The organism is Pseudomonas sp. CJQ_9, from assembly GCF_043106615.1.
GTDB classification, from domain to species: domain Bacteria; phylum Pseudomonadota; class Gammaproteobacteria; order Pseudomonadales; family Pseudomonadaceae; genus Aquipseudomonas; species Aquipseudomonas juntendi.
On record NZ_JBICMS010000076.1, the window covers coordinates 1 to 57481 of the forward strand.

The following is a 57481-nucleotide window of genomic DNA, read 5'->3' on the forward strand; positions in this document are numbered from 1 at the left end:
GCTTCAGCTACGACTGCGAGAACCGGCTGGTGCGAGCGGAGACGCTGGTCAATGGCAAGCTAGAAAGCCAAGGCGAGTACCGTTACGACAGCCTTGGGCGGCGGGTGGCCAAGTGGGCTGAAATCAAGGGCGAGGTCGAACAGAAGCACTTTCTCTGGCAAGGCTTGCGGATGCTGAGGGAGGAAACGCCTGGGCACAGCATCTTGTACCTGTACGAGCCGGGTAGCTATGCGCCGTTGGCGCGGGTTGATCAGGTTGAAGGGGAAGGGCAGAAGGTCTATTACTTCCATACTGACCAGATTGGCACGCCGCTGGAGCTGACGGATAGAGATGGCACGATTGTTTGGCAGGCGACCTACCGCTCGTGGGGCTCGGTAGAGCAGCTAGTAGTTAGTGAGGTGGAGCAGAATATACGATTTCAAGGTCAATATTTTGATTCCGAATCGAGCCTAAATTACAATATCTTTCGTTTTTACGATCCAGGAACTGGGCGATTTATAACGCAGGATCCGATAAGTCTCCAAGGCGGGTATAATCTTTACGAGTACGCACCAAATACGTTGACCTGGATTGATCCATTAGGCTTGTGCAAAAGTGCCGCAAGTGGTGACAAGGGACGATCAAAGGCAATGCACGATTTGGAGCGTAATGGCTTTAAGATAGTTGCCGAAGAAGTAACAATGAAGGTTAATGGAAGTAGGATTAGAGCGGACTTTGTTGCTAGAGATACTCATGGGAATTTGCATGTATTTGAGGTAAAACATGGCGCAGGCTCGCTTACCAAAAACCAAAAAGCAGCTGGCGTATTCGACATGAGCAATCCTGCAAATACTACCCAGCACCTTGGGGGAGGAACTATTACGCCATCTAGTGGTACTGCGGCGAAGCTGAAAGTTGATACTAAAAGTATGCGAGGCAAATTGCTTGGTGGTAAAGGAGCTGTACATGATGCAATATTTAATGTCCTTAAATATAGGTGAATTATGAGTGCAGAGGATCGGTTATTTTTTGAGGTCGCCTTGCTTAAAGAACTGAAGATCGTTGCGTCTAAATTTGATGGCGTGGTGGCTGCAAAGAATAAACTAAAATTCAAATGCAATAAAAAAAATGTAGCTGAACTTTTTTTTGATCATATCGCGCGTGTAGATTCTTATGTGCTAGCCGGGATTGTTTCAGGGGGCGAGCTTTTCGAGTGCGCGTCAAAATTCACACCTCCTTACAGAAGTAATTTATTTAATGAGGGCTGTTTTTCGTTCATTTCGTCAGGTGAGCAGAGCAAACGATTCAGTGGAGATTTTGGCGGGGCTATAAAAACACCGGCTCCCGCTTTGGTAGAAGAAGTCTGCAGTCATATTCGGCTCGTTCTGGAAGAGTTCTATGTTCCAAAGATGTTAGCCGCTATAGTGCCGACTGATAGAATCATAGGTGATGTTGTTTCCTCTCCCGATGAATACTCATATCCTGCTGTCTTGATACATTGTGCTGTTAAGTTTTGTGGCGTGGCTGTAAATGAAGTTGCAATAAAAGAAGCGATGAGCTCAAAGAAAATTATAAAGGACAAGGCCTACGATAGTTCTCTGCTCGATGGATTGTGTTGATGTATTGGATGGGGTCAAGTGTACTGGTTGTATGTTCAGCCAATAAAGCACGAACTGTCAATCTTTAAAAGTCAGGCTTCTCGCAGATAAATCCAATGGCTGGGATGTTGAGCTAAGCTGCGGGATTGAGCTATAAATATTCTACCATAATGGCGGGATGCCGCCAGCCTCATAAATTATGGCATACATTATTCAGGTGAGAAAAGCCTTGAAGGTGTTTTTTGCGATTTAATATGTCTAAGGGGAAATTTAGCTATGAGTCCTCCTAGTGAATTAGTAGCTTTCATGAGGGAGATGAGCTGCTGGGAGATTGATTTCTTTGATCAGCGCAAACTAAACCTGGCTCAGGGGTAGACGATTCTCAACTGGAAGAAATTTATGCAAAAACCTGAAGAGATACTCGACAAATATCGTTAAAGATAACTTTAACTATGGGTGACTTGTGGATCTTGGGTGCACTAAGCCTGCCACTTATCATCCTGCGACTGATAAGTTAGAGATTTTGGAAGTGGGTGGGGAGGCGCTGGCAATTAAGGTGCGGCAAACTAAAGATGCGGAAACATGCGCCAAGATTTATTTGGCGCTAAAGATGGAGTTTGGAAGATAAAGAAAAAAGAAGTTTTAAGTTTTGATGATAAATGGTGCGGCTCGCCGCTATAAAGTTTCGTCTCATTGGTTTGGCAAAAGGATTTAATTGGTGCTTTGCTGTAAAAGTTTACTTTTTTAACAATTAGTATTTATGTAGGCGCTCGGAGAGAGATATCATCTTCTAGCTTATTCTTATTTCGTATGTGATTAGATTACCGTAACTGGCAGTATGCCTCGACCTTGCCGGCCGACAAGCTCTCGCAGGTGCACAACACCGGCATCAATACCTCTTTGCTGGTCGAGCACGCCTACAACCCGATCCACCGCCGTTACCTGTACGACCCTGCCGGTGAACTGGTGCGTACGCTGGACAAGCTGCGTGGCGAGATCAAGTACGAGTATGAAGCCAATGGCCAGTTGCGCAGCCGTGATACCGGCTCGCTGGTGGGCAGCGAAGAGTTTCGTTATGACCCGGCAGCCAACCGGTTGGACTTCAATGCGCGGCAGTTTGCCAAGGTCAAGGACAACCGCATCAAACAGTGGCGGGATCAGGAGTACCGTTACGACCCGTGGGGCAACCTGATCGAGAAGCGCTCGGGGCACAGCAAGCTGCAGAGTTTCAGCTACGACTGCGAGAACCGGCTGGTGCGGGCGGAGACGTTGGTCAATGGCAAGCTGGCAAGCCGAGGCGAGTACCGTTACGACAGCCTTGGGCGGCGGGTGGCCAAGTGGGCTGAAATCAAGGGCGAGGTCGAACAGAAGCGCTTTCTCTGGCAAGGCTTGCGGATGCTGCGGGAGGAAACGCCTGGGCAGAACATCCTGTACCTTTACGAGCCGGGTAGCTATGCGCCGTTGGCGCGGGTTGATCAGGTTGAAGGGGAAGGGCAGAAGGTCTATTACTTCCATACTGACCAGATTGGTACGCCGTTGGAATTGACGGACAGTGACGGCAAGATCGTTTGGCAGGCGACGTATCGTTCGTGGGGGGCAATTGAGAGTCTGACGATCCAAAAGGTCACTCAGAATCTAAGGTATCCAGGGCAATACCGAGATGTTGAAACGGGGCTGCATTATAACACCTTCCGTTACTATGACCCGGAGGTGGCACGATTTACCACTCAGGATCCGATTGGGCTACTGGGCGGTTTCAATCTTTACAGTTATGCTCCTAACTCCACCGGATGGCTTGATCCTCTAGGGTGGTGTGTCAACACCAATGTGACAAGAGGGGCAGCAGGTCAACCCTTGAGGGCTACTGCTACTATCACGAAGAATGACCTGAAAACAGGTACAGCTACCAATCAGTCCTCAAGGGCTTGGGCCCGTATGCTGGGCAATCAGGATGATGACGCTGGACATATAATTGGCAAGCTTCTTGGCGGTTCGGGGGGGAAGGATGGAGTGTTCCCTCAGCTTTCTAAAGTCAACCGTGGCTTGTTTAGGGATTTTGAAAAACAAATCGCAAAAGATGTCTTCGATAATGGGCCTGTTGATGTCGAGCTCGTATTCAAGTACGGCGCCGGCGGTACAAGGCCAACAAAGGTAATTTATAATGTATTCAGGAATGGGGACCTTGTAGATGGAAAAATATTCAGCAACTGATCTGGGTGAGGAGTTTGGCAAGGCGCTGAAGGAATTTATGCATGAAATGTATAATTGGGAGATGACATACTATCAAAAAAGCATTGAGGCCTTTGATAGTGACTTGTCGGAAACGGATCTTGAAGAAGCCATGCGTAAAGATCTTTTGAAGATTTTTCGACAATATGTACTTGAAGGTGGAAGGAATTATGATAGGGTAGAAAATTTGGTTTGCGGCAGGCATCCTGAGTATGATGAGGGAAATGATCAAGTGGAAGTCATTAATAGCGATGGAAAAAAAGTTTCTGTTGTGATAAATAAAGTGAAGGGCTTGGCTGCTGTGTTTCGACTGAACTTTGTTTTAAGCGATGGTGTGTATATGGTTTCAGGTCGGGATTTGCAGCATGGAAAAAAGTGGCAGGAGACTTATGTCTGACGCGTGATTGAAGGCTCGGTGTCATTTCAAAGAGGCTTGGTTTTACTGGTGTTCTTTAATAAATGGTCTTTAGAGGCGATTGCCAACTTTTTCTCAATCGTCTCATTTTTCAAATTTTTTTATACATTGACCTATTCGCCTTCAAGTTTTCGTCGGTTTAAGCTTTACGATAGCAAAACCTGACATTTAAGTAAGACCAATTCTCTCGGCTGATCGAGAAACCGACCCGCTGAGCCGCAAGATCGCCTACGAATACCACCATGGCGGTCACCTGATTCGCCTGGACGAAATTGGCTATGGCGAAAGCGGCGAACGTCCGGAGCGCCATACGCTTTTCGAGCGTGACGCCATTGGCCGCTTGATGGCCAAGGTCTATCGCGATGCACGGCAAGGTTTCGAGTATGACGAGGCTGACCGGTCACTGAGCATTCAACGCCACCCAACAAGCGCGGACAAGCAGCTGGGGATCACCGAGGAAAAGCTGGGTTACCGCAACGACCTGCTGGGGCGACTGACTTAGGAACTGACCCCGAGTGGGGCACTGGACTATGAATAAGACCCGCTCAGCAACCTGACCACGCTTACCCTGCCAGATGACCGCAAGGTCAACCACCTGTACTACGGCAGTGTGCACCTGCACCAGTTGAACCTGGACGGCCAGGTCATCAGTGGTAACACAAGATCCTGTTGGTTTGTTTGGTGGTGATAATCTTTATCAGTATGCGAAAACACTCAGTCCTGGATAGACTCATTAGGGCTAGCGTGTGATAAGTGGGATGTTGGTACCCATCAGGCAAACAAAAATGCAGTTAAAGGGAAGAATCTAGGCCTGGACTCACATCATGTTGGGCAGAAAAATTTGATGAAAGACCTTGTCGAGGGCTACGATCCTGCTACGGGGCCTGCTATGCTGGTACCCCGAGTAGGACATACAGTTTCTAAAGAAGGTGTGGGAATTGTGTCTAGAAGTAGTATAAATCCCAGGACAGGACTCCCTTTTACTAGTGCTCGTGATGTGGTTGCGCGCGACATTAGAGAACTTAGGCGTGTTTATCCAGAGGTGCCAAATGAAAAGCTACAGCAGCTAATCGCTCTGAATAAATCTATGTATCCAGAAATGCGGAAGTAAAGGGAGAAATTTATGGGTGATAATAAATTTGTTGATGCTATTTATTCCGAATTGTTTGAGAAAAACTTCCCTCAATATAGAAAATCTCTTACTAAACCCGTCAACGGAGATAAGGACTCATATGCTCGTGCGCGTAATGCTCTAGCATCGCTAGATGATACTCAAAGATGTGATATCATTAACTTTTTTAAAGTTGTTATCGCAGACAGCGCTTCTGTAGTGCTTGGGACGTTGGATGGTGTCCATTTTCCGGATGACCTCGAGGGCGATTTTGTTGTAAAATTAGATGGTGAAGATATTCAGGGTGACTTGCAGGATATATTTATCGAAAAATCTCAGCAAGATGGTATTTACGATTGATTTTTCGAGGCATTTTTAATCTGGCTTCGGTTTTTGTTTTTATGTGGCATTGTTGAAAGAAAGATATTGAAAAAGCTATTGAAAATAGTTTGGGTGCCAGCTTCAACTATTTTTCCGTTAGCCGATACTGTCGAGCGGCTGTAATGAAGCTGCCTTAGCTAATATAATTATTTGTGTCATTGTCAAAAGTCACGTTCGCTAAGCGTGTAAGGTGATTGTGCGGGCCTGTATCCAAGGTGGCTCATTACCTCCTGCAAACCCTCGACAATCTAGAGAAGTGCCAGACACCAACACCGAAGTGCCGCTGCAGCGTATCGAGAACGTCCTCGGCCACTTCCTGCACTTCACCCGCACGCCTGACGGCACCCTGACCGACATCAGCGCCACCGGCGGCACCCGCGTGCACTTGCACTACGACCACCCGCTGGGCCGCCTGACCGATATCAAGCGCGTGGTGGACAACCAGGCGGTCGAAACGCTCACCCAGTACCGTTACGACGAGCATGGCCAGCTGAGCGCGGTGCGCAACCGCAACGGCGACAGCGTGCGCAGTTTCAGCTATGTCGAAGGCCTGATGGTGACCCACAGCAACGCCCTGGGCCTGGGCTGCCACTACCGCTGGGAAACCCTCGGCGGCAAGCCGCGCGTGGTCGAGCACTGGACCAGCGATGGCGAGCACTACCATTTCCGCTACGACCTCGACGCCCGCACCAGCTGGGCCACCGACGTGCTTGGCCGGGAACTGGAAGTGCAGTACAACGCCGACCACCGCGTGGTCGCCAGCCGCGATTATGGTGGCGAGCGTTACGCCATCGAGCTGGACGAAAACGGTAATATGGTTGGCCTGGGCCTGCCGGACGGCAACCGGCTTTCGTTCAAGTACGACGAATTCGCCCGCCTGCTCGAAGAAACCGATCCACTCGGCCGCAAGACCACCTACGAATATCACCACCTGACCACGCTGGTGACCCAGGTCAGCTACCCGGACGGCAGCACCTGGCGAGCGCGCTACGACGACAAGGGCAACCTGCTCGCCGAATTCGATGCCCTCGGCCAGATGACCGAGTACCTGAACAGCGATGACGGCCTGCCGCACACCATCATCGATGCGACCTATAAGTCCAAGTACCTGTGGTGGAACACCCTGGCCCAGGTCGAGCGCTACCAGGATTGCTCAGGCAAGCGCACGTACTACCGCTATGACGAGCGCCAGCACCTGGTCGCGGCAACGGACGCGCTGAACCAGACCACCACGCTGGAGCGCAAGCCCGACGGCGAAGTGCTGCGTATCAGCCACCCGGACGGCACCACGGCAACCTTCACCTACAACGCCTACGGTCAGGTGCTCAGCCACACCGACGGCAAGGGCCAGAGCACCCGCCTGATGCGCACGGCCCGTGGCCTGCCGAGCAGCCGTCAGGATGCCAAGGGCCAGCGGGTTCGCTACGAGTATGACAAGGCCATTCGCCTGACCGCGCTGGTCAACGAAAACAATGCCACGTACAGCTTTGCCTACGACGTTTCGGACCGGCTGAGCGAAGAAGTGCGGGTAGATAACCTGACCCGACGTTTCAGCTACAACGTCGGTGGCCATCTCACACGACTGGATGAGATTGGCTATGGCGAGAATGCCGAACGGCCAGAGCGCCATACGCTGTTCGAGCGTGATGCCATTGGCCGTTTGGTCGCCAAGATCAATCGTGATGCGAGCCAGACATTCGCATACGACGACGGTGACCGCTTGCTGAGCATCGAACGGCAACCAACCGGGATCGGCAAGCAGCTTGGGATCACGGAAGAAAAGCTTGAGTACGCCTACGATCTGCTAGGCCGGCTAACGAAAGAAATCACCCCCGATGGGACGCTAGCCTACGAGTACGACCCGCTCAGCAACCTGACCACGCTGACCCTGCCGGATGGCCGCAAGGTCAATCACCTGTACTACGGCAGCGGCCACCTGCACCAGCTGAACCTGGACGGCTAGGTGATCAGCGACATGGAGCGCGATGACCTGCACCGCGAGGTGTATCGCACCCAGGGCAAACTCACCAGTTGCTTCGGTTATGACGCCATGGGGCGCAAGGCCTGGCAGTTTGCCTCGACCTTGCCGGCTGACAAGCTGTCGCAGGTGCACAACACCGGCATCAATACCTCGTTGCTGGTCGAGCACGCCTACAACCCAATCCACCGCCGTTACCAGTACGACCCGGCCGGTGAACTGGTGCGCACCCTCGACAAGCTGCGTGGCGAGATCAAGTACGAATATGAAGCCAACGGCCAGTTGCGCAGTCGCGATACCGGCTCGCTGATCGGCAGTGAGGAGTTCCGCTACGACCCGGCAGCCAACCGCCTGGACTTCAATGCGCGGCAGTTCGACAAGGTCAAGGACAATCGGATCAAACAGTGGCGGGATCAGGAGTACCGCTACGACCCATGGGGCAACCTGATCGAGAAGCGCTCGGGGCACAGCAAGCTGCAGCACTTCAGCTATGACTGCGAGAACCGGCTGGTGCGGGCGGAGACGTTGGTCAATGGCAAGCTGGCAAGCCGAGGCGAGTACCGTTACGACAGCCTTGGGCGGCGGGTGGCCAAGCGGGCTGAAATCAACGGCGAGGTCGAACAGAAGCGCTTCCTGTGGCAAGGCTTGCGGATGCTGCGGGAGGAAACGCCTGGGCAGAACATCCTGTACCTGTACGAGCCGGGGAGCTATGCGCCGTTGGCGCGGGTTGACCAGGCGGAAGGGGAAGGGCAGAAGCTCTACTATTTCCTACAGACCAAATTGGCACGCCGCTGGAGCTGACGGATAGCGACGGCAAGGTCGTTTGGCAGGCGGCATATCGTTCTTGGGGCGAGATAGAGCAGCTAACCATCAATGGAGTAGAGCAGAACATACGATTCCAAGGTCAGTATTTTGATTGCGAATCGAGCCTAAATTACAATACCTTTAGGTTTTACGACCCAGGAACTGGGCGATTTATCACCCAGGATCCAATTGGTGTCAGAGGCGGTGCTAATTTATATGTCTATGTGCTGGCGCCGACTATGTGGGTTGACCCTTTGGGTTGGGTGCCTTGGGAAAAAAATGGTTTTGATAGCTGGTTCAATAGCGCCTCGGTTCAAGATATTGTTGATAACAAAAAATCTGTAGAAGCTGCTCTTCGGAGCCCGGGAGGTAAGCATGAAATGTTTCCTGTCTCTATAGCGGCGAAGGCAAAAGAACTTGGCTTTACCGCTCAGGAACTTAAAGAAATGACGGTACCCACTAAAGATATTACTTTTGTGGGTGTAACAGACAAACATGGTAATCCTGTGCCGGACGGTCCGCACCATGGTAGTAGAGCGGGAAGGCTGTTCCATAATAATTTAATTAAAGATTTGAGTGGCGCGCAAAGTAAAGCTCAAGCGCTTAGTGTGATCGATTCACATCACGGCAAACACATGAAACTAGGAGCATGCTAAATGGATTCTTATGATATTGAACGGTATGAAAAAGTTCATGTTTGGATAGGTACAAATTTCTCTTCGGAGGATGACTATCTGCAGTATTTTGAGTTGGACTATTCTGTGGATTTGGATGATCCAGCATACAAGGTTTGTGGATTTTGCAGAGATATTGGCGTGAAATGGTACGACGAGGATTTCATAGGGATTATACCAAGGAAAGCGGAGGAGGTGAGTCTAGATGAAATCTTGATTGAGTCTGCGGTTGATTCTAGTTGTATAGAAGATTTAAAGGCGGAGTGTTTCAGGCTTGGTATTACAAAGGCTAATGCAATTTTTTGGTATTTCGATGGTGGTACGGATATTTCCAAGCCTCTAAAGGCGAATTATAATGGCTTGAAGTATGTGGGGTTATATGAGGGTGAATGATAAGCTCGGCATAGGTCTCGGAAAGCTCGCGGATGGCGTTCTGTGTCAGCTTTTTTAATGATCGGATCTAATTTCGGATGTGCGGTCATGTGTTTTTAATTTAAAGCCCTATTGCAAGTGTTAGATGCTAAAGATCTGATCTTTAATAACTAATGGGCTCGTTGGCTCTCTCGCAATATAGATAGAGCCAATGTTTTCTTCTAATGCATGTATTGTTGGATGTATCGACAACCCGCCCGAGCAGGTCTACCTGGTGTGCACCGAGGCCGGCCACTACATTCTGCAGACCCTCGATAAATTGTTCCTCTACTAAGGCGAAGTACCAGACACTAACACCGAAGTACCGCTGCAGCGTATCGAGAACGTCCTCGACCGTAAGCGATCCATAAACCCCACCCGTTACATGAAGGACAGGGGAAATCAGGTATTCGAGTCGGGCACCTGCCCCGCTTGAGTCTTTAACCCGAACAACTGGTCAGCTAGCTGTCGGCCTCGCTCCAGCCCCTCCGCCGTCAACCAGATGGATTTGTTTCTATTAACTGGATCACTGATGAAACCCTGTTCATGCAGTCGATTCATGATCTCGAAGTCAAATCCTTTCCACGCGTTACCTTTGTCGGAGCTATAGGCTGCCAACAGGGCAAGCACTGCCTCTTCAATTAGTCTATCGTCGTATTCCATGGTCGTTACTCCGCTCTTGTTCTTCAAACGCTTCGTAGGCCCCACCTGACCCACAATAGGCAGAGCACTCAGCTATGTATTTTAGGCGTGCAATTCCACGGCAGCAGCGCTTCATAGTCTTCCACTGAGGACGCCAGCGGCAGGCGTTCCAGTGCGTGGCGCAGCCACGCATAAGGCTCTTTGCCGTTGGCTTTGGCTGTCTCGACCAAACTGTAAAGCTGCGCGCTGGCCGTCGCGCCTCTGGGCGTGTCTTTGAACAACCAGTTCTTTCTGCCGATGACAAACGGGCGGATCGCACGCTCGGCTGCGTTGTTGTCGATCGGTAAGCAGCCGTGCTCGATGTAGCGTTCCAACTTGCTCCAGTTGCTGGCCAAGTAGCCGATGGCCTTGCCCAAGGCATTCTGCGTCGTGACCTGAGGTTGCGTTTTCTCTACCCAGCTTTTCAGCTGAGCCAGCAATGGCAGGCTGCGCTCCATGCGGGCAGCCTTACGATCTTCATCGCTGCCGTCCTTAAGGTCGCGCTCGATACCATACAGCTTGTTGATCAAATTCAGGGCGATGTCTGCGCGCCCGGTTTTACCCTTGGGCTGCACTTTCTGCGCTTCGACGAACTTGCGGCGTGCGTGCGCCCAGCAGCCCAACCGCTCCACGCCGTCCTGTGCAGCCAGCGCGTTGTAACCGGCGTAGTCATCGGTCATGACATAGCCGCGATAGCCATCCAGCAGGCGCGTCGGCACCTCCTGTGCTCGGCTGGTGGTGTAGTCGAAAAGGATCACTGGCCGATCAGGTGGGCCACCGGTTTGTACCCACATCCAGGATTGGCTACTGGGCTCACGACCAGGCTCTTTCAACACCTGCACACGTGTTTCATCACAGTGGATGATCCGACTGCTCAACAGGCTTTCGCGCATCAGATTCAGCAGCGGTTGGAAGTGCTCGCTGCATTGAATCACCCAGCGTGCCAGGGTTTGGCGCGAGATATCGATACCGTGGCGCCCCAACACTTTTTCGAAGCGATGAAGCGGTAGGCCGTCTACGTATTTGGTGGTGAGCAGCATGGCCAGCACACTCGGGCTAGCCATGCTCTTCTCGATCACCTGGGCAGGCTTGTCCGCGGTTACGGGCGCTGACTCGCAGTCCCGGCAGCCGTACACCTTGCGAACATGTTTGATGACGCGAATCTGCATCGGGACGATTTCAAGCTGTTCGCTGACCTCTTCTCCAATGGCATGTTTGCGGCAGCCACAAGCGCACGTCAGCTCATGCTCGGGCAGTTCGTGCACAACCTCGATACGCGGCAAATCAGCCGGCAGTGGTTTGCGTTTACCACGGCGCTTGGTCGGTGCAACGACTTCTTCGTCGCCGGCCTCATCCAAGGGTTCTGCCAGGCTTTCCGCTTCGTCGAAGAGCGGTAACTGTGGCGTCGCCGCATCGCCTGTCTGCTCGGTCTTGCGCCCGAACAGACGCTGGCGCAACAGCGTAACTTCCTCTTCGAGATGAACGATCTTGTCCTTGTCGGACGCCCGCTCGTTGATCATCTGCTCAAGCAGTTGCTTGAGCAGAACAGGATCGTCAGGGAGGTCTTCGGGCATGGAAATCATGCCGCGGATTATACCGAATCAGGCGACGTATCGAGGCGTCAATACCTGATGCGGACGGTTGCGCCAGAGGTCGAAGCCGTCGAGTAGCCAGTTCAGTTCCTGAACGGTCAGTACGATGGCCACGTCAGTCGGGTCGGGTGAGGTTTTGAACCGTTCGGAGTCCAGGCGTTTGAGCCAGAGGCAGAAGCCGTTGCGTTCCCAGTACAAGATCTTCACGCGGTTGCGCGGCTTGTTGAGGAAGACGAAAAGCACCGGGTCGAACACCGCCACTTTGATATCGAGTTCGACCAGCGCAGCCAAGCCATCGATGGACTTTCGGAAGTCGACGGGCTTGGGGTAGAGATAGACTTTTTCGACTTTGGCGTCGGGGCGCATCATCGTCGGCAGGCTCCAGAAAGAAATCGGGAGCACAGCATCGGGGATCAGGTAAGCGCTTTAAATGTGGGGTTCATGGAGCGCTTACCTATAAGCTACGCGGCGAGATCAAGTACAAATCCAAATCCAAAGCCAACAGCCAGTTGCGCAACCGCAGTACCGCCCGCTACCAGCTCGGTCTTGAACAAGCCGGTGCATTAGGCGACAGCCGCGAATTCCCCTTCTACCGAATCACTCTCGGCTGGGCATTTGGGGGCGGCCACCACCATGCATTTTTCGGCGCTGGCTCGTTGGCGCCAGATCTACATCGATATTCCAGTACTGCGCTCGCGCCTCACGACTTTGGCCATCTTCAGGTTGAGTGGAGGGCCCCGCATCGCGCAGCCCGGCTTTCACCCTATTTGTAATACCGAAGGGACTATCAAGCGCGTTCAAGCCAAAACATAAAGGAAATCAGTTGCTATCTTATTGGGGTTTCTCCCCCATACTTGCTTTGAGTCGGGCCAATGTAGGTGACTCTCCACCTGTCAACTCAATGCGAAACTCTGCAAACGCATGCTCGAGATCGGCATACTGCTGCAAGCCTTCTTCAGTGAACAGGTAGCGACCCGGGATGTCGCGCCATTCCATGGCGGAATGGATCAGCTGTCGCTCTGCCGCATGCAGCAGCGGCTCTAGCTCTACGCTCAATTTCATGGCAGCGGGGTCCTGTGCCTTCAGGCTTTCGATCAACATGCGAAGCTTGACTGACTTCTGTTTGAGTTTTTCGGTATTCATGTTCAGCCCTAGTTGGAAAGGGTGCCTATCAATTTTGGAGTGCCCCATTCGCTACGATTGGGTGTGAGGTATTGCATTGCCTCACCGGTGCGTGAAATTGTGCCATTGAGCTCTATGGTAGGGGCTACTTTACTCACAAAAATTTCTGTTGGCTGCAGGGGCGACATTTCAAAGACCGAGTACCGAGTCGATTCGCTACCCAGTGGCAAGCCGAAGCTGTCAGCCAAGGTCCTACCAGAGCTCGCCGCTGCCTGTAGCTCCTCGTGAGTCGTGAAGAACGGCGAGTAAGGCGACACGCTTTGTCCCTCGGGCACGATCTTGACCAGCGGCGAATCGATCAACTTGATCTCAGGAATGGTTGACCCGGAAGCGACTTGGTCGAAGGCCCGAGAGTAAATGGTCGTGGCATCAGCGTCTGGAGCCGCAGCCTGGAGTTTGCCGAGCAATTTTTTACCGTCGGCGGTGTTGAGGAAATCTTCAATCTGGGCATTGGACAAGCCCTTGGTCTTGAGGGTGCTAACTTTTTTGATCTGCTCTTCGATCGGCGTGAAATTCGGGTCTTGCTTGCTGTAGTACTCACGCATCGTCTCAGGCTGTGCTGGCTTGATCGGGGTCGCCTCTTTGACCAGCAGTTCCGGCTGCGCCAACAGCTGCTGCTCATTCTTTGCCAGCCACGCAGCCAACTGCTTGTTGGAGATCTCCGCCTGCAACCGCGCACTGCGCGTGGCAATATTCTCCATGCTGCTCATGATACCCGCCTTCATCTGCCCACGCGTGAGGTAGGTGACAATGGCTGTCAGTAGAAGCAGTACCAACTGCTCCTGCCCGCGAGCAAGCTGACGTGCCGCGCGCTCGACGCGCTCCTGAGCCTGCGCCGACGAGCCACCGCTTGGGTCCAGCCCGGTGGGCTTGAGGCCATCCTCGGCAAACCAGGCCGTGGCCATCCCTTACTGCAGGGTCGACAGGCACGCCGGCAGGCCTTGATAGAAATACTCGGCAATGGCGGACAGCCCAAGTCCCATGAGGATCAGGTTGCCGACTTGCAGGCCGATGCCAGCGCCGGCCACCGCGCCTGGTGCCGCGCCGACGCCAAAGGCGAACGCCCCGGCCACGCCACCCGCGAGCGAGCCAACCGCCACGCTGCCACCGAGGATCATCGACACTTCTTTGACCAGTTGCAGCAGCACCGGCAGGATCTGCTCGATACCGATCGAGGACCACTTGCGCTTCAGGTTGTCTTGGATGATCGGGTAGGACAGGGCCATGGCCTGGCGCACGTTGTCGATGCGCTGCCCACCCAGGTAGCCATAAGCCTGGTTGGCGCCATTATTGACCCGTCGACTGAAACCGTCCCACGCCTCCTGGGCGCTGTTCAGGCCGCTATCGACGCTCTGGTTGAGCTCGCTGAATTACTGTTCGAGGTTGCGTTCGATGTCTCCCCAGCTGGGGATGTTGGCTAAAAGATCCATTTTCGCTTCACTGTCCATGGAAATAGGCGACGCTTCGGCGGCGAGCGCAGCATTTCGTTTCAGACACCAAGATGAGTACAAAGGTCTGACAGGCGTTCATTGTTCTCATGACAGGCGTGCGCGGCAATAATGGCAATTGAGCATCATGGCCTGCTTCGAGCCTTGCCGCGTGCCGCAAGTGCCGGTACGGCCGCACGGGTAATGGCCATCTGCCAGAGTTGGCAAGTGACGGAAAATTTGAACCAATTCACTCTATGAAACCTTTTTCGGCGAGTGAGGCGGGGGGCGCCAAGAAGCGAGACAGGCGAATGCATCCCCCGATAATCATGGACCTGGCCTCCGCGCTGCTGTCGCTGCAGAACCGGCGCGTATTCAAGTCCCGTTCTACTACTTCGAGCACACCGCCGCAGGCCACACCATGATCATCTGCGATGACTCCAGCACGCTGGTCGACATCCCCGAGCAACCGCAGATCCGCTTCCATAGCGCGGTTAACCTCCCACCATAAGGCCGCTTGAGCCTGAAATCCGCCCGCCGCTCACCACCCCGCCACGCCGCCGTCGCCAGCCAGTACCTGACCCTGGGCGCGCAGCGCCTCGACCAGGAAAAAGGTCGCGCAGGGCGTTTCCACCAGGCCGGTACGCTGTGCATCAAGGCGATAGCGGTGGCCGATGAAGCAGCCGTGCCGCACCGACGTTGTCAGCAGCCCGGCTATCTGCCGGCAGGCCAGCTCGCACCAGGCATTACGCCCCGGCAGGCATTGCCATAGGCGCAGCAAGGCCACCGAGGCGATGGCGATGGCGCAGGGGTCGGCCTCGTCGGCGCCTGGGCGGCCGCTGGCGGCGGCAGCGCCCCAGCGCTGGGTCCAGTACTCGCAGGCCCGGCCTGCGGCCTCGGCGTATTCACCACCATAGCGACCTACGGCCTCGGCCAGCCCCAGCATCGCCCAGGCCTGCCCCCGTGCCCATTGGCCTGGCGCGGTACGCTGCCAGTTACCGCCTGGCAGCCACAGGGCCTGATTGGCCCAGGCGCCCGAGGGCTCGGACAAGCTGTTCAGGCAACGCTGCAGGTGTTGGCGTGCCAGGGCCCAATGGCCGGCGTCCGGGCTGGCATGCAGCAGGGCGAGGGTCGGGGCCAGTGCGTCGATGTCCAAGGTCCTGGCGCCAGGCTCGCCAGCCCCAAGCCCTGTGCCCAACCACCAACCGCCCAACTGCGGATCGTAGTCCGCGGCCAGTGCCGCGGCCGCCTGGGTGGCCAGGCCACGGGCCTGCTCGTCGCACGACTGGCGGGCGGCAAGGCCGGCGCCGTACCAGAACACGAAGCTGCGGTTGACACTCGGTTCGCCAAGCTGTGGGGCCAGCCGGGCGCTCCAGGTCCGTGCTTCGGCCACATCCACCGCGTCGCCACTGGCCTGGGCGCGCCGCCACCAAAGCGCGGCCCAGAAGCCGCCCAGCCAGGAGCCGCGGCGCGACAGTTTCCAGGGCGAGTCCCGATCGACGCGGTACAACGGGAAATGGCCATCGCACTGCTGCGAGATGCGCGGCAGGGGCGCCAGCAGGGCTTCGATGATCGCCCCGCGTTTACGCTGTTCCGGCATCGGCGCCGCCCTCCGACACCTGCCGCGCCCGGTACAGGCTGCGGCATAGCCCGGCGCCCAGGCACAAGGCGATCATCAGCAGTGTCCAGCCCGCGGTGAAGCCGCCGGGCTGGCGCAGCAGCACGGCGAACAGCGGTGGGCCCAGTGCGATACCGCCAAAGAACCCCAGCGACAGCAGCCCGGCGCTACCGGCAACCCCGCCGAAGCGCGGTTCGCGCAGCAGCATGCTCATGGCCACCGCGTTGCTGGCGACCAGGCTCAGGCCCATTCCGACCACCGCCGCCCACAGGGGCCAGTGGCGCGCGGGCGTGGCCAGTTGCATCAACACGATCGTCGCCAGGGCGAACAGGAACAGGCCGCCCAGCAACACGGTTTCATCCCTGAAAGCCGCGCCCAACGGCGTGAGCAGCAGCCGTGAAAGCACACCGGTGACGCCGAACGCACTGATCATCAAGCCGATGCTCGCGGGCGTCACACCGAGGCTGCTGGCATGCACGCCAAAAAAGGTGATGAAGGCCGACAGGCACAGCCCGGCGCAGCCCTGGATGGCCATCAGCCGCAGCAGCCAGCCGTTGGGCCGCTGTACGCGTACGGGCGGTCGATGCGCCTGGGGCGCCGGGGCGATCTGCCGAGCGACCAGCAGCGCCAGCAGCAGCGCAAATGGCGCCCAGCAGCCCAGCGCCATGCGCCAGCCCAGGGCCTGGCTGAGCACCGGCAGGGCCAGGCCGGCGAGCAGCGCCGAGGCCTGCACCCCGGCCTGCTTGATGCCTACCAAGCTGGCGCGCGGTGCGTCCACCGCCTGGGCGATGGCCTGGTTGGTAGCCGGGTTGGCCAGCGCCTGGGCCACGCCGCAGAAGGCCAGGGCGATCACCAGCCCGACGAAGCCCGGCAGCACCAGCACCAGGCTGAAGGACAGTGCCACCAGCATGAACAGCGCCTGCAAGCCACGGCGCGAGCCAATGCGCTGGACCAGCGCCCCGGCCCATGGCGAGAGCAGCGCCGCCAGGCCGAATGCGCTGGTGGTCAGCCAGCCCAGTTGCTCACGGTCCAGCCCCAGCGCTTGAATCAGTTGCGGGCCGAGTACACCCAGCGCATAGAACACCATCATCGGCAGGCCCATGGCGCAGGTGAGCAGGGCGGCCAGCGGAACATGCCGCTTCATGGGGCCTCCTTGGCAGGCGAAGGTACGGAAGGGGTCAGCACGTCGAAGGCGCGGCCGGGGCGCGTGGCCTGGAGCAGGTCGCGCCCCAGGGTGCTGATCAGCGCGTCGTCGGTGCCGTCGAGAATGTGCGTGGTGCGGGCGCCGCGGTAGATGCCTGACAGCGGCGACAGCTCGCTCAGGCCCTCGGCGCCCATTATCTGGATCGCTGAATCCACGGCCAGCGACAGCGCATCGGAGGCCGCCAGCTTGGCCAGGTTGACTTCGATGGCGCTGGCCTGGCCGCGATCGAAGGTGGCCGCTGCCTCGCGCAGCAGGCCCCGGGCCGCGGCGATCTCGCGGTAACAGCGGTATACCCGGGCACGTACCAGTTGCTTGTCGGCGAGCCGTGCCTGCGCGCCGCGGGCCGAGTGCACCCGCGCGCACAGATCGTCGAAGCAGCGCCGGGCCATGCCCAGCCAGTGGGCGGCGCGCAACAGGCGGCCCAGACCCAGGCGTTGCTGCATCAGCATCAGGCCCTGGCCTGGCGCGCCCAGCACCTGGTCAGGCTCCACCCGCACCGCCTCCAGGTGCAGCTCGCCCTGGCCCTGCTGACGGCCTAGCAGCGCCAGAGGCCGCACAAAACGAAAGCCTGGGCTGTTGCAGGGCACCACCAGCATCGACAGGCCGGTCTGCAACGGGCCCTCGTCGGTGCGGGCGATGACGGTGGCGAAATCTGCCCGCTCGGCACGGCAGATGAACCACTTGCGCGCCGTCAGCCGCCAGTGGTCGCCTTGCCATTGAGCGCGGCTGTTCAGGGTGGCCGGGATCGAGCCAATGCTGTCGGGCTCGGACATCGCATAGCAGGGCACGTGCTCGCCGCGCACCAGCGGCAGGTACACGCGCTCGCGCAGGCTTGGGTTGGCGTGGCGTGCCAGCATGTGGCAGTCCAGCGTGGCGTCGCAGCCGAGAATTGCCGGCGCGAACTCGCTGCGGCCTTCTTCGGCGGCCACCTCCAGGTAGTCGCTCAGGCGCGCGAGGCGACCGCCGTCGGCCACGGGGTAGAAGTTGCCGAATACCCCGGCGGCCTTGGCCTGCGCCTGCAGTTCGGCGCTTAGCCGCGCCGCCGCCGCGTCGCAGCGGCCCAGCTCGGCCTCACGGGGCAAAATCTGCCGCTCGACGAAGTGGCGTACCCGTTGCGCCAGTTCAATGACGTGCTCGTTGGCCATGGCTCAGCCCACCTGCCGCACGGGCTCGCCCAGCCCGGCTGCGTCGGCGGCCAAGGCACGCTTGTCGACCTTGCCGGCCGGTGTCAGTGGCAGGTGGCGATAAAAGCGCAGGTATTCCGGCAGCTTGTTCACTTCCAGCCCCTGTTCGCGCAGGAACCCGGTGATGTCCTGCAGGGCGAAGCGCGGGGCGCCGTCGCGCAGGGTCACGCACAGGCATACGCGCTGGCCCAGGTCCGGGTCGGGCACCGGCACGCAGGCCACGCTCACCACGTCCGGGTGGGCCATGGCCAGGCCTTCGATCTGCACCGGGCTGATGTTGGCGCCGCCACGGATGATGATGTCCTTCTTGCGCCCGGCGAGCTTGAGGTAGCCGGCCGCGTCGATGAACCCCAGATCGCCGGTGCGCACCCAACCCTCGGCGTCGCGATAGCGCTCGTCCAGTTCAGGCGCATTGACGTACTGCATCGGGCTCAGCGGCCCGCGTGCCGTGATTTCACCCACGCTGCCCTGGGGCACTTCGCGGCCCAGGTCGTCGACGATACGTATCTCGCAGACCGCCGGGTTGGGCTTGCCCACGCTGCCCAGCACCGCTTCCAGCGGGTCGTCCAGGGTGTTGTGGCAGTTCACCCCGTCGGCCGAGCCATACAGGCTGATGAAACCACAGCCGAACGCTTCGCTGCAGCGCAGCACGGTGGCCTGGTCGATCACCGAACCGCCGCAGATCAGCCCGCGCAGGCTGGAGGTGTCGATCTGCGCCAGGGCCGGGTCGGCGGCGATGCGTTGCAGCATGGTCGGCACGCCAAGGATGAAGGTTGGGCGCAGGCGCGCGATGGCCTTGATCGCCTCGCCCACCTCGAAGCGCGGCAGTACCACCAGCGAGCCGCCCAGCCAACTGAGCACGCCGAAGGTGGCGGTAGAGCCGAACGAGGACCCCAGCGGGACCAGGTACAGGCCGCGGAATTCGGCGCCGTCATCGCTGATGCGCTGCAGGAAGCGCCCCCGGCCACCGATCAGTGCGTTGTGCGAATACGCCACCAGCTTGGGCTCGGACTCGGTACCGGAAGACACCAGCAGGCGTACTGGCGAGTCCGGGCACACGCGCGGCAGGCTGGTGCTGTCGATCGGCGCATGCTCGAACAGGGCGTCGAGGGTCGACCAGCCTGCACGCGGTGCGCCGTCGACGATCAGCACGCGCAACGAGAGCAGGGTGGGGCGTAGCGATTCGATGACCTCGCACAGGTCGATGTCGGCATACGTGGCCGGTACGATGACCGCCCGGGCATCGCAGCGGCACACCAGCGCCTGGATGTCGAGCTTGCCGCGCCCCGGCGGGAAAGGTGCGACAATGGCGCCTAGGGCCGCCACGGCCAGGTCGATGGCGCAGCAGCGCCAGCTGTTGCTCAGTTGGTAGGCCACCACGTCGCCGGCAACGATGCCCGACTGGCGCAGGCTGCCGGCCAGGCGCAGGGCTGCGCCAAGCAGTTCGGCATAGCTCACGTCGCCCTCGGGGGACAGCACCGCCGGCTTGGCCGGCGTTTCCCGGGCGCGTTCGCGGAACAGGTCGAACACGTCGCGATTAGGGTAGCTGCCGTCTTCGCGCCAGCGGCGACGGGCAGCCTGGGGTACCAGGTCGATGATGCCGGCAGTGTTCATGTGAAACTCCAGGGTGATTGAACGGATCGGTAGGCGCGCTGACCGAAGCAGTCGGCCAGGCGCGGGTCGTTGGCCAGGCACGCCAGGTCCTGATGCACCTGGCTGGCGGCAATGCCAGCCTGCTGGCAGCGCGTCTGCCAGTGCCGGGCGTCGGCGCTGGCCAGGCGCCGGGGCAGCTCTGCGGGGGTGCAGGTGCCGCCCAGCAGTTGCCCCAGCGCTTGCCACTGCTGGCGTGTCTGGCAGTCCAGCGCGAGCAGGCCGTCGCCGGTCTCGAAAACCCCTTGCAGCAGGCTGGGCGGGGTGCTGTTGCAGGGGGTGGCCAGCAGCAGGTCGGCGGCGCCCAGCAGCGAGCTGTGTACCTGGTTGCCGCGCCCGTGCAGGCTGCGGTCGAGCAGCGCGGCGCAGATGCCTTGCGCGCTGATCACACCACCCAGGACATCGAGCGCGGTGAACAGCGTGCCGCCACGTGTGCCACTGGCGCGGGCGATGCGCTCGGCGACGCCGGACCACGCCTGCACGGTGAAGTCGGTGCCGGGCGCCGATACCGGGGCATCGCCCCAGCCACCGGCGTAGGCATGCACCAGGCCCGGCCGGGCAAGCTGCAGGTCGGCGGCATCCAGACCCAGCTCGGCGGCCTTGCCAGGCGCCCAGTTGTGCAGGAACACGTCGGCGTCGGCGCACAGGGCGTGGATCTCGGCGCGACCTGCAGCGGACTTGATATCCACTTCGCGTACCGTCTTCAGGTGATTGAGCGCGTCGAAGCGCACCGAGCAGCCATCAGCGCAGGGCGGCATGTGCCGCAGGGGGTCGCCGCCTGGCGGCTCCAGGCGGATCACCTCGGCACCTAGCAGGGCCAGCAGGTGCCCGGCCAGCGGCCCCTGGATACGGCGGCATGACTCCAGCACGCGCAGGCCTTGCAGCGGTAGCGCGGCTGGGCGCGGGGCTGGCCGCAGCGGTGCCTGCGGGCCGGGTGTCAGCCGCCAGGGGGTGTGCAGGCTGGCCGGGTAGTCGGCATCGGCCTGGCGCTGCGCCGGGCTGCGCAGTACCACCAGCGCTACCCCGCTGGCCCGCGCCTGCTGCCGGATCTGCGCCAGCGGCAGGCGCGCCAGTGCGTCCAGGCATTCGGCCGGCATCGGCGCCACGGCCTTGGCATAGCGCAGCAGAAAGTGCTGCCAGGCTTTGCCGGCCAGGCTGTCGGGCAAGCCGAGGGCGTGCCAGAAGTGGCGCCAGGGCTGGCTGTCGAGGGTTTCCAGTTCGAAGGCCGTGCCTTCCAGGGAAACGAACGGCGGGCGGGCAAGGGCGTCGTCCTGCCCCGGCAGCAGCCGTTCGGCGTCTTCCGGTGCGGTTGCGCCCGCCAGGTACTGGCCGATACTCAACAGGCCGCCGCGCAGCGGGTCCAGGCTTACCTGGGTGAACTGCCCGCCGCGCAGCTGGCCGACGGCAGCAGCCAGGCTGGCCTGCCAGGCGAGGGCGGCGTTGAGGGCGGCCAGGTAATCCACGCCCAGTGCTTGCGGGCGCCCGCTGGCACGGCCGTGCACCGACATCAGGCCGCAGGCCGCTTGCTGTATGAACTCGCTGGTGCTCTCCAGGGGCAAACCTGGCGGTGCAACGAACCGCATGTGAACGGGGTGCAGATCAGGGTGGGCCAACTGCAGCGCGGCCCCTTCGGCCAGGCCGTCGAGGGCACGCAGGCCAAGGCACTGGCCGTGGTGTTGCAGGGCGCGGCTCAGGCCCTGCCAGCCGGGCAGGGAGGGGCCGCTGCGCCAGCCGAGGCTGGCGTCATCTAGCATACGGGACATGGCGGATCTCGCGGACAGGTTACGGGCGAGCAGGCTTCGCGGGCGGGCCCGCGAAGCGGTGAACGGTGGGTCAGCCGCCGGCCACGGCGGGCAGTACGGTCAGCTGGTCACCGGGGCGGATAGGCGTGGCCAGGCCGTCGGCGAAGCGGATGTCGTCGTCGTTGACGTAGATGTTGACGAAACGGTGCACCTGGTCGTCTTTCACCAAGCGGGCCTTGATGCCGGGGTAGCGGCTGTCCAGGTGCTCGATGATGTGGCGCACGGTACCGCCCTGGGCCTGGACCTGCTTCTGGCCGTCGGTGAGTGGGCGCAGCAGGGTGGGGACGATCACGGAAACCGACATGCTTTTCTCCTTGTGGTACATGTTGTGCCGGGGGTGCCGGCGAGGGTCAGGGCTGGACGCACAGGGGCTCTTCGAACACCCGTCCGTCGATGATGCGAAAACTGCGCGCGGCGTGCCGCACCTCGCCCCAGGTCGAGACGATCAGGTAATGCACCTGGGGGTCGCTGGCCAGGGCGATATCCTCGCGGCTTGGCCAGGCTTCGCTGGCGGTGTGCGAGTGGTAGATCACCCGGCAGTCTTCCTCGCGCTGATCCAGCTCACGCCAGACCTGCAACTGCTCGCGCGGATCGAAGCTGAACCAGGTGGGGCTGGCGGCCTGGTTGCGCATCGGTACCACCCTGTGTGCAAGCGGCTCGCCGCTGGCGGCGGCAATCAGCCCACAGGCCTCGATGGGATGCGCGGCCTGGGCCAGGTGCCTTACCTGTTCCAGGGCCTGAGCGGTGATGCGCAGAACCATGCGGGCGCCCTCAATAGCTCGGCAGGGCCGGTTCCACTTCGCGCACCCACGCCAGCACGCCGCCTTGCAGGTCACGCACCCTGCCGTGGCCGAGCCGTTGCAGGTCGCCGGCCACGGCTTTGGAGCGCATGCCCGACTTGCAGGTGATCACCAGATCGGTGTCGTGGCCGTAGCGCTCGACGATTTGCGTCGCCACCTGCGCAGACTTGGGCATGAGCACCGCGCCGTCGATGTGCACGATGTCCCATTCGGTCGGCTCGCGCACGTCGATGATCACCGGCGCGCGTCCGGCATCCTGCAGCGACTTGAGCTGCACCGCGCTGATCTGCGGCACGGGCGCAACATCACTGGCAGCGGGTCGGTCCAGCCCGCACAACGCCTGGTAGTCGCCCAGGGCGGTGACCGGCTGGCGCTGCGGCAAACGGCGCAAGGGCAGCTCGCGGTAGCTCATCTGCAACGCGTCGTAGACCATCAGGCGGCCCAGCAGTGGTTCGCCGATGCCGGTCAGCAGCTTGATCGCCTCGGTCGCCATGATCGAGGCGATGGCCGCGCACAGTACGCCCAGCACGCCACCTTCGGCGCAGGAAGGCGCCAGCTCCGGGGGCGGTGGCTCCGGGTAGAGGTCGCGGTAGTTCAGGCCGCGACTGCCCGGGGCATTCTCCCAGAACACCGACGCCTGGCCTTCGAAGCGGAAGATCGAGCCCCATACGTAGGGCTTGTCGGCCAGGATGCAGGCGTCGTTGACCAGGTAGCGGGTGGCGAAGTTGTCGGTGCCGTCGAGGATCAGGTCGTAGCCGCTGAACAGCTCCACGGCCATGTCCGCTTCCAGGCGTTCGGTATGGGTGTGCACCTTGACCAGGGGGTTGAGGCGGGCGATGGCCTGGCGAGCGCTTTCGGCCTTGAGTTCGTCGAGGGTGTCGACGCTGTGAATCACCTGGCGTTGCAGGTTGGACTCGTCGACCCGGTCGAAGTCGATCACGCCCAGGGTGCCGATGCCGGCTGCGGCGAGGTACAGCAGGGTCGGCGAACCCAGCCCGCCGGCGCCGATCACCAGCACCCTGGCGTTCTTCAGGCGGCGCTGGCCGAGTCCGCCGATGTCGGGAATCAACAGGTGACGGCTGTAGCGGTTCACTTCTTCGCGGCTGAGCTCGGCTGCGGGCTCGACCAGAGGCGGTAAGGTCATATCGCTTTCTTCCATTCAGTAGATACGAACTGGAACCATTTTCAATTGTGTGGGCCGCCGGTTCAATCCGCCGAGCGGCCCGATTCGTATGGCAAAGCGCGGTAAAACTATGGGTTTTGTCGGCGGGGCGGTGGCAGCGCGGAAAGGGGCTGCTTGGCAGCCCCCGGGGCTCAGGACTGGAACGTGGCCAAGTCCTCGCAGACGCTGGCGAAGGCGCTCAGAAAGCGTTCGGCTTCGTCGCGCGTGAGCACCAGCGGCGGCTGGATACGCATCACCCGGTTGTTGTTGGCGGTAACGAAGGTGAGCACGCCATGTTCCTCGGACAGCTTGGTCATGAAGCGCAGCACGAACATGTCTTCCAGGTTCTGCTCCAATGCCTGGGCGGCGGCCTCCAGGTGCGCGCGGGCAGCGCCCGACAGCATGCGGTAGGTGGCCATGGCCTGGCCCGGTATGCGCCCTGCCAGTTCCTTGACCAACGCCTGCACGCCGCCGCGCATGTCCTGGTGAAACTCGATCGCCAGCATCAGCCCGCGGCCGCGCACCGCCACCAGGAACGGGTAGCGGTCCACCAGGCGCTGCAAGCCGGCCTGCAGAAACGCTCCCACTTCGGCTGCATTGGCACACAGGCCGTCCTGCTCCAGCACATCCAGCGCCGCCAGGGCTGCGGCGGCAGCGAAGTTACCGCCACCGAAGGTAGAGGTGTGCAGGGCGAAGCTGTCGATATCGCCATAGGCACGTTCCCACACGGCGTCGCGCGACAACGTGGCACCGATTGGCACCAGGCCGCCGGACAGCGACTTGGAAAGCACCATGATGTCCGGCGCGGTATTGTCCCACTCACAAGCGAACAGCTTGCCGGTGCGGCCCAGGCCGGTTTGGATCTCGTCGAGTATCCACAGGCAGTCGAACTCATCGCACAGCGCACGAACCCCAGCCAGGTAGCCGGGCGGTGGCAGGATCACGCCGCCTTCGCCCTGGATCGGCTCGACGATGAAGGCAGCCACGTCGCCTTGCTCCAGGCGCCTGCGCAACGCGTGCAGGTCGCCGAAGGGCAGGCTGTCGCAGCGCGGCAGCAGGGGCTCGAAGGGGGTGCGGTGGTAGCCGGCAACGAAGTCGAGAAAGCGCCGGCCGTCCAGGTCGGTGAGCCAGCAGCCCTGGCCCTGGCTGAACACCCGCTCGATGTGGTTGAACCGGTAGAACTCGCGCAGCACCGGGTTGATGTGCTCGGCGAAGCTGTTGAGCACTTCGCGGCGCAAGGCCAGGGGCTCGTCGGTGGCGTCGCTGGCGCGTAGCGCACGGCGCGGGTGGTGGTGGCGGTGCAGGCGGTCGAAGGCCTCGCTGGCGAGCACTTCGCCGTCATGGCTCATGGGCGAAGGGCTGAAGCCGTGACGCTCGGCGATGCGGCCGATCTCCAGCACCTTGTGCACCGGCAACTCACGGCCCAGGGAGAATGGCTCGGCGCGGCCCTCCAGCGCCAGGATCATGGTTTCGGCCAAGCAGCCATTGAGGCTGCGCTTGGGCTCCAGGCCCAGGCTGCGCAGCCCCAGGTGCACGGCGGGGCTGGCGGAGACCAGGCCGGCGTCCACCAGCAGGATGTCGCGGCGCTGGTGGGGCACGTCCATCACGTCCTTGGGCAAGGCGGCATCCAGCACCACTGAGCCTGGCAGCAGCCGGCGTGGGTCGATCAGGCCGCCGCTGGAGGTGGCGGCTACATAGAAGCGCACCTGGGCGTAACAGTCTTCAAGGTTGTCGTGCAGGGTGACCTGGGCGTGGTACTGGCTGGGCAGGTATTCCAGGTGCGCCTGGGCCTGCTGGGCGTTGCCCCGGTGCACCAGGCGCAGCCGGCAGCCCTGTTCGGCCAGCAACCGCGCCACGGCCAGGGCGATCGACCCGGGGTAGCCGAGTACCGCCACCTCGGCGTCCGCTGCAGCGATGCCCAGCAGGCGCAGGCTGTCCATCAGGTTGGCGTAGGCGGCGAAGGCGGTCAGCGAGTTGCCGGTGGTAACGGCCACCTCAGCCTGCTGCATGGTCGCCACGCCGCGGTTGCCGACGATCGCGGTAAAACCGCCCAGGCCCACCAGTTCGGCGCCTTCGGCCTTGAGCGCGGCCACGCCCTGCAGCACCCGTTCGGCAATCGCGCGCGGCTGGCGCAGCATCTGCTCGGCGGTCAGCGGCATGAACTGCAGCATTCCCGAGCACTCGGCGCCACAGGCGCTGACGATGCGCCCGAAATCGATGAACGGCACCAGGTTGCGCTGCTGCCAGCGCTCGGCCTGGTAACCCCAGGCCTGTTCTTCCAGGGTGCGGTCGAGCATGTCCACCAGCTTGACCTGATGCAGCAGGCCAATGGAGGTGGGGTGGGCAATGAATCCGAATTTCATCAGCAGTTTTCCATGTTCAGGCGGCTCCAGGCGGTTTCCGAGACCAGGCTCAAGCCATCGCCCTCGGAGTTGTGGCCCAGCCATACGTCGAAGAAGTTCAGGCGCCCCGGCGCAGTCAGCGCCTGGCGCAGGGTGTCGGGGCAGAACTGCAGCAGGCGGGCGCGGCAGACACGCAGCGGGCCGAACGCGCGCTCTTCCCACAGCGGCCCCTCGGCCAGCGGCACGTTGACCTGGCTGGCGCCGTGGCAGGCATAGCGTTTGTCCAGGTAGGTCTGGATCATCGACAGCACGCCGTTGGCCAGGTACATCACCGTGACGTTGCGCTGGCCGGCATCGGCGCTGCTGGCCAGGCTCATCGCCAGGCGCTGCTCGATGTCCGGCACCAGGGCGCGGGCACCGTCGCCAATGAACGCCAGCACATGGCGTTCGTCGTTCAGGGCTATGTAGGGCAGCGACATCAGTGCATCGCCCATCAGCGCCCGGCCGTACCAACCGGAGAAGCCGGCGTCGGTACGGGGCAGGTTACGCAGGGCCGACAGGCTGCAACGGCCCACGTCGTAGACACCGGTGTAGCGGTAGCCGTCGCGCTCGATCAGCTCGCCAAGCAACTGGCCGAGGCGATGAAAGAAGTAATTCGGCGTCATCGGCAGGGTTTCGATCTGGTCGCTGGGCAGCGCCTCGCGGGTGCGCTGCAACCTTTGCAGCCGCTCGCGGCGGGTGCGCAGCAGCGCGGCCGGTACGGCCAGGCGCGGCTCCAGGTAGTCGAGCACCCTGTTCAGGGCCAGCGGCACTGGCAGCTCGCAAAACGGCGCGATATGGCCGGGCTGGTGGTTGACCTGGGCAATGTGGAACAGCCTCGGCAGGCGACCTTCCGAATAGGGCGTGGCGGACTGGTCGATCTTGCTTTTGACGAACATCAGCCAGGGTTTGCCCGGCTCGTTGTCGGTGCCTTCGAGAAACGCGTGCACGCGGCGGCTGAATCCGTACATCGACAGCGGCCCGAGGTAATTGGGCACCGGCTCCTGGTCCTGATAGGCGCATACGCTACCGGGCGCGACAATGCTGTCGGCCAGCGCGATGCCAGCGCGGCGCGCCAGTTCGACCACCCGCTGGCGCTCGTCGGCAGCCAGCCGCCCGCATTGCCAGAGCAGGCGTGAAGGCGTGTGGTTGATTACCTCCAGCAACTGCTCCAGCGCCGCCAACTCCGGTGCCGTAAGCGCCTGCTGCATGGCTGTGGCGGGCATGGGCGGGGGCGGGCCTTCCAGCTGCGCGCGGGATTCGAGCACCGCCTGGGTGGCGAACAGGAAAGTCGGCGCCGGGCGTTGGTCAAGGGCAGCGAAGGCCTGTTCGACACAGGCCGCGGCTTCATCCGGGCGGCGCACGAAGCGCTGCCACAGGCCGCGGGCGGCGATGACCTGATGGCCATCGTTGTCGGCGTCCAGGGTGCCCTGGAAGGCGAACCAGACCGACTCCGGGGAGTCGGCGCAGACCACCAGGCCCGGCGCACCGGCGCGCTTGAGGTTGGCCAGGGTGCCGCGCATCTCGTCAAGCATGCCCGAGGTCATCACGATCACGTAGGCCCGTTGGTACAGCTGCCAGCCGGCCAGGGCGCTGACCGCCAGGGCGTGCTCGTTGCAGGCGCTGTGGAAACCGCAGGCGGTTGGCCGCAGCAGCTCGCCCAGCGAGTCGAGCAGGCCGGCGACCATGGAGCCGGTGAAGAAATGGCAATCCCAGGCCTGGCCCCAGCGTTGGGTCATGCGCTGCTGGATGTCGCGGGCCAGGCTCACCGGCTCAGCCGATTGCAGGGTGGTGCGTGCCAGCAAGCGGTTGCAGTAGGCGTGCTCCAGGTGGTCGACGAACAGGCGCAGCAGGTCGGCGCGGCGCAGCGCCCGGTCTTCGTGGGGCACGCGCAGCAGGCGGTTGCCGCCCAGGCGGGTCAGCCAGTGCTGCAGGTGCTGCGCATGGCACAGCAGCACGGCGCTGCTGGGCGAGCGGCGGGCTTCGGGCTGGGTGTCGAGCAGGGCGCCCAAGGGGTCGTGCTCGGGTTGCGCTTGCAGGTCACGGGTGTCCAGCAGCACGTGGTCGCAGGGGCAGGCGGTGGCCAGCGCCGCCTGGGCCTGGGCAAGGTCGTCGAAGGCCAGCAGTTGCAGGGCCAGCGCACCTGGCTTGGCCTGTTGGCGCAGGTAGGCTTCGGCCTGGCCGGCGACCTGGCGGTACAGGCTCTGCAACTGGGCGTCGGGCCAGTGCTGGCTGGCGTGCGGGGTCTCATGCCCCAGCCAGTGGTTGAGCCGGTCGAGCACGGCGCTGACGTCGGCCCGTAGCGCCGGATCGCGGCTGATCAGGCAGATGCCGTAGCGGTGTGGCTTCATGGTTTGCCCTCAAGGGTGATGGAAGCGGTGCCTGGGGCGGCGTCGCCGGGGGTGCGCAACAAGGCGTCGGTGCTACGGGCGATGCTGTGGCGCACCCGCCACGCCAGCACCAGCGCCAGCGCCAGGCCCGCGCCCAGGCTGGCCAACAGGCCGCCATAGCCCAGGCGGTCGAGCAGCAGGCCGGCGAGCACCGGTGCGGCCAGACGGGTGACCACGAACAGGCTCGACTGCAGGCCATAGTCGCTGGCGCTGCGTTGCTGGCGGCTGAAGAACAGGGTCAGGCCGAACATCAGCGCCGACACCGCCCCCATGGCCAAGGCCAGCAGTAATGCACCGGCGATCAACCAGGGCTGGCCCAGCCGCAGCCACACCGCCAGGCCCAGCACCCCCAAGGCCAGCAGCGCCGCCAGCAGGTACAGGACAATCGCCCGTGCCGTGCCCAGCAGCGGAATCAGGCGCCCGCCCACCAGGCTGGCAAGTGCGCCCAGCGTGCCCCCGGCAATGCCCACCAGCCAGGCCACCTGCTCCAGGGCCATGCCCTGGTCGAGCAGCAGTGGTTTCAGGTACAGCCAGGCCGCCCCGATGAACGGGAAGGCGCTGAGCAGCAACCAGGTCCACTGGCGTGCCGCCGGCTGGCCGAAAAAGCCGGCCCAATCGGCCACCAGGCCCGGTGCCATGGCTGCCGGTGTGGGCACACTCGGCAGGCGCCTGGCTACGAGCAGCAGCGCCAGCACCCCCAGTGCCAATGCCGCGCCCATGATCACGAACGGCGCCTGCCAGCCCAGGCGCGACTGCACCAGCAACATCGCGCCGCCGCCCACGATCGCACCCACGAACAAGGCCGCGCCGCGGATGCTGCCGGCACGCACCTGTTCGTGGCGCGGCAGCCATTGCACCGCCAGGGCATTGAGCGGGATATCCATCCAGGTGGCAACGATGCTGATGGCGAAGGTCATGGCGAACAGCGCCAGGCGTTGTTCGATGAGGTTGTCGCGGGCGATCAGCGCGTACAGCACGATCAGCACGCCACCGAGCAACGCCAGCCAGCGCGGCAACGGCGAGCGCCCCAGGCGCACCCGCTGCACCGGCACGGCCATGAGGAACTTGAATACCGCCGGCAGCCCGGCCAGCTGGAACAGACCAATCTCGGTCCCGCTCCAGCCGTATTGGCGCATGACCAGCGGCAGGCCGAACATCAGGTAGATGCTCGGCACGGCCAAGGCCAGGTTGAGCCAGCCGAACAGCAGTTGTAGGGCGATGACAGGGGGGCGGGTCATGGTGTCACTCCTTGGCCTTGCGGGCGATCACGGCTGTTACCGGCGTTAGTGGGTAGCGCACGCCATCGACCTGCTCTACACCACGCCAGCCGCTGTCGCGCAGCAGTTGCGCCAGCTCGCCCTCGGCCAGTACGTGGCGGCCTTGCAGGCGCATGTGCAGGTAGTAGGGCAGCACCTGGGCCGCGACCTGACGGGCCCGGGGCACTTCAGCCTGGCAGCACACCAGCAGGCCATCGGGCGCGAGCGCCGCATGCAGGCGCTGCAAGGTGGCCGTCAGGTCGTCGACGAAGTGCAGCACCGACGAACACCAGATCAGGTCGTAGCCGCTGCCGATGTCTTCGCTGTTCAGGTCTGCGCCGCGCGCGCTCAGCCGGGCGCCCAGGCCGGCGGCGGCGATATTGTCGGCGGCCACCTGTGCCGTCTCGGGGTATTCGAGCACCACGCCGCTGAGCGCCGGCAGTTGCCGGGCCAGGGCGATGGCCACCAGGCCCGGCCCGCCGCCGAGGTCGAGCAGGCGTCGCAGGCGTGGGTACTCCGGCAGGCTGGCCAGCAAGGCACAGGCGCTGTCGCAGGTGACCGCTCGTTGTTCCTGGGCGATCTGCAAGCGGGCGGCATTGGCCCACCCCTGGTCGAGCTGGGCGGTACTCGGCGCCTGGCGCGGCATGCCCGTGCGCAGGTAGCCGGCCAGTTGTGCGCCGGTTTCCCGCAGCACGCGGTGGCGGAACATCAGGGCATCGCCGCAGTACTGGGCCGCGTCGCTGCGCAGGTGGCGGTCGGCCAGCGGGCTATTGCGGTAGCGCGTTGGGTGCTGAGCATGGCGTTCGAGCAGGTCCAGGCTCCACAGCAGTTCGAGGAAGTAGTCGGCGCTCTCGGCATGCCAGTCCAGGGCCTGCGCCACCTGGGCGGGGGCGAGGTATTGCTGCAGGTGATCGAACAGGCCGTGTGCCAGCGCCAGCTGCAAGGCGTCGGCCGCCAGCCCTCCCAGTTGCAGGTCCCAACAGGCTTGCAAGGGGTGGGTGGCGGTGGGGTGCAGGTTGCGGGGGCGGGGTGCAAGTCGGGTCACGGTAACTTCCTGTAGTTGTCGCGTGTGTGGCCGTTGCGGGCCCACGGATAAGGAACGAAACGGGGCATGGCCGAATCAGCTCAAAGGGTGGTATATATTAAATAAGAATCATTCACATAAAATATGCGAGCCGGAGCCGTTTCTATGCGGTGCGAAGGCCGCAGATCCTCAGGGATGTCTTCATGAACACGAGCAACGCCACCTGCCGCCTGGGCCTGGACCAGCCCCGGCACCGTTCGCTGAGCGCCGACGGGCGCCTGCGCCTGCAACTGGACGAAGCCTACGGGCAGTGCCACACCGACCTGCTGCAACTGGAGCAAGGCCTGTCGCTGGGGCGCCTGCATTACCACCCCACACGCCCGCTGGTAGAGGAGACCTGCGGGCCGCATGACGGCCACGTGATGGTGGTGACGGTGGGGCTGCAGGGAAAATCCGGCTTCATCGGCCAGGACGGCAGCACCCTGGCGTTCGAGGCGGGGCACACCACCATCACCGCCTTCCGTGCCACGCCTGGCGAGCGCCGTTACCAGGCCAATGAAACCGCTTCGCAACTGCGCGTGGTGATCGACCACGCGACGCTGTGCAAGTACGTGGGCGAGGCACGGGCCACTGAAGTGCTGGGCAGCGGCCGGTTGCACCGCCTGGATTACCGGCCCAGCTCCCAGGCCGCCCAAGCCCATGCCGCCGCACTGGTGCGCTACCTGCAACCGGGCGGTCTGGACCCGGCCCACCGGCTGGACCTGCATATCCACACCCTCAGCCTGCTGGCCGAGCAGTTCAACCTGCTGGCGCCGCCGCCCAGCACCGCCGCGGCCTTGAGTACCAGCGACGTGCAGCGTGTCGAGCGGGCGCGCAACCTGTTGTGCGAGCAACTGGACAAGCCGTTGACCGTGGATTACCTGGCCACGGCGGTGGGCATGAACGAACACAAGCTCAAGGAGGGGTTCCGTTACCTGTTCGACACCACACCGGCACGCATGCTGCTGGAGTTGCGCATGCGCAAGGCCATGACCTTGCTGGAGGCCGGGCAACAGGTGGCGCAGGCGGCGTGGCAGGTGGGGTACAAATACCCGAACAACTTCACCGTGGCGTTCACCCGCTATTTTGGGCGGTCACCAAAGTCGATCTTCGGGCGCAAGCGCTGAGCCCGGTCAGGGCGCCGCTGCAGGCCATGGCGTGGGTCGCAGCGGCGCGCCACCCGCTATAGCTCGAAGCTGATCCTCATCCCCACCTCGCGTGGCGGGCTGTACACGGTCACAGCGCCATTGAGCAGCCCCTGGGCGTCGTAGCGCTTGTCCAGCAGGTTGTCGACATAGGTGCTGACGGTGTACTGCCCGAAGCGGTAGCCAGCGCTCAGGTCCACCAGGCCGTAGCCGGGGCGCCGATAGGTATTGGCAGCGTCCAGATACACCTTGCCCACCGCACTCAGCGCGCCCTGTACGTACCAGCCGGCATCGGCGTCGTAACGCAGGCCCAGGTGGCCGGTGAAGTCCGGGGCGAACGGGTTGCGGTTATCCTCGTAGTCGTTGCTCCGTTCGCGGAACCGCTCGAAGCGGGTGCGGTTCAGCCCCAGCGCCGCAGTGAGGGTCCAGCGTTCGCCCAGCAGGTATTCCAGGTCCAGGTCCAGGCCGGTGGAGGTCGCCGCCGCCGCATTGGTGATGTACACCAGCCCCTGCTGCACCAGTTGCTGCACCTGCATGTCACGCACCTGCATGCGGTACAGCGCCGCCGAGTAGCGCAGGCGCTGGTCCGCGGTCAGGCCCTTCAGGCCCACCTCAACGCTGCGCACCTGCTCCGGGTCGTACGCGGGGTTGCCGGCGCTGCTGGCGAAGGCATTGAAGCCGCCCGCACGCATGCCCTGGCTGTAGCTGACATAGGCCTGGGCATCGTCGCCCAGCGCATACTGCAATGCCACCTTGGGGGTGAAGTGCTGCCAACTGTCTGACTGGTTGCGGTTGCCTGCCGGGTCGATCCAGGCACGTGCGTACTCATAGCGGCCACCCAAGGTCAACGACCAGGCCCCGGACAGCGGCTGCAGCCATTGGCCGAACAGCGCGGCGGTATTGCCACCCAGGCCGGCCTGGGTGCGGCTGAGCCCCATCGGCAGTTTCTGCTGGTAATCCAGGTCGTGGTCTTCACGGTCGGCATACGCGCCCAGCAGCCAGCGGCTTTGCCCGTGGCTGCCACTCAGGCGCAGTTCCTGGCTCAGGGTTTCGAAGTGGTAGTCGCGGGCCAGGTGCATGAGGTCGCTTGGCTGGAAGTCGGTGTCCTGGCGTAGACGGTCGTCGAACACGCTGCGTGCGGTGATCGAGCGCAGTTCCAGGTCGCCGCCCAGTTGCCGGCGCAGGTCCAGCGACCAGGTGTCGCCGCTGGAGTGGTTACGCCCGGCCAGCCCGGAATTCACTGCCCGGTCGCGGCCCGTGCGGCTGCCCCATTGCGCGGCCTGGTCGCGGTATTTCAGGGTGCTGTAGCGCAGGGTCGCGTCGGTGAGCGCGTCCGGCGTCCAGCGCAGGGTCAGGCGGCCGCTCTGGCGCTCGCGGTCGTCGGCTTTGCCACCGGCGAAGTCATCGTCCAGGTAGCCGTCCTGGCTTGTCCATTGGCCGGCGGCGCCTGCATACAGGGTGCCTTCTATCAGCGCGGTGCTCAGGTCGGCGCTGACCAGGCGCTTGTCACGGCTGCCCAGCCCGGTTTCCACCCGGGCGTAGTCGGCCTCGCCCGGCTGGCGCGTGAACACGCTGAGCACGCCAGCCTCGGCGTTGCGACCGTACAGTGCCGATTGCGGACCGCGCAGGATCTCCACGCGCTCGACGCCCACCAGGTCATTGTCGAAGCCTTGGCCGCGCAACACCGGCACGCCGTCGACCAGCATCAGAAGCGAGTTGGAGAAGGCCGTGGCATTGGAGGTCAGGCCGCGCACCACTGGCAGTTGCGTGCCTGACTGGCCAAAGGGCTGGAAGGTGAACCCCGGGGTGCGCCGCACCAGTTGTTCCAGCGAGTCCACTGGCGTGGCCTGCAGGGTCCTGGCGTCGATCACCGAGAGGCTGGCAGGCAACTGGTCGCGGGCTTGTTCAAGCTTGTCGCTGGCCACCACCGTGTCTTCCAGCACCAGCCGTTCGCTCCCACTCGTCGGCGTGATACCGCCTGCGACCACAAGCCCTGTGAAAACCCCCACCAGCGTTGTTCTGGCCATGCCCGTTCCTCGATATCGGCAACGCGCACCCCGCACGGGCACGCAACGGCCGGCATTGTAGCTTCTGATCGAGAATCATTCGCGTATGTAGTCCTATGCGCCAGCGAAGGTTTTCTATGCGTGGCCTCGGGATGGAGCACCACCAGCACCAGACTTTTGTTCCGCAGCATGAAACCAGTTTCGGTTGTGTGCCACGGCAGGCCGGGTTTAGCTGGCAGCCAGCACGACCTGCCTCACCCGTCGTGACCTCAAGGCGAACAACAAGAACGGGAAACCACCCGCACAAGGAGACTGCACATGTCCCGACATCAGCACATCCTGGCCTGGCTGAACGATGTGGCCAGCGACCTGCACGCGATCCGCCATGATATTCACGCCCACCCGGAACTGGGCTTCGAAGAAAACCGCACCTCAGCGCTGGTCGCCCGCCACCTGGAACAATGGGGCTACGAGGTGCATACCGGCATCGGCAAGACGGGCGTGGTGGGCGTGCTGCGCAATGGCAGCAGCCAGCGCCGCCTGGGCTTGCGTGCCGACATGGACGCGTTGCCCATTCATGAGACCACCGGTGCCGCCTACAGCAGCCAGCACCAGGGTTGCATGCACGCCTGCGGCCACGATGGGCATACCACCATGCTGCTCGGTGCCGCCCGCTACCTGGCCGCCACCCGGCAGTTCGACGGCACACTGACGCTGATATTCCAGCCGGCAGAAGAGGGGCAGGGTGGTGCCGAGGCGATGCTGGCCGATGGCTTGCTGACGCGTTTTCCCTGCGATGCATTGTTCGGCATGCACAACATGCCAGGGTTGCCCGCGGGGCAGTTGGGCTTGCGGGAAGGGCCGATGATGGCTTCGCAAGATCTGCTCACCGTGACCCTGGATGGGGTGGGGGGCCACGGCTCCATGCCGCACCTGACGGTTGACCCGCTGGTCGCCGCCGCCAGTGTGGTAATGGCATTGCAAACCGTAGTGGCACGCAATATCGATGCCCAGGAGGCAGCGGTGGTGACGGTGGGTGCCCTGCAGGCCGGCGAAGCGGCCAACGTGATCCCGCAACAGGCACTGCTGCGCCTGAGCCTGCGGGCACTGGATGCTGAAGTACGGGCGCAGACCCTGCAGCGGGTGCGGGCGATCATCACCCACCAGGCTGAAAGCTTCGGCTGCCGCGCCAGCATCGAACACCGCCCGGCGTACCCGGTGCTGGTGAACCACCCGGCAGAAAACGCCTTCGCTACCCAGGTAGCCGTGGAGTTGCTGGGCGCCGACGCGGTGGATGCCAACACCCGCAAGCTAATGGGCAGCGAGGATTTTGCCTGGATGCTGCAACGCTGCCCGGGTGCCTACCTGTTCATCGGCAACGGCGTCGCGGGGCCGATGGTGCACAACCCCGGCTACGACTTCAACGACGACATCCTGCTGACCGGCGCTGCCTACTGGGGCGCGCTGGCAGAGCGCTGGCTAGCACCTGCCTGATCCTGCCGTTTTTACCGACTGCCGCTGGAACCCGGGTGCGACCGTGCCCGGGCGATCACCCAATCACCGTGTGGAGTGTTCCCTATGCAGACTTCGAGTAATGGCGTGTCACGCACCCGCCAAGTGGTGGCTGCCGTCATCGGCAACGCCCTGGAATGGTATGACTTTATCGTGTATGGCTTTCTGGCCAGCATCATCGCCCGGCAATTCTTCCCCTCCGACGATGAATACGCCTCGCTGCTGATGGCCCTGGCCACCTTCGGTGTCGGCTTTTTCATGCGCCCGGTGGGCGGTGTGTTGCTGGGCATGTACGCCGACCGCAAGGGGCGCAAGGCGGCGATGCAGCTGATCATCCGCCTGATGACCGTGTCGATCGCCATGATCGCCTTTGCCCCCGACTACCTGGCCATTGGCATGGCCGCGCCGCTGTTGATCGTGGTGGCGCGCATGCTGCAGGGCTTTGCCACGGGCGGTGAGTACGCCAGCGCCACGGCATTCCTGGTGGAGAGTGCCCCGGCCCACCGCAAGGGCCTGTACGGCTCCTGGCAACTGGTGGGGCAATGCCTGGCGGTGTTCGGCGGTGCGGCGATGGTGGCACTGGTGACCCATCTGTGCTCGCCTGCGGCGCTGGACAGCTGGGGCTGGCGTATCCCGTTCGTGCTGGGCCTGTTGATCGGCCCGGTAGGGCTGTGGATTCGCAAGCACATGGAAGAGCCCGAGGCGTTCATCGAGGCCCGCCGCCAGGCCAAGGGTCGCTCGCCCAGCCTGCCGCAGGTGCTGCGTGAACACCGGCGCAGCCTGCTGGTGGCCATGGGCCTGGCTTCTGGCGCCACAGTGTCCTTCTATGTGGTGCTGGTGAACATGCCGACGTTTGCCCACAAAAGCCTGGGCCTGCCGTTGGACCAGGTGCTGCTGGTGCAGATGCTCGCGGTGGGCCTGATGACGGTGGTCATTCCACTGGCCGGGGCGCTGTCGGACCGTTTTGGGCGGCGGTCGGTGCTGATGGCCTTCACCCTGGCATTCTTCGTGATGGTCTACCCGCTGTATGTCTGGGTCGCCGCGGCGCCATCCCTGGACCGCCTGCTGGTCATGCAATTGCTGCTGTGCACGGCCATCGGCGGCTTCTTCGGCCCGGCGCCGACTGCCCTGGCCGAGCAGTTCCCGGTCGAGGTGCGTTCCACCGGCGTGTCGGTGGCCTATAACGTGGCGGTCATGGTATTCGGTGGCTTTGCCCCGTTGATCGTGACCTGGCTGACCCAGGCGCTGGGAACCCCGGTGGCGCCATCGTTCTATGTACTGTTTGCCTGCCTGCTGACCTTGTTGGCTACCTACTGCCTGAAAGACCTACCCCGGGCGCGCAACCGGGCCGCCTTCAACCTTGGAGTGAAACCGTGAAGCCGCTTGTCATAGACCCCATTGTCGCACTCGGCGCCGAAGCCTTGTCCCAGGCCATACACGCCCGCCAGCTGTCCTGTCGCGAGGTGATGCAGGCCTACCTGGTGCACATCGAGCGGTGCAACCCACGGGTCAATGCGCTGGTCTCGCTACGCCCGGCCGCGGCGCTGCTGGCCGAGGCCGACCAACGTGACCGCGAACTGGCCCGCGGCCATTCACGCGGCTGGATGCATGGCATGCCCCAGGCCATCAAGGACCTGGCCGCCACGGCCGGGCTGCGTACCACACTGGGTTCGCCGCTGTTCGCCGACCAGGTTCCCCAGCACGACGCGATCAGTGTGGCGCGGGTGCGGGCAAGTGGCGCCTTGATCGTGGGCAAAAGCAACGTGCCCGAGTTCGGCCTGGGGTCGCAGAGCTACAACACCTTGTTCGGCACTACCACCAATGCCTACGACCCGACACGGGTGGCGGGGGGCAGCAGCGGTGGCGCGGCGGCGGCACTGGCCATGCGCCTGCTGCCGGTGGCCGACGGCAGCGACATGATGGGCTCGTTGCGCAACCCAGCGGCGTTCAACAACGTGTTCGGCCTGCGCCCATCCCAGGGGCGGGTGCCCCACGGCCCGGCGCCGGAATTGTTCGTGCAGCAGTTGGCCACCGAGGGGCCGATGGGCCGCAGCGTGACCGATGTGGCCCGGCTGTTGTCGGTTCAGGCCGGGGCAGATGCGCGGGCACCGCTGGCGCTGAGCGAAGGCCGGCGCGATTTCGCCGCCGGCTTGCAGCGCGATCTGCGCGGGGTACGGGTGGGCTGGCTGGGGGACTACAACGGCTACTTGCCGATGGATGATGGGGTGATGAGCCTGTGCGAATCGGCCTTGGCCGACTTCGCCGAGCTGGGCTGCCGGGTCGAGGCCTGCCAACCGGCATTCGACCTGGCTCGCTTGTGGCAGTGCTGGCTCACGCACCGCCACTTCCTGGTGCATGGCAACCTCAGCGCAGCCTATGCCGACCCGGCCCGGCGCACACTGCTCAAGCCCGAAGCACAGTGGGAGGTGGAAGGCGGCTTGCAGTTGAGTGCCGCAGCGCTGTACCAGGCTTCGCTGGACCGCAGTGACTGGTACCGCGCCATGGCTGAGCTGTTCGAGCATTACGATTTCCTGCTGCTGCCATCGGCCCAGGTGTTCCCTTTCGATGCAGGCCTGCCATGGCCGCAGGTGGTAGGCGGGCGGCCCATGGATACCTACCACCGCTGGATGGAAGTGGTGATCGGGCCGACCCTGGCCGGCTTGCCGAGCATGAGCGTGCCGATCGGTTTCAACCCTGGCGGCTTGCCCATGGGCTTGCAGATCATTGGCCCGGCCCAGGCAGACCATGCCGTGTTGCAGTTGGCCTATGCCCATGAACAACTCACCGGCTGGGTGCAACGTTGCCCGCCGCCCAGCCTGCAGGCGCCATGAGGTGCTGGCCAGGCGCGCTTTTTGCTGGCTATGCTGACCATCTGGCAACCAGGAGGTCATCCCCATGGGCATCACGGCAGAAGGTGGCGGCGTGCGTTCGGTGGAGCGGGCGCTGGCCATCGTCGACCTGCTGGGCGAGCACCAGGCACTGGGCCTTGAAGAGCTGCATTACCTGACCACACTGCCCAAGGCCACGGTGTCGCGCATGCTTGCTACCTTGCAGGTGCAAGGCTGGGTTTATCGCGGCCTCAGCGACCGGCGCTATCGGCTGTGCTCGCGGCGCTTGTACGGTGACCGCCAGTTGCGCTTCAAGCGGCGCCTGGTGGAAAGCGCCGCGCCGATGCTGCTGGAGTTGAGCGAACGTACCGGGTTGGTGGTGGACCTGTCGTGTTTCGATGGTCAGCGGCTGGAGGTCATGGAAAGCGCCATTCCGCAGACCCTGCGCAAGCGTTACCCGCATACCTGCCAGATCGTCGGCCATCATGCCAGCCTGTTCCATTCGGCGATGGGCCGCGCCTGCCTGGGTGAGCTGGGGCTGGAGGAGGTACAACGCCTGGCAGCCGATGCGCGGCTGGGGGACGATGCGTTGCTGCGCGATATCGAAGAAGAGGCACACAAAGGTTTCGGCCAGCGCACCGAGGGCCACTGGGAGTACCCGGTACGCCTGCCGCACCTGATTCGCGCCATTGCCTTGCCCGTGCATGCCGAAGGCCGCCTGGCCGGGAGCATCGCCTTGCACTGGCCATTGGACCAGGCGCCTGTCGAGCGGGTACTGAGCCTGCACCTGAGCAGCCTGGCGAGCACGGTTGGCGAGGTGCAGCGGGCGTTGGCCTGAGGCTGGCGGTGGTGCTTTCGCAGCCTAAGGCCGCTCTTGATGCCTGATGCTGTTTACTTGAGGGTGATGCCACACTGATTGGGGCTGCTGCGCAGCCCATCGCAGGCAAGCCAGCTCCCACAGGTACAGCGCACACTTCAAGCATTGCACCGTCCTGTGGGAGATTCTATGGTTTCTGGCAATGACATCAGGGTTGCCAGTTGCTCGCCACAGCATCTGGCAGCCCTGAGGCGATCCCTGTGGGAGCTGGCTTGCCTGCGATGGGTCGCAGAGCGGCCCCAACTGCTCAAGTGGATAGCTGGGGTAGCCCTTCATCGGTGCCTGTGCAACTGCCTAGCGCTCCAGGCTGTACATCCGGCATTCCGCCAGCAAGGCCAGCAGGTTCGGCTCCCGCTCCCGCGCCTTCAGAAACACCACGCCAATATGCTGCTGCAAACGGTACTGCGGCTGCAGGGCTATCAGCCTGACGCGGTTTTCGTAGACGGCCGCGATGCGCCCCGGCAGCAGGGCAAAGCCCACGCCCGAGCTAACCATGCTCAGCAGGGTGAAGATGTCGTTGACCTGCATGGCCACCTTTGGCTCGAAGCCGGCTTGCTGGAAGACCCGGGCGCCATCGCGGTGTGTGGCAAAACCTTGGGTCAGGGTGATGAAGGTGGAGTCGGCGAGGTCGGCCAGGTCCACCTCGGCCTGCTCGGCGAAGGGGGAGTCGGTGGGTACGGCGAGGAAGATGTCGTCGGAAAACAGCGGCAGTTGTTCGCAGGCCGGGTCGCTGACGCTCTCGTCCAGGGAGACGAGAATGGCCTCCAGTTCATGGTTTTTCAGGCGCTGCAGCAGGTCGAGGTTGGAGCCCAGGGTCAGGTCGATGTTCAGTTCGCTGCGCCGCAGCTTAAGCCCCATCACCAGCTTGGGCACGGTTTTTACCGTTAGCGAGTACAGCGCGCCCAGGCGAAAGCGCTCAGCGTAGAAGCCAGCAGCTTCGCGGGTCTGGCGCACCATCTGCTCGGCGTCCTGGATCAGCAGGCGGGCTTTCTTTTCCAGTACGTAGGCGCTTTCCAGCGGAATCAGCTGCCGGCCTTCGTGCTTGAAAAGGGCGCAGCGCAGGGCGCTTTCCAGCGAGTGGATGGCACGGTGCACGCTGACCGAACTGGTGCACAGTTCGGCGGCAGCGCGGCTGAGGTTGCCGCTGCGCATGAAGGCGAGGAAGGTTTCCAGCTTTTTCAGGGTGAGTTCTTCGTCGATCAGCATGGGGTGGCCTGGGCAGCGCGGTGGTTGGGATGGCTAGGGCTTCAATGGTGCAGTCGAGGATCAAGCGCTCTGGCGTTGCTCGACCAATGCCCACAACTGGGTATCGTTGAAATCAGCGATGACCAGCTGTGCGCCCGCTGCCCGCAACCGCTCAGGTGTTTGCGTGGTGGCTACGCCGACGGTAAAGATACCGGCCGCAGTGGCTGCAGCCACCCCCGGCAAGGAGTCCTCGAAAGCCAGGGCCTGCCCGGCCGCGGCGCCCAGCCGCTGCAGCCCTGTAAGGTAGGGCAGCGGGTCGGGTTTGGGCCGGGCCAGCTCGTCGGCCACGACCACATGCTCGAAGCGCTGGGCCAAGCCCATGGCAGCGAGCATGTGCTCGGCATTGAGCCGCGGCGCGTTGGTGACCACGCACATGCCGATGGCGTGGGCCTGGGCATGTTCCAGCAGCCGCAGCAGGCCTGGCATGGGCTGCAACGCCGGCGACATCTCCCGGAACAAGGCTTCCTTGCGGTCGGCCAGCCTCGCGCACTGTTCGGTACTGGCGCCGGGGAACAGTTCGGCGAACAGCTCGCCATTGGCCCTGCCGCTGACCTGGGCCTCGAATTGGGCCTGGCTCAGCTCGCGGCCGTCATGGTCACGCAGCAGTTGGCGAAAGGCCTGCAAGTGCAGGCTGTCGGTGTCGGTAAGGGTTCCGTCGAGGTCGAACAGCAGGGCGGTGAGCATGGGGTATCCCGTTCAGAAAAACACAAGCCGGGGGATCATAACCAATGCAGACGACGAAGGGGTCTGTTCAGCGCGCGGCGAAAGGAGTACAAATGTGCTCCATGAACAACCTTACCCCCAAACGCCGCGCCATTTTCGACTTCATCCGCGAGCGCATCAGCGACCACGGTCAACCGCCGAGCCTGGCGGACATCGCCACGCGCTTCGGTTTTGCCTCGCGCAGCGTCGCGCGCAAACACATCACCGCCCTGTGTCAGGCGGGTTATATCGATGTCACCCCCAACCAGGCGCGGGGCATTCGCCTGGCCGACCCCCTGCGCCGGCCAGAAATGCTCGAAGTACCGGTGCTCGGCCAAGTGGCGGCAGGTGCCCCGATCGGCCCGGACCTGGGCATCCACGAGCAGTTGCTGCTCGACCCCAGCCTGTTCCGGCGCACCCCCGACTACCTGCTCAAGGTGCGTGGCGATTCGATGATCGATGACGGCATCTTCGACGGTGACCTGGTCGGCATCCTGCAACAGGCCGATGCCCATGATGGCCAGATCGTGGTAGCCCGGCTCGACGGTGAAGTCACCATCAAGCGCCTGCACCGCGTGGGCAAGCACTACCGGTTGTTGCCCCGTAACCCAGCCTATGCGCCTATCGATGTGCTCCCCACGCAGGAGTTCTTCATCGAAGGCGTGTTCTGTGGCTTGCTGAGGCGGGACTGATGGGCGCGGTGGTCGACCTCGACCGGCTGTTGGACCAGCGCCGGGTATGGCGCGGCCGGCAGGCCCAGGCGCGGCCGCTGGGCCTGCAGCCAACCGGCCATGCCGCGCTGGACGAACGTTTACCGGAAGGCGGTTGGCCGGCAGCCGCGTTGAGCGAACTACTGTTGGCGACCCCGGGTTGTGGCGAATTGCAGTTGCTGTGGCCAACCCTGGCACGCCTGAGCGCAGACGCCAGCCGCGTGGTGTTGGTGGCGCCGCCTTTCATTCCCTATGCGCCGGCCTGGCAGGCCGCGGGGGTAGACCTGCGCTGGCTGGTGCAGGTAAACGCCGAACCCGCTGACGCCCTGTGGGCCGCCGAGCAGTGCCTGCGCTCGGGCAGTTGCGCGGCAGTGCTGTGCTGGCCCGAGCGTGCCGATGACCGTGCCCTGCGGCGCCTGCAAGTGGCGGCGGAAACCGGCCAGGCGCTGGCCTTTGCCTGCCGGCCGCAGCAGGCCGCCCACAACCCGTCACCGGCAGCATTGCGCATCGCCGTGGATACCCGCCCCGCCCAATGGCGGGTGCTGAAAAGCCGCGGCGGCATGCCGCCGGCCCTGCCCATTGCCAGCCCGTGGCAGGGCTGATGCAACATGCTCTGGGCCTGCATCCTGCTTCCGCAACTGGCGTTGGACACCGTCCTGCGCGAGCGCGAAGACTCAGCCAACCCCCTGGTCATCATTGGCGGGCCCAGCCAGCGGCGGGTATTGCAGGCAGTCAACCCGGCAGCGGCGGCACTCGGCCTGCGGGCCGGGCAAACCCTGACCGCTGCACGTGCGCTGGCCGATGGTTTCACCTGTATCGAAACAGACCCCAGGCGCATCGAGCGCATGCAGCAACTGCTGGCCGCCTGGGCCTACCGTTTCAGTGCCCAGGTCAGCCTGCATTACCCGCGTGCGCTGTTGCTGGAGGTGGGCTCAAGCCTGCAGCTGTTCGGCCCATGGCCCGTGATGGAAGCACGCCTGCGCCAGGAACTGGCTGAACTGGGCTTGCGCCAGCGCATCGTGGTGGCCAGCAACCCGGTGGCAGCGCGCATGCTGGCCAATGCCCACGATGGCCTGGTGGTCGCCGATGCCGAAGCCACCCGTAACGCGTTGCTGAACATGCCCATCCAGCGCATCGGCTTGCCGCCAGAGGCTGCCGAAGCCTTTACCCGCATGGGCTTGCGGCAACTCGGCCAGGTGCTGGCGTTGCCGCGCGACACCTTGGCCAAACGCTTTCCCGCCCAGGTGCAACTGCACCTGGATCAGTTGCTCGGCCTGCGCACCCTGGGGTTGGACTTCTACCAGCCGCCCGATCGTTTCGAGAGCCGGCTGGAGCTGAACTTCGATGTTGAATCGCACCAGGCGCTGTTGTTCCCGCTGCGGCGCATGCTCAACGACCTGGCCGCATTCCTGGCCGGTCGCGATTGTGGCGTGCAGCGCTTTTGCCTGCACCTGGAGCATGTCGAAGGCCCGGACACGCTGCTGAAGGTCGGCTTGCTGGCCGCCGAGCGCGACGCCGCGATGCTGTTCGAACTGGCCCGTGGGCGCCTGGAGCCGCTGCGTATTCCGGCCCCGGTGCGCAACCTGCGGTTGGTCGCCGAAGACCTGCCAGCCTTTGTGCCACAGCACCAGGCGTTGTTCGACCCACGGGCGCAACAGGCGCAACCTTGGGAACAATTGCGCGAGCGCTTGCGCGCGCGGCTGGGCGATGAGGCCGTCCAAGGCCTGAGCGCGGCCGCCGATCACCGGCCCGAATGTGCCTGGCAACTGGCAGAGCAGGGGGCGCTCGGGGGCATGCCGGTGGCCCCGGGCAGCCGCCCTGGTTGGTTGCTGCCCGCGCCGTTGGCGCTGGATGAAGCTGGCTACCGCCTGCAGAGCCCTGCCGAGCGCATCGAGTCGGGCTGGTGGGATGGCGGCGATGTACGCCGCGATTACTACCGCATCGAAACCCGCGACGGCTTGCGTGGCTGGGCCTACCGTGACCTGGGTCAGGCCGGCCCGCTTTGGTTGCAGGGCTGGTTTGCATGAACCCCGCCCCGTATGCCGAGCTGCATTGCCTGTCCAATTTCAGTTTCCAGCGCGGCGCGTCGAGCGCCGACGAACTGTTCCGGCGGGCCAAAGAGCAGGGTTACCAAGCCCTGGCGATCACTGACGAATGTACGCTGGCCGGTATCGTGCGCGCCTGGCAGGCTGCCAAGGTGCACCAGGTGCCGCTGATCGTCGGCAGCGAAGTGCAGTTGCACGACGGCCCCAAACTGGTGCTGCTGGTTGCCGACCTGGCGGGCTACCAGAACCTGTGCGCACTGATTACCCGCGCCCGACGGCGGGCGGAAAAGGGCCAGTACCAGCTTTTTCGGGATGACCTTCAGCAGCACCATCACGGCTTGCTGGCCTTGTGGGTGGCGGGCGACAGGGGCGATACGGCCACCGGCCAGTGGTTGCGAGGGCTGTTTGCTGAGCGCCTGTGGTTGGCCGTGCACCTGCACCGTGGCAGTGACGATGCCCGGCACCTTCAGGGCCAGCAAGCCCTGGCGGCCGAGCTGGGTATTCGCGCGGTGGCCTGTGGCGATGTGCATATGCATGTGCGCGGCCGCCGGGCGTTGCAGGACTGCATGACTGCGATTCGTCAGCATTGCCAGGTGGCCGAAGCCGGGCGTTTTCTGTTTGCCAATGGCGAACGGCACTTGCGCAGCCCGGCACAACTGGCAGAACTCTACCCGCCCGAGATGCTGGCCGAGACCCTGGCCATTGCCCAGCGTTGCCAGTTCGACCTCGGCCAACTGCACTACCAGTATCCACGCGAACTGGTGCCTGAAGCACATACCCCGGCCAGTTGGCTGCGAACACTGTGCGAGCAGGGGTTGCCGGTGCGTTGGCCACAAGGGCCAAGCGCCAAGGTGCGGCAGGTGCTGGACACGGAGCTGGCGCTGATCGAAGAGCTGGGGTACGAAAGCTACTTTCTGACCGTGCACGACATTGTCGCCTTCGCCCGGCGCCAGGGTATCCTCTGCCAGGGCCGGGGCTCGGCGGCCAATTCGGTGGTGTGCTTCGTGCTGGGTATCACCGAGCTCGATCCCATGCAGCACCGCCTGCTGTTCGAGCGTTTTCTATCACGCGAGCGCAACGAGCCGCCCGATATCGACGTGGATTTCGAACACGACCGCCGTGAAGAAGTGATCCAGTACGTGTTCCGCCGTTATGGGCGGCACCGTGCTGCGCTCACGGCGGTGGTCAATACGTACCATGCTGCAGGTGCCGTGCGCGATGTCGCGCGTGTGCTGGGTTTGCCCATGGACCAGGTCGATGCCCTGGCCAAATGCTGTGGCCGCTGGAGCGACCGCATACCTGACGAACAACGCCTGGCCGAGGCCGGGTTCGAAGCTGGCAGCCCGTTGTTGCGGCGGGTACTGGTGCTGGCCGGCGAGTTGATCGGCTTCCCCAGGCACCTGTCGCAGCACCCGGGCGGGTTTGTCATCTCGCAGCAGCCGCTGGACCAGCTGGTGCCGGTGGAAAACGCCGCCATGGCCGAACGTACCGTCATCCAGTGGGACAAAGACGACCTCGACATGGTCGGCCTGCTCAAGGTCGACGTGCTGGCGCTGGGCATGCTCAGTGCCTTGCGCCGTTGCTTCGACCTGCTGCAGCGGCACCGTGGCCGTGAACTGAGCCTGGCGACCATCCCCAGCGAAGACCCCGCCACCTACGCCATGATCAGCCGCGCGGAGACCATGGGGGTGTTCCAGATCGAGTCGCGCGCGCAAATGGCCATGTTGCCGCGGCTGCGCCCCAGCACCTTCTACGACCTTGTGATCGAGGTGGCCATCGTGCGCCCGGGGCCAATCCAGGGGGACATGGTGCACCCCTACCTGCGCAGGCGGCTCAAGCAAGAGCCGGTGACCTACCCGTCGCCAAAACTGAAGGAGGTGTTCGAGCGCACCTTGGGTGTGCCGCTGTTCCAGGAACAGGTGATGGAGCTGGCCATGGTCGCAGCCGACTATTCACCAGGCGAGGCCGATCAGTTGCGGCGCAGCATGGCCGCCTGGAAACGCCACGGTGGTCTTGAACCGCACCGCCAGCGCTTGCTGCAAGGCATGTTGCGCAATGGCTACGAGCTGGCATTCGCCGAGCGCATCTTCGAACAGATCAAAGGCTTCGGCAGCTATGGTTTTCCAGAGTCGCATGCCGCCAGCTTTGCCTTGCTGTGCTATGCCAGCAGCTGGCTCAAGTGCCATGAACCGGCCATTTTCACCTGCGCCCTGGTCAACAGTTGGCCTATGGGTTTCTACAGCCCCGACCAACTGCTGCAGGAGGCGCGTCGCCAGGGCATCGAGGTACGGCCGGTGGATGTCTGCCACAGCGAATGGGACTGCACGCTGGAGCCGGATGCCCAGGGCACCTTGGCCTTGCGCATGGGCTTGCGCCTGGTCCGGGGCCTGGCCGAAGCCGACGCCAGGCGCCTGGAGCAGGCCCGGGCGCAGCAGCCATGGCGCGACGTGGAAGACCTGTGCCTGCGTGCCGGGCTGGCCACCCGCGCGCGGGCCTGCCTGGCGGATGCCGGCGCGCTTCGCGCCTTGGCCAGCGACCGGCATCAGGCGCGCTGGCAGGTGGCGGCCGTGCAGGCGCAACTGCCGCTGTTTGCCGATGTGCAGGCCGTGCCGGAGGTGGCGGTGCAATTGCCGGCCCCAACAGTGGCGCAGGACCTGGTGGCCGATTACCAGGCCTTGGGTACCACGTTGGGGCCGCACCCGTTGACCTTGCTCCGTGCGCGTCTGCGGGCACTGGGCTGCCGCAGTTCTGCAGAACTGCAAGGCCTGGAGCATGGCGACAACATCGCCGTGACGGGGCTGGTGGTAGGGCGGCAGCGGCCGCAGACCGCCAGCGGGGTGACGTTCGTCACCCTCGAGGACGAACACGGTATGGTCAACGTGGTGGTATGGCGGGCGCTGGCCGAGCGGCAAAGGCGGGCGCTGGTGGGGGCGCAGTTGCTCAAGGTCAGCGGGCGGCTGGAGCAGCAAAATGGCGTGCGCCACCTGATAGCACGGCGCCTGGAAGATGTGACCGCGCTGTTGCAGGGGTTGGACGTGCGTAGCCGCGACTTTCATTAACTTCGCGGGCTACCCCGCGGCGGCGCGGCCACGCATTCACGAAAATGCCCTGGCGGACTACACCATCGCCAAGCGCTGCTTGCGGGTAGGCGCCGGGAAGGCCAGGTCGATTGCGCGCAGGTCTTCGCGGGTCAAGGCCAATGCACCCGCTGCTGCATTCAGCCGAACATGCTCGGGCGCCACGGCTTTGGGAATGGCAATGATGCCATCATCACGGGTAACCCAGGCCAGGCAGACCTGAGCCGGCGTGGCTCCATGGCGCTCGGCTATTCCTGCCAGCACCGGGTGCTGCAACAAGCGCCCGGCTTGGGCCAGCGGGCAGTAGGCCATGGTCGGTAGCGCGCGTTGTTGGCACCAGGGCAGCAAGTCGAATTCGATGCCCCGCTGGGTCGGGTTGTATAGCACCTGGTTGGTGGCGCAGGCAGGGTTGTTCAATTCGCGCAGGTCGTCGATATCGAAATTGGAAACGCCCCAGCGCTTTATCTTGCCCTGCTCGCGCAAACGCTCGAAGGCGTCGACGGTTTCTTCCAGCGGGTGCTGGCCCCGCCAGTGCAGCAGGTACAGATCGATACACTCGGTACCCAGGCGTGCCAGGCTGCGCTCGCAGGCGCTTGCCATGCCCTGCCGGCCGGCATTGTGCGGGTAGACCTTGCTGACCAGGAACACCTGGTCGCGGCGCCCGGCAATGGCCTGGCCAACCACGGTCTCCGCACCGCCTTCGGCATACATTTCGGCGGTGTCGATCAGGCTCAGGCCCAGCTCGATACCCTGTTGCAAGGCCGCTACCTCTGCCGCCCTGCGCCCAGGGTCTTCGCCCATGTACCAGGTGCCTTGGCCAATGGCCGGCACGCTCGCGCCTGCCAGTTTCACGTAACGCATGTCACCTCCGGGGGCTGTGTATTGGACAGTAGAACCTCAAGCAACGCCTGCGCTGCGGTGGACAGTTTGTGCTCGCTCAGGGCAATTACCCCAATGCGCCGCTCGACCGTGGGTTCGACCAGGGGCACGCAGCGTGCTCCCAGTTCTTGCATCTGGTTGATGCACAGGGCTGGCACCGCGCTAACGCCCAGGCCGCTGGCAACCATGCGGCCGATGGTCGCCAGTTGGTGGCTTTCGAACGCCACGGCCAGTTTGCCGTGCTGGGCTGCAACATTCTGCTCCATCAACAGGCGTACCGCCGACGGCCGCTGCAGGGCCACGAAATCTTCGGCCATCAGTTGCGCCCAACTGACCTGGTTCAACACCGCCAAGGGTGAGTCAGCGGGCACCACTGCGACAAAACGGTCCATGTACAGCGGGTGGAAGTGCAGGCCGTCGGTATTGTCCGGCTCGAAACCAATGCCCAGTTCGACTCGGCGGTGGCGCACCAGTTCCTGCACCTGTTCGTTGATCACATCGTGCACGGTGACGTTGACCTTGGGGTAGCGTTGGCGGAAGACCTTGAGCGAATGGGGCAGTAGGTTACCGGCGAACGACGGCATCGCCGCCACCGAGACCCGGCCCAGTTGCAGGGTGAAGCGTTGCCGCAGCATCTCTTCGGTATCGTCCCAGTCGGCCAGCAGCCGCCGCGCCAGCGGCAGCAGCACTTCGCCTTCGGCCGTCAGGCTGACGCTGCGGGTGGTGCGGCTGAGCAGGGCGCCGCCCAGGTTCTCTTCCAGTGCCTTGATGGTCAGGCTCAGGGCCGGTTGCGATACATGCAGGTGTTCACCGGCCTGGGCGAAGCTCTGGTACTTGGCCACGGTGACAAAGGCGCGCAGTTGCTTGACGTTCATGACGGGCCTATCGTTTGTTTTGCGAAATTTATCAATCGATGATGAAAACAAAATTAACAAATCAGTCGCGTGCGGTGAAGATGTCTGCACACGCTCACCGACAGCCTCGTCGGTTCAACAACTACAAAAGGCGGATCAGCATGGCCGGACTGGACAAGCGCGTTGCAACCTACGAACAGGCCCTCGACGGGCTGACCGACAACATGACGGTACTGGCCGGTGGTTTTGGCCTGTGCGGCATTCCGGAAAACCTCATCAGCGAAATCAAGCGCCGTGGCGTCAAGGGCCTGACCGTGGTCTCCAACAACTGCGGAGTGGACGGGTTTGGCCTGGGGGTGTTGCTGGAAGACCGGCAGATCCGCAAGATGATCGCCTCCTACGTGGGCGAAAACGCCGAATTCGAGCGCCAGTTGCTCAGCGGTGAGCTGGAAGTGGAACTTACACCCCAAGGCACCCTGGCCGAGAAAATGCGCGCTGGTGGCGCCGGCATCCCGGCGTTCTTCACCGCCACCGGCTACGGCACCCCGGTTGCCGAAGGCAAGGAGGTTCGCGAATTCAAGGGCCGCAAGTACATCCTCGAAGAGTCCATCACCGGTGACTTCGCCATCGTCAAGGGCTGGAAAGCCGACCATTACGGCAACGTGGTTTACCGCAACACCGCGCAGAACTTCAACCCGCTGGCGGCCACTGCCGGCAAGATCACCGTGGTCGAAGTGGAAGAAATCGTCGAGCCGGGTGTGCTGCTGCCGAGCGAGATCCACACCCCAGGCATCTATGTGGACCGGGTGATCGTCGGCACCTTCGAAAAGCGTATCGAAAAGCGCACCGTCAAGGCCTGAGCGGCCTCCACCAGAACAACAAAGAGATCCTGACCATGGCACTGACCCGCGAACAGATGGCGCAACGCGTCGCCCGTGAACTGAAGGACGGCTACTACGTCAACCTGGGTATCGGCATTCCGACCCTGGTGGCCAACTATGTACCCGCCGACATGGATGTGATGCTGCAATCGGAAAACGGCCTGCTCGGCATGGGCGAATTCCCCACCGAAAGCACCCTCGACCCCGACATGATCAACGCCGGCAAGCAAACCGTCACCGCCCGCCGGGGTGCCTCGATCTTCGACTCGGCGCAGTCGTTCGCCATGATTCGTGGCGGCCATGTCGACCTGACCGTGCTGGGGGCGTTCGAGGTAGACGTGCAGGGCAATATCGCCTCGTGGATGATCCCGGGCAAGCTGGTCAAGGGCATGGGCGGCGCCATGGACCTGGTGGCGGGCGCCGAGAACATCATCGTGACCATGACCCACGCATCCAAGGACGGCGAGTCCAAGCTGCTGGCGCAGTGCAGCCTGCCGCTGACCGGTGCCGGTTGCATCCGCAAGGTGCTGACCGACCTGGCCTACCTGGAAATCGAAGACGGTGCGTTCATCCTGCGCGAAACCGCGCCAGGGGTGAGCATCGAGGAAATCGTCGAGAAGACTGCCGGCAAACTGATCGTGCCGGATGATGTGCAGGAAATGACATTCTAAGGCGTTACGCCACCCAACCCTGTAGGCGCAGGTTGCACCGCTGAGTGTGTCGGTACATTACCGGCATGGTCGCGAGTTAACCTGTACCTACAGGGTTTTTGCGTTGTCTGTTTCACCTCATAAAACCAATAAAAGGAATGCCATTGTGGCCGCTGAAATTCAAGACAGCCGTAGCGCGCGCTTTGCCTTGCGCTGTTCCAACTGGGCCGAACGCTGGTTCCCCGACTCCTGGGTATTCGCCGCCTTGGCGGTGCTGCTGGTGTGCATCGGCGCGCTGGCCATGGGGGCCAAGCCGACCGACACCGCCAAGGCCTTTGGCGATGGTTTCTGGAGCCTGATTCCGTTCACCATGCAGATGGCTTTCGTGGTCATCGGCGGCTATGTGGTCGCCAGTTCGCCACCGGCGGCACGCCTGATCGACCGCCTGGCGCGCATCCCTGGCAATGGCCGCTCGGCCGTGTGCTGGGTGGCCCTGATCTCGATGCTGGCTTCCTTGCTCAACTGGGGCCTGTCGCTGGTGTTCGGTGGTTTGCTGGTGCGCGCCCTGGCGCGGCGCACCGACCTGAAGATGGATTACCGTGCTGCCGGTGCGGCCGCCTACCTGGGCCTGGGCGCTGTGTGGGCACTGGGCCTGTCTTCGTCGGCGGCGCAGCTGCAGGCCAACCCGGCCAGCTTGCCGCCTTCGATCCTGTCGATCACCGGCGTTATCCCGTTCACCGAAACCATCTTTCTGTGGCAATCCGGGGTAATGCTGGCGGCACTGGTCATCGTCTCGCTGGTCATCGCCTACGCCACGGCACCGGGGCCGAACAGCGCACGCAGCGCCGAAGCGTGTGGCGTAGACCCCAGCTTCACTGCACCGGCGGCACCCCAGCGTACCCGCCCCGGTGAATGGCTGGAGCACAGCCCCATCCTGATTCTGCTGCTGGTCGCCCTGGCTGCCGGCTGGCTGTACCAGGAGTTCGCTACCAAACCGGCGATTACCGCCATCTCCGGGCTGAACACCTACAACCTGTTGTTCATCATGCTCGGTGCCCTGTTGCACTGGCGCCCGCGCAGTTTCCTCGACGCCGTGGCGCGCGCGGTACCGACCACCACCGGGGTGCTGATCCAGTTCCCGCTGTACGGTTCGATCGCGGCCATTCTCACCCAGGTGAAGGGCGTGGACGAACAGACCTTGGCCCACCACATATCGTTGTTCTTCACCCAGATCGCCACCCACGATACCTATGCCGTGCTGATGGGCGTGTATTCGGCGGTGCTGGGCTTCTTCATTCCGTCGGGCGGCGGCAAGTGGATCATCGAAGCACCCTACGTGATGCTGGTGGCCAACGACCTGCAATACCACCTGGGGTGGGCGGTGCAGATCTACAACGCGGCAGAGGCCTTGCCGAACCTGATCAACCCGTTCTACATGCTGCCACTGCTGGGCGTGCTGGGGCTCAAGGCACGCGACCTGATCGGCTTTTCCTTTGTGCAACTGCTGGTGCACGTGCCGCTGGTGCTGGTATTGCTCTGGGCGCTGGGCACCACGCTGCAGTATGTGCCACCGGTGATGCCATGAGCGGCGGCTCCACGTATCATGCCCGGGCTGCCTTGGCCTGGGAAACACGCGTCACATGTCTATCCGATTGAAACTGCTGCGCAAGAAACTGGGAATGACCCTGGAAATGCTGGCCGAAAAGACCAGCATGACCAAAAGCTACCTGTCCAAGGTCGAACGTGGCCTCAACACGCCGTCGATTGCTGCCGCCCTGAAGCTGGCGCGCGCATTGAACGTGAATGTCGAGGAACTGTTTGCCGAAGAGCAGGCCGGCCAGAGCCGCTATAGCCTGGTGCGCCACGGCGAGCGCCAGGCGCTGGTGGGTGACGGCCAGGGCCCCGGCTATGCGGCGTTGACCAGCCAGGTTGGGCAGCGCAGCCTGGTACCGTTCCTGATCCAGCCACCCTCCGAGTTCAGCGACCCGACGTTCAAGGAGCACCAGGGCGAAGAGTTCCTGTTCGTGCACGCGGGCCAGGTGGAGGTGGACTTCATGAACGAGCGGGTGCTACTGGAGCAGGGCGATGCCTTGCATTTCAACGCGCAAACCCCGCATCGCCTGCGCTCGGTTGGCGCGCAGCCGGCGCAATTGCTGGTGGTCGTTCACCATGCCGAGGAATGAGCCGGGCAGGGCGCTGGTGCCGGCCTGCCTGAACCTTTCACTTTCTCATCCGTGAAACGCAGGCACCCGGCAGCTGGCTGAGTTCAGCACTTCTTGTCTGTCGTTTTTTTGACGAATCTGCCTGCCGCCCATTAAATTTTATTATGGTGTCGGATCATTGACGTAATGTCACTGTGCCCATAAGCTCAATTCAACAGCGACACAAACCCCGCACTACCTCGCCAATAACTCATTGATTTTCCTGTTTAAAGGAAGGGCGTATGCGCACGACTCTGATAATCAAATCGATGTTCTTGCTGGTGCTCTTGAGTGGCGCTGCGCGCGCAGCCGATTCGTATATCAGCCAGACCAGTATCATTCCTGTTTCAACGGCTGGCTGGTTTTTTGCGTTCGCTGTTGTCGGTTTTGTGGCGGTGGCCAACCGCCGGAAAATCTGAACACCCTTCGCCGCCAGTCACGGGGTGGGGTTTTGCCACTGGCTTGTTAATTCACCAACCGTTGCTATATTCCCTGTAGCCCATGAAGGTCCATGGTTTCAGGCACCGCAGCCCAGGCTGCACAGCGTCAAGGTAAGGGCCTCCAGGAAGGTCGAGGCCGTCGCGGCAGTGGTGGGTCGCGAAGCGGAGCGAGAGTTGGTGCGTTGTTCTCATACAGTGCTCTTTGTCGGGCCATTTGGCCGGAGGGACCCTCATGATGCGTTCATTGTTTGCCGCGTTCTGCTTGTTGACGGTGTGGTCGAATGCCAGTTACGCCGACACGGGCAACTCTACCTATTTGCTCAGCCCTGGCGATGTGGTGATGGTATCGGTCTGGCAGGAAGACAGCTTGCGCCAGGAAGCGACCGTACTACCCGATGGCAGTATCACGTTCCCACTGGCCGGGCGCATCAATGTTGCCGGGCTCGATGTAACCGCAGTCGAAAAGCAAGTGGCTGCCAAACTTGAAAAATACCTTCCCGACCCGAATGTCAGCGTTGTCGTCAAGAGCATCGCCGGCAACCTGGTCTATGTCCAGGGCAAAGTGATCAAGCCGGGGCCGGTGCAAATGGCCGGGCCGACCGCCGTGTTGCAGGCGCTGAGCATGTCGGGTGGCCTGGACAAGTTTGCCGACGAAAGCGAGATCAAGGTAGTTCGTGGCGCAGGCGCTTCCCAAAAGATCTTGCCCGTGCGATATAAGGACCTGGTGTCTGGGCGCGATATGTCCACCAACATCCAACTTCAGGCTGGCGACACGCTGGTCGTTCCTTGATCTTGCCTTCAATAAGAACATTTAATGCCACTTCTCAGAACAACTAGCATTGCAACGGCAATCTTGGTCTTGCCGTTTACGGAATCGGCCCTGGCGGCAAATTGGCAGTCTACGGTGGTGGTGCCGACATCCGTCGAGTACGACAGCAACCCGTTGTTGCTGACATCGGGCGAGAAGGGCATCACGCGCACGATCATCGCGCCCGATTACACCCTGATCGGCACCTTCGACCGTGACGAACTGAGATTGGGGCTGGGCATGAATGTGTTGCGCTCGTCCGACACCGACGTAGTCGATAACCGCGAGGACCCCGACATCAGCCTGGGCTGGCAGCGCACCACCGAGCGCGGGCGTTTTGGCCTGGTGGCACGCTACAACGAAAGCTCGACGCTGTCGGGCACTGTGCTGGATACCGGGGTGATCACCACTGATGGCACGCAGAAGCTCTACACATTGACCGGCAACTGGAGCCAGGCGGTCACCGAGCGCAGTACCTTGAGCAACGAAACCACCTACAGCCGCGCCCGGTATGACGTCAGCACGCTGACGGGTTACAACGAACTGGCCAACGTTTTTACCTGGACCTATGCCTGGAGCGAGCGCGCCGATGTGTATACCCGCTTCGGCGCGCGGCGCTACGAGCCCGAGCAGGACCTGACCGCCACCGCTTCCAACAGTTACACCCCGGCTGTGGGCATCAAGTACCAACTGGCCGATGGCCTGAGTGCCGATGCCCACATTGGTGTCAACCAGGTGTCGGGCGATGAAGGCGGCCGACGCGGGGAGGGTGGGGTGGCGTTGCTCTATACCGGTGTGCGGGCCGATGCCAGCTTCACCGCCGAACGCAGCACGGTGGCCAGTGCCGAAGGCGGCTTCGCCGAGCTGGACCAGGTACGCGGGGTGTGGAGCTATGCCGTTACCGAGCTGACCCGGGTGGGCGCAGACGCTGCCTGGCAAGACAGCAAAGGACAGTCACCGAACACACTGCAAACGTACAGCGTATGGGCCAGCCGAGAGTTCTCGCCGTATTGGGACCTGCGCCTGTCGCTGATGTACAAGGAACGCCAGCAGGACCACGTACCGGATGCAACCGCAACCATCGTGGGTTTGACGTTGACGTACAGGTACCCCGACATCTGAACTTCAGGCAGGTGGCCCCATGAAGTCTGACTACGAGCTATCCCTCAGAGATTACATCGCCATAATCAAGGACCGAGCCCTGGTGCTAGGGGTGAGTGCCGTAGTCATTCTGGCCGCGACCGTGGCGGTGGCCTTGATGGTGCCGCCGATCTACCAGTCGACCGGCACTATCCTGGTGGAGTCACAGCAGATTTCGCCCGAGCTGGTATCAACCAACACCACCAGTTTTGCCGATGAACGCATCGAGGTGATCCGCCAGCGTGTCATGACCCGCGAGAACCTGCTGCGCATCATCGACAAGTACGACCTGTTCGCCGACAAGCGTCTTGGCGAAAGCGACAAAATCGACCAGATGCGCAACGCCATCGTGGTCGAGACCCTTACCACGTTCGTGCGCGGCAGGGGCGAGGCGACCGTGGCCTTCAATGTGTCGTTCGAGCACAAGCAGCCGCAAGTGGCCAAGCAGGTCGCCGATGAGCTGGTATCGCTGTTCCTCAACGAAAACCTCAAGCAGCGTACCGAGCGGGCCAACGAAACCACCGAGTTTCTCACCCAGGAAGCCAACAAGCTGGGCGCTGAGCTGGCCAGCCTGGAAAACCAGCTGGCCGATTTCAAGCAGGCACATGCCAATGCACTGCCCGAGCACCAGACGCTGCGCATGAACATGCTGTCGCGTTCGGAGCTGGAGTTCCGTGAGGTCGACCGGGATTACAAGGCTGCGCAGGAAGAGTTGCGTTACCTGGAGCTCGAACTGTCGGCGGCCAATGCCGGCCTGGCGACCAAGGCAGCCGATGGCGCGCGCCCTGCCGCTGCCGACCAGGCCCAGGACCTGCCAAGCCTCAAGGCAGAGTACGCCCGGCTGTTGACCCGTTACAAGGAAGCCCACCCCGATGTGGTGGCGGTCAAACGCAAGATTCAGGCGCTGGAAGCCAGTGGTGGTCGCACCAGCACTGCGTCTTCGGTCAGCCTGGATGTTGCCCGGGTGCGTGCCAAAATGAGCGCCGCCCAGGAACGCATCGCTTCGCTGGCCGAGCAAAAGCGCGAGCTGACCCGAAAAATGGAAGGCTACGAAGCCGAGATCCTGGAGGCGCCGCAGGTCGAGCGTGGCTTGGTCACACTGATGCGTGACCACGACAACGCACGCAAGAAATACGAAGAAATCCGCGCCAAGGAAATGAGCGCGAAAATCACCGAAAGCCTGGAGCAGGAAAACAAAGCCGAGCGCTTTGTGCTGCTGGAGCCGCCCCTGTTGCCCGAGAAGCCGATCAAGCCTAACCGCAAGAAGATCGCCGCGCTGGGGCTGGTGCTGGCGCCGGCCGGTGGCGGCGCGCTGGTCATGTTGCTGGAAATACTCAACCAGCGGGTTCGGGGCGTTGGTGCTCTGGAGAGCCTGCTGGGCAAACGGGTGTTGGTGGCACTGCCGTATATCGAGACGCGGGCCGATGTGGCCAGGCGCAAACGCTGGCGTAACCGCTTGCTCGTGGCGGCCTTGGCGCTGGCGGCTATCATGATAGTGCTGGTGCACGTGTACTACATGCCACTGGATGTGCTGCTGTACAAAGTCATGTCGCGGTTCGTATAGGGAATGCAGTGATGGACAGGACCAAGCCGGCTGTTGGCAACACTATTCATCAGGTCACACCGGGTACCCCTCAGCCGCTGTCGCCAGCCCCTGGCACGGCGCTGGCGGAGGTGCCGGGGCAGTTCGATTACGTCAACACCAAGGTGGTGCCGCTGCATCCAGACCACCTGGAGCGCAACCGTATTGTGGCGTTCAACAAGAACTCGAACATGAACGGGCCGATCGACCTGTTGCGCACCCAGGTGCTGCGGCTGATGGACGAGAACGGCTGGCGCACCCTGGCCATCACCTCGCCCACGCCGGAGGCAGGCAAAACCGTGTTGGCGGTCAACCTGGCCATGAGTATTGCCCACCACACCACCAAGACCGCCTTGCTGGTGGACTTCGACCTGCGCCGGCCCAAGGTGGGAAGCACATTGGGGCTGCCGATGGAGCATGCGCTGAATGAGTTCCTGAACGACAAGTCGCCACTGCAGGACTGCCTGGTCAACCCGACCTTGCCGCGCTTCGTGGTGCTGCCGACCCGAGTGCCGGTGCCGTTGTCGACCGAGGTGTTGTCGTCGCCCAAGGTGAGTAACCTGATTGGCGAGTTGCGCAACCGCTACGAGTCGCGCATCTGCATTTTCGACCTGCCGCCGTTGCTGAGCTCCGACGACGCGATCACCGTCATACCCAAGTTCGATTGTGTATTGCTGGTGGTGGCCAATGGCATGAACAACAAGAAAGAAATCGAGGACTGCCTGCATCACCTGGCAGGGGTCAACCTGATTGGTACGGTGTTGAACAAGGCTGACGAACAGCCGCGTACCTATTACTGAGGCGACGCTAAAGTACCGCGGGTGAACCCGCCCCCACAACGGGCGGTGCCGATCCGCGTTAGGTAGCCATCACCGACCAGTGTAGGAGCGGGTTTACCCGCGAATGCGGTGGCGGCTGCAACGGTGA

The 57481-nt window shown here is 62.7% G+C and carries 46 protein-coding genes and 5 pseudogenes; 29 read left to right on the top strand and 22 right to left on the bottom strand.

Annotated elements, in window-relative coordinates; translation table 11 throughout:
• The 10 genes and pseudogenes from ACF8SD_RS14995 to ACF8SD_RS15040 all read left to right on the top strand — a co-directional run.
• Window positions 1-980, top strand: a 980-nt coding sequence (locus tag ACF8SD_RS14995; protein ID WP_392484629.1) for an RHS repeat domain-containing protein, incomplete at its 5' end; no start/stop codon positions are given.
• Window positions 981-983: 3 nt separating this feature from the next.
• The gene (locus ACF8SD_RS15000) at window positions 984-1598 is read left to right on the top strand and encodes a hypothetical protein (RefSeq protein WP_392484630.1); all 615 of its coding nucleotides are present in this window, start codon (window positions 984-986) and stop codon (window positions 1596-1598) included.
• Window positions 1599-2408: 810 nt separating this feature from the next.
• Window positions 2409-3788, top strand: a pseudogene (locus ACF8SD_RS15005) (RHS repeat-associated core domain-containing protein); the annotation flags it as partial.
• Window positions 3766-4203 carry an NTF2 fold immunity protein gene (locus tag ACF8SD_RS15010; RefSeq protein WP_392484631.1) on the top strand — a complete coding sequence of 146 codons (438 nt, stop codon included), beginning with the start codon at window positions 3766-3768 and terminating at the stop codon, window positions 4201-4203. The pseudogene ACF8SD_RS15005 and the gene ACF8SD_RS15010, both read left to right, overlap by 23 nt.
• 262 nt (window positions 4204-4465) lie before the next feature.
• Window positions 4466-4885: pseudogene (locus ACF8SD_RS15015) on the top strand (type IV secretion protein Rhs); the annotation flags it as partial.
• A gap of 459 nt (window positions 4886-5344) precedes the next feature.
• Entirely contained in the window at window positions 5345-5692 is a 348-nt protein-coding gene (locus tag ACF8SD_RS15020; RefSeq protein WP_392484632.1) for a hypothetical protein, read from the top strand.
• Between the two features lie 242 nt (window positions 5693-5934).
• Window positions 5935-8758: pseudogene (locus tag ACF8SD_RS15025) on the top strand (RHS repeat-associated core domain-containing protein); the annotation flags it as partial.
• Window positions 8735-9151, top strand: coding sequence for a hypothetical protein (locus tag ACF8SD_RS15030; protein ID WP_392484659.1), 417 nt, complete (start codon window positions 8735-8737; stop codon window positions 9149-9151). The pseudogene ACF8SD_RS15025 and the gene ACF8SD_RS15030, both read left to right, overlap by 24 nt.
• Window positions 9152-9562 (top strand): immunity 22 family protein, encoded by a 411-nt coding sequence (locus ACF8SD_RS15035; protein WP_392484633.1) that lies wholly within the window; start codon window positions 9152-9154, stop codon window positions 9560-9562.
• A gap of 190 nt (window positions 9563-9752) precedes the next feature.
• Window positions 9753-9875, top strand: coding sequence for a hypothetical protein (locus tag ACF8SD_RS15040; protein ID WP_392484660.1), 123 nt, complete (start codon window positions 9753-9755; stop codon window positions 9873-9875).
• A 107-nt stretch (window positions 9876-9982) separates the two neighbouring features.
• Here the strand turns inward: ACF8SD_RS15040 and ACF8SD_RS15045 are convergent, their stop codons facing one another.
• The 5 genes and pseudogenes from ACF8SD_RS15045 to ACF8SD_RS15065 all read right to left on the bottom strand — a co-directional run bounded on the left by ACF8SD_RS15045 (window position 9983) and on the right by ACF8SD_RS15065 (window position 14465).
• A complete protein-coding gene (locus ACF8SD_RS15045) occupies window positions 9983-10243 on the bottom strand; it encodes a DUF6429 family protein (protein ID WP_392484634.1) in 261 nt (86 codons plus the stop codon).
• A gap of 68 nt (window positions 10244-10311) precedes the next feature.
• Window positions 10312-11844: an IS66 family transposase gene (gene tnpC, locus ACF8SD_RS15050; RefSeq protein WP_392484635.1), complete on the bottom strand. Its 1533-nt coding sequence runs from the start codon at window positions 11842-11844 to the stop codon at window positions 10312-10314.
• Window positions 11845-11862: 18 nt separating this feature from the next.
• Window positions 11863-12222: an IS66 family insertion sequence element accessory protein TnpB gene (gene tnpB, locus ACF8SD_RS15055; protein WP_054913089.1), complete on the bottom strand. Its 360-nt coding sequence runs from the start codon at window positions 12220-12222 to the stop codon at window positions 11863-11865.
• Between the two features lie 462 nt (window positions 12223-12684).
• On the bottom strand, window positions 12685-12996 hold the full coding sequence (locus ACF8SD_RS15060; protein ID WP_392484636.1) for a hypothetical protein: 312 nt from the start codon (window positions 12994-12996) through the stop codon (window positions 12685-12687).
• Window positions 12997-13004: 8 nt separating this feature from the next.
• Window positions 13005-14465, bottom strand: a pseudogene (locus ACF8SD_RS15065) (DUF6861 domain-containing protein).
• A 382-nt stretch (window positions 14466-14847) separates the two neighbouring features.
• Here ACF8SD_RS15065 and ACF8SD_RS15070 point away from each other — a divergent pair.
• Window positions 14848-14955 (top strand): annotated as a pseudogene (locus tag ACF8SD_RS15070) (contractile injection system protein, VgrG/Pvc8 family); the annotation flags it as partial.
• 48 nt (window positions 14956-15003) lie between these two features.
• On the opposite strand, the gene ACF8SD_RS15075 reads toward ACF8SD_RS15070, so the two are convergent.
• The 12 genes from ACF8SD_RS15075 to ACF8SD_RS15130 all read right to left on the bottom strand — a co-directional run bounded on the left by ACF8SD_RS15075 (window position 15004) and on the right by ACF8SD_RS15130 (window position 30954).
• Window positions 15004-16062 carry a glucuronyl hydrolase gene (locus ACF8SD_RS15075; RefSeq protein WP_392484637.1) on the bottom strand — a complete coding sequence of 353 codons (1059 nt, stop codon included), beginning with the start codon at window positions 16060-16062 and terminating at the stop codon, window positions 15004-15006.
• On the bottom strand, window positions 16046-17224 hold the full coding sequence (locus ACF8SD_RS15080) for a CynX/NimT family MFS transporter (RefSeq protein ID WP_392484638.1): 1179 nt from the start codon (window positions 17222-17224) through the stop codon (window positions 16046-16048). Before ACF8SD_RS15080 ends, ACF8SD_RS15075 begins: the two co-directional genes overlap by 17 nt.
• Window positions 17221-18429 (bottom strand): acyl-CoA dehydrogenase family protein, encoded by a 1209-nt coding sequence (locus tag ACF8SD_RS15085; RefSeq protein ID WP_392484639.1) that lies wholly within the window; start codon window positions 18427-18429, stop codon window positions 17221-17223. Before ACF8SD_RS15085 ends, ACF8SD_RS15080 begins: the two co-directional genes overlap by 4 nt.
• A 3-nt stretch (window positions 18430-18432) precedes the next feature.
• On the bottom strand, window positions 18433-20082 hold the full coding sequence (locus tag ACF8SD_RS15090; RefSeq protein WP_392484640.1) for a class I adenylate-forming enzyme family protein: 1650 nt from the start codon (window positions 20080-20082) through the stop codon (window positions 18433-18435).
• Window positions 20079-21881, bottom strand: coding sequence for a CoA transferase (locus ACF8SD_RS15095; RefSeq protein ID WP_173888997.1), 1803 nt, complete (start codon window positions 21879-21881; stop codon window positions 20079-20081). The genes ACF8SD_RS15090 and ACF8SD_RS15095 overlap by 4 nt, the downstream gene beginning before the upstream one ends.
• 70 nt (window positions 21882-21951) lie before the next feature.
• Complete coding sequence (locus ACF8SD_RS15100) at window positions 21952-22224, bottom strand: MoaD/ThiS family protein (RefSeq protein ID WP_173888998.1); 273 nt, start codon at window positions 22222-22224, stop codon at window positions 21952-21954.
• Window positions 22225-22270: 46 nt separating this feature from the next.
• Window positions 22271-22681: a Mov34/MPN/PAD-1 family protein gene (locus ACF8SD_RS15105; protein WP_173889000.1), complete on the bottom strand. Its 411-nt coding sequence runs from the start codon at window positions 22679-22681 to the stop codon at window positions 22271-22273.
• A gap of 10 nt (window positions 22682-22691) precedes the next feature.
• Window positions 22692-23864 (bottom strand): molybdopterin-synthase adenylyltransferase MoeB, encoded by a 1173-nt coding sequence (gene moeB, locus ACF8SD_RS15110; RefSeq protein ID WP_392484641.1) that lies wholly within the window; start codon window positions 23862-23864, stop codon window positions 22692-22694.
• Between the two features lie 170 nt (window positions 23865-24034).
• Window positions 24035-26245, bottom strand: a complete 2211-nt coding sequence (locus ACF8SD_RS15115) for an aminotransferase class III-fold pyridoxal phosphate-dependent enzyme (RefSeq protein ID WP_392484642.1) — start codon at window positions 26243-26245, stop codon at window positions 24035-24037.
• The gene (locus ACF8SD_RS15120; protein ID WP_173889006.1) at window positions 26245-28614 is read right to left on the bottom strand and encodes a thiamine pyrophosphate-binding protein; all 2370 of its coding nucleotides are present in this window, start codon (window positions 28612-28614) and stop codon (window positions 26245-26247) included. Before ACF8SD_RS15120 ends, ACF8SD_RS15115 begins: the two co-directional genes overlap by 1 nt.
• Complete coding sequence (locus ACF8SD_RS15125; protein ID WP_392484643.1) at window positions 28611-29891, bottom strand: MFS transporter; 1281 nt, start codon at window positions 29889-29891, stop codon at window positions 28611-28613. Before ACF8SD_RS15125 ends, ACF8SD_RS15120 begins: the two co-directional genes overlap by 4 nt.
• 4 nt (window positions 29892-29895) lie before the next feature.
• Window positions 29896-30954, bottom strand: a complete 1059-nt coding sequence (locus ACF8SD_RS15130; RefSeq protein WP_392484644.1) for a class I SAM-dependent methyltransferase — start codon at window positions 30952-30954, stop codon at window positions 29896-29898.
• A 182-nt stretch (window positions 30955-31136) separates the two neighbouring features.
• Between ACF8SD_RS15130 and ACF8SD_RS15135 the strand changes: the two genes are divergently transcribed.
• On the top strand, window positions 31137-32099 hold the full coding sequence (locus ACF8SD_RS15135; protein ID WP_173889012.1) for an AraC family transcriptional regulator: 963 nt from the start codon (window positions 31137-31139) through the stop codon (window positions 32097-32099).
• Between the two features lie 56 nt (window positions 32100-32155).
• Here the strand turns inward: ACF8SD_RS15135 and ACF8SD_RS15140 are convergent, their stop codons facing one another.
• Window positions 32156-34144, bottom strand: a complete 1989-nt coding sequence (locus ACF8SD_RS15140; RefSeq protein WP_392484645.1) for a TonB-dependent receptor — start codon at window positions 34142-34144, stop codon at window positions 32156-32158.
• Between the two features lie 297 nt (window positions 34145-34441).
• On the opposite strand from ACF8SD_RS15140, the gene ACF8SD_RS15145 reads away from it, so the two are divergent.
• The 4 genes from ACF8SD_RS15145 to ACF8SD_RS15160 all read left to right on the top strand — a co-directional run bounded on the left by ACF8SD_RS15145 (window position 34442) and on the right by ACF8SD_RS15160 (window position 39301).
• Window positions 34442-35617 carry a M20 aminoacylase family protein gene (locus tag ACF8SD_RS15145; protein WP_392484646.1) on the top strand — a complete coding sequence of 392 codons (1176 nt, stop codon included), beginning with the start codon at window positions 34442-34444 and terminating at the stop codon, window positions 35615-35617.
• Between the two features lie 84 nt (window positions 35618-35701).
• Entirely contained in the window at window positions 35702-37012 is a 1311-nt protein-coding gene (locus tag ACF8SD_RS15150; protein ID WP_173889017.1) for a citrate-proton symporter, read from the top strand.
• Window positions 37009-38466 (top strand): amidase, encoded by a 1458-nt coding sequence (locus tag ACF8SD_RS15155; protein ID WP_392484647.1) that lies wholly within the window; start codon window positions 37009-37011, stop codon window positions 38464-38466. The genes ACF8SD_RS15150 and ACF8SD_RS15155 overlap by 4 nt, the downstream gene beginning before the upstream one ends.
• A 64-nt stretch (window positions 38467-38530) precedes the next feature.
• Window positions 38531-39301 carry an IclR family transcriptional regulator gene (locus ACF8SD_RS15160; protein ID WP_392484648.1) on the top strand — a complete coding sequence of 257 codons (771 nt, stop codon included), beginning with the start codon at window positions 38531-38533 and terminating at the stop codon, window positions 39299-39301.
• 333 nt (window positions 39302-39634) lie between these two features.
• On the opposite strand, the gene ACF8SD_RS15165 is transcribed toward ACF8SD_RS15160, so the two are convergent.
• Together ACF8SD_RS15165 and ACF8SD_RS15170 are read right to left on the bottom strand one after the other, a co-directional pair.
• A complete protein-coding gene (locus ACF8SD_RS15165; RefSeq protein WP_009682715.1) occupies window positions 39635-40546 on the bottom strand; it encodes a LysR substrate-binding domain-containing protein in 912 nt (303 codons plus the stop codon).
• Between the two features lie 60 nt (window positions 40547-40606).
• Window positions 40607-41269, bottom strand: a complete 663-nt coding sequence (locus tag ACF8SD_RS15170; RefSeq protein WP_392484649.1) for an HAD family hydrolase — start codon at window positions 41267-41269, stop codon at window positions 40607-40609.
• A 92-nt stretch (window positions 41270-41361) separates the two neighbouring features.
• Between ACF8SD_RS15170 and lexA the strand changes: the two genes are divergently transcribed.
• From lexA to ACF8SD_RS15190, 4 genes are read left to right on the top strand one after another with little or no spacing between them, the layout of a single operon-like run.
• The gene (lexA, locus tag ACF8SD_RS15175) at window positions 41362-41979 is read left to right on the top strand and encodes a transcriptional repressor LexA (RefSeq protein WP_392484650.1); all 618 of its coding nucleotides are present in this window, start codon (window positions 41362-41364) and stop codon (window positions 41977-41979) included.
• Entirely contained in the window at window positions 41979-42599 is a 621-nt protein-coding gene (imuA, locus tag ACF8SD_RS15180; protein ID WP_392484651.1) for a translesion DNA synthesis-associated protein ImuA, read from the top strand. Before lexA ends, imuA begins: the two co-directional genes overlap by 1 nt.
• Window positions 42600-42605: 6 nt before the next feature.
• Window positions 42606-44024, top strand: a complete 1419-nt coding sequence (locus tag ACF8SD_RS15185) for a Y-family DNA polymerase (protein WP_392484652.1) — start codon at window positions 42606-42608, stop codon at window positions 44022-44024.
• Window positions 44021-47101: an error-prone DNA polymerase gene (locus tag ACF8SD_RS15190; RefSeq protein WP_392484653.1), complete on the top strand. Its 3081-nt coding sequence runs from the start codon at window positions 44021-44023 to the stop codon at window positions 47099-47101. The genes ACF8SD_RS15185 and ACF8SD_RS15190 overlap by 4 nt, the downstream gene beginning before the upstream one ends.
• A 57-nt stretch (window positions 47102-47158) precedes the next feature.
• Here ACF8SD_RS15190 and ACF8SD_RS15195 read toward each other — a convergent pair whose 3' ends face one another.
• The gene (locus ACF8SD_RS15195; RefSeq protein WP_392484654.1) at window positions 47159-47980 is read right to left on the bottom strand and encodes an aldo/keto reductase; all 822 of its coding nucleotides are present in this window, start codon (window positions 47978-47980) and stop codon (window positions 47159-47161) included.
• Window positions 47968-48873: a LysR family transcriptional regulator gene (locus ACF8SD_RS15200; protein WP_392484655.1), complete on the bottom strand. Its 906-nt coding sequence runs from the start codon at window positions 48871-48873 to the stop codon at window positions 47968-47970. The genes ACF8SD_RS15195 and ACF8SD_RS15200 overlap by 13 nt, the downstream gene beginning before the upstream one ends.
• Before the next feature lie 140 nt (window positions 48874-49013).
• Here ACF8SD_RS15200 and ACF8SD_RS15205 point away from each other — a divergent pair, with 140 nt between their 5' ends.
• The 9 genes from ACF8SD_RS15205 (at window position 49014) to ACF8SD_RS15245 (ending at window position 57354) form a co-directional block, all read left to right on the top strand.
• Window positions 49014-49712, top strand: a complete 699-nt coding sequence (locus tag ACF8SD_RS15205; RefSeq protein WP_054912455.1) for a CoA transferase subunit A — start codon at window positions 49014-49016, stop codon at window positions 49710-49712.
• 35 nt (window positions 49713-49747) lie between these two features.
• On the top strand, window positions 49748-50404 hold the full coding sequence (locus tag ACF8SD_RS15210) for a CoA transferase subunit B (protein WP_009682728.1): 657 nt from the start codon (window positions 49748-49750) through the stop codon (window positions 50402-50404).
• A 145-nt stretch (window positions 50405-50549) separates the two neighbouring features.
• Window positions 50550-51968 (top strand): short-chain fatty acid transporter, encoded by a 1419-nt coding sequence (locus ACF8SD_RS15215; protein WP_173889036.1) that lies wholly within the window; start codon window positions 50550-50552, stop codon window positions 51966-51968.
• Between the two features lie 55 nt (window positions 51969-52023).
• The gene (locus tag ACF8SD_RS15220) at window positions 52024-52566 is read left to right on the top strand and encodes a helix-turn-helix domain-containing protein (RefSeq protein ID WP_029885423.1); all 543 of its coding nucleotides are present in this window, start codon (window positions 52024-52026) and stop codon (window positions 52564-52566) included.
• 260 nt (window positions 52567-52826) lie between these two features.
• Window positions 52827-53003, top strand: coding sequence for an EPS-associated small membrane protein EppA (eppA, locus tag ACF8SD_RS15225; protein ID WP_392484656.1), 177 nt, complete (start codon window positions 52827-52829; stop codon window positions 53001-53003).
• 253 nt (window positions 53004-53256) lie between these two features.
• Entirely contained in the window at window positions 53257-53814 is a 558-nt protein-coding gene (locus ACF8SD_RS15230; protein ID WP_392484657.1) for a polysaccharide biosynthesis/export family protein, read from the top strand.
• Window positions 53815-53838: 24 nt separating this feature from the next.
• Window positions 53839-54954, top strand: coding sequence for a hypothetical protein (locus tag ACF8SD_RS15235; protein ID WP_161892384.1), 1116 nt, complete (start codon window positions 53839-53841; stop codon window positions 54952-54954).
• A 19-nt stretch (window positions 54955-54973) separates the two neighbouring features.
• A complete protein-coding gene (locus ACF8SD_RS15240) occupies window positions 54974-56536 on the top strand; it encodes a GumC family protein (protein ID WP_392484658.1) in 1563 nt (520 codons plus the stop codon).
• 11 nt (window positions 56537-56547) lie between these two features.
• A complete protein-coding gene (locus tag ACF8SD_RS15245; protein ID WP_009682735.1) occupies window positions 56548-57354 on the top strand; it encodes a CpsD/CapB family tyrosine-protein kinase in 807 nt (268 codons plus the stop codon).
• Window positions 57355-57481: the final 127 nt, after the last annotated feature.

What these genes read in the sequence shown, in the direction of transcription:
- ACF8SD_RS15020 (WP_392484632.1), top strand. Translation starts at nt 5,345, where the DNA reads ATGGGTGATAATAAATTTGTTGATGCTATTTATTCCGAATTGTTTGAG.
- ACF8SD_RS15030 (WP_392484659.1), top strand. Translation starts at nt 8,735, where the DNA reads ATGTGGGTTGACCCTTTGGGTTGGGTGCCTTGGGAAAAAAATGGTTTT.
- ACF8SD_RS15115 (WP_392484642.1), bottom strand. Translation starts at nt 26,245, where the DNA reads ATGAAATTCGGATTCATTGCCCACCCCACCTCCATTGGCCTGCTGCAT.
- ACF8SD_RS15160 (WP_392484648.1), top strand. Translation starts at nt 38,531, where the DNA reads ATGGGCATCACGGCAGAAGGTGGCGGCGTGCGTTCGGTGGAGCGGGCG.
- tnpB (WP_054913089.1), bottom strand. Translation starts at nt 12,222, where the DNA reads ATGATGCGCCCCGACGCCAAAGTCGAAAAAGTCTATCTCTACCCCAAG.
- ACF8SD_RS15075 (WP_392484637.1), bottom strand. Translation starts at nt 16,062, where the DNA reads ATGCCGGAACAGCGTAAACGCGGGGCGATCATCGAAGCCCTGCTGGCG.
- ACF8SD_RS15185 (WP_392484652.1), top strand. Translation starts at nt 42,606, where the DNA reads ATGCTCTGGGCCTGCATCCTGCTTCCGCAACTGGCGTTGGACACCGTC.
- ACF8SD_RS15100 (WP_173888998.1), bottom strand. Translation starts at nt 22,224, where the DNA reads ATGTCGGTTTCCGTGATCGTCCCCACCCTGCTGCGCCCACTCACCGAC.
- ACF8SD_RS15165 (WP_009682715.1), bottom strand. Translation starts at nt 40,546, where the DNA reads ATGCTGATCGACGAAGAACTCACCCTGAAAAAGCTGGAAACCTTCCTC.
- ACF8SD_RS15060 (WP_392484636.1), bottom strand. Translation starts at nt 12,996, where the DNA reads ATGAATACCGAAAAACTCAAACAGAAGTCAGTCAAGCTTCGCATGTTG.
- ACF8SD_RS15135 (WP_173889012.1), top strand. Translation starts at nt 31,137, where the DNA reads ATGAACACGAGCAACGCCACCTGCCGCCTGGGCCTGGACCAGCCCCGG.
- ACF8SD_RS15045 (WP_392484634.1), bottom strand. Translation starts at nt 10,243, where the DNA reads ATGGAATACGACGATAGACTAATTGAAGAGGCAGTGCTTGCCCTGTTG.
- ACF8SD_RS15210 (WP_009682728.1), top strand. Translation starts at nt 49,748, where the DNA reads ATGGCACTGACCCGCGAACAGATGGCGCAACGCGTCGCCCGTGAACTG.
- ACF8SD_RS15205 (WP_054912455.1), top strand. Translation starts at nt 49,014, where the DNA reads ATGGCCGGACTGGACAAGCGCGTTGCAACCTACGAACAGGCCCTCGAC.
- lexA (WP_392484650.1), top strand. Translation starts at nt 41,362, where the DNA reads ATGTGCTCCATGAACAACCTTACCCCCAAACGCCGCGCCATTTTCGAC.
- ACF8SD_RS15085 (WP_392484639.1), bottom strand. Translation starts at nt 18,429, where the DNA reads ATGGCCAACGAGCACGTCATTGAACTGGCGCAACGGGTACGCCACTTC.
- ACF8SD_RS15195 (WP_392484654.1), bottom strand. Translation starts at nt 47,980, where the DNA reads ATGCGTTACGTGAAACTGGCAGGCGCGAGCGTGCCGGCCATTGGCCAA.
- ACF8SD_RS15140 (WP_392484645.1), bottom strand. Translation starts at nt 34,144, where the DNA reads ATGGCCAGAACAACGCTGGTGGGGGTTTTCACAGGGCTTGTGGTCGCA.
- ACF8SD_RS15200 (WP_392484655.1), bottom strand. Translation starts at nt 48,873, where the DNA reads ATGAACGTCAAGCAACTGCGCGCCTTTGTCACCGTGGCCAAGTACCAG.
- ACF8SD_RS15170 (WP_392484649.1), bottom strand. Translation starts at nt 41,269, where the DNA reads ATGCTCACCGCCCTGCTGTTCGACCTCGACGGAACCCTTACCGACACC.
- ACF8SD_RS15080 (WP_392484638.1), bottom strand. Translation starts at nt 17,224, where the DNA reads ATGAAGCGGCATGTTCCGCTGGCCGCCCTGCTCACCTGCGCCATGGGC.
- ACF8SD_RS15010 (WP_392484631.1), top strand. Translation starts at nt 3,766, where the DNA reads ATGGAAAAATATTCAGCAACTGATCTGGGTGAGGAGTTTGGCAAGGCG.
- ACF8SD_RS15125 (WP_392484643.1), bottom strand. Translation starts at nt 29,891, where the DNA reads ATGACCCGCCCCCCTGTCATCGCCCTACAACTGCTGTTCGGCTGGCTC.
- ACF8SD_RS15150 (WP_173889017.1), top strand. Translation starts at nt 35,702, where the DNA reads ATGCAGACTTCGAGTAATGGCGTGTCACGCACCCGCCAAGTGGTGGCT.
- imuA (WP_392484651.1), top strand. Translation starts at nt 41,979, where the DNA reads ATGGGCGCGGTGGTCGACCTCGACCGGCTGTTGGACCAGCGCCGGGTA.
- tnpC (WP_392484635.1), bottom strand. Translation starts at nt 11,844, where the DNA reads ATGATTTCCATGCCCGAAGACCTCCCTGACGATCCTGTTCTGCTCAAG.
- ACF8SD_RS15230 (WP_392484657.1), top strand. Translation starts at nt 53,257, where the DNA reads ATGATGCGTTCATTGTTTGCCGCGTTCTGCTTGTTGACGGTGTGGTCG.
- ACF8SD_RS15090 (WP_392484640.1), bottom strand. Translation starts at nt 20,082, where the DNA reads ATGAACACTGCCGGCATCATCGACCTGGTACCCCAGGCTGCCCGTCGC.
- eppA (WP_392484656.1), top strand. Translation starts at nt 52,827, where the DNA reads ATGCGCACGACTCTGATAATCAAATCGATGTTCTTGCTGGTGCTCTTG.
- ACF8SD_RS15190 (WP_392484653.1), top strand. Translation starts at nt 44,021, where the DNA reads ATGAACCCCGCCCCGTATGCCGAGCTGCATTGCCTGTCCAATTTCAGT.
- ACF8SD_RS15035 (WP_392484633.1), top strand. Translation starts at nt 9,152, where the DNA reads ATGGATTCTTATGATATTGAACGGTATGAAAAAGTTCATGTTTGGATA.
- moeB (WP_392484641.1), bottom strand. Translation starts at nt 23,864, where the DNA reads ATGACCTTACCGCCTCTGGTCGAGCCCGCAGCCGAGCTCAGCCGCGAA.
- ACF8SD_RS15040 (WP_392484660.1), top strand. Translation starts at nt 9,753, where the DNA reads ATGTTTTCTTCTAATGCATGTATTGTTGGATGTATCGACAACCCGCCC.
- ACF8SD_RS15095 (WP_173888997.1), bottom strand. Translation starts at nt 21,881, where the DNA reads ATGTCCCGTATGCTAGATGACGCCAGCCTCGGCTGGCGCAGCGGCCCC.
- ACF8SD_RS15240 (WP_392484658.1), top strand. Translation starts at nt 54,974, where the DNA reads ATGAAGTCTGACTACGAGCTATCCCTCAGAGATTACATCGCCATAATC.
- ACF8SD_RS15000 (WP_392484630.1), top strand. Translation starts at nt 984, where the DNA reads ATGAGTGCAGAGGATCGGTTATTTTTTGAGGTCGCCTTGCTTAAAGAA.
- ACF8SD_RS15145 (WP_392484646.1), top strand. Translation starts at nt 34,442, where the DNA reads ATGTCCCGACATCAGCACATCCTGGCCTGGCTGAACGATGTGGCCAGC.
- ACF8SD_RS15245 (WP_009682735.1), top strand. Translation starts at nt 56,548, where the DNA reads ATGGACAGGACCAAGCCGGCTGTTGGCAACACTATTCATCAGGTCACA.
- ACF8SD_RS15220 (WP_029885423.1), top strand. Translation starts at nt 52,024, where the DNA reads ATGTCTATCCGATTGAAACTGCTGCGCAAGAAACTGGGAATGACCCTG.
- ACF8SD_RS15120 (WP_173889006.1), bottom strand. Translation starts at nt 28,614, where the DNA reads ATGAAGCCACACCGCTACGGCATCTGCCTGATCAGCCGCGATCCGGCG.
- ACF8SD_RS15235 (WP_161892384.1), top strand. Translation starts at nt 53,839, where the DNA reads ATGCCACTTCTCAGAACAACTAGCATTGCAACGGCAATCTTGGTCTTG.
- ACF8SD_RS15105 (WP_173889000.1), bottom strand. Translation starts at nt 22,681, where the DNA reads ATGGTTCTGCGCATCACCGCTCAGGCCCTGGAACAGGTAAGGCACCTG.